This window comes from Mesorhizobium sp. P170090 (assembly GCF_057786115.1).
Genome location: NZ_JBYNWH010000001.1, coordinates 5,364,514 through 5,419,919, shown reverse-complemented (window position 1 = coordinate 5,419,919; position 55,406 = coordinate 5,364,514). Strand labels below are relative to the sequence as shown.

The 55,406-nt window shown below is 59.1% G+C and carries 57 protein-coding genes and 2 pseudogenes (2 of these 59 only partly in view); 29 read left to right on the top strand and 30 right to left on the bottom strand.

Annotation, left to right across the window (positions count from 1 at the left end; genetic code table 11):
- A protein-coding gene (locus AC3EML_RS26195; protein ID WP_352521495.1) for a response regulator transcription factor crosses the window boundary here: on the top strand, window positions 1-537 show its 3' portion. It extends 78 nt beyond the left edge of the window; only the last 537 of its 615 coding nucleotides appear in the window; its start codon lies beyond the left edge, outside the window; it ends in the stop codon at window positions 535-537.
- Here AC3EML_RS26195 and AC3EML_RS26190 read toward each other — a convergent pair.
- The 3 genes from AC3EML_RS26190 to AC3EML_RS26180 all read right to left on the bottom strand — a co-directional run bounded on the left by AC3EML_RS26190 (window position 499) and on the right by AC3EML_RS26180 (window position 2,059).
- Window positions 499-675: a hypothetical protein gene (locus tag AC3EML_RS26190; RefSeq protein ID WP_023687819.1), complete on the bottom strand. Its 177-nt coding sequence runs from the start codon at window positions 673-675 to the stop codon at window positions 499-501. The genes AC3EML_RS26195 and AC3EML_RS26190 overlap by 39 nt on opposite strands.
- A 192-nt stretch (window positions 676-867) precedes the next feature.
- Complete coding sequence (locus AC3EML_RS26185) at window positions 868-1,104, bottom strand: DUF6894 family protein (RefSeq protein ID WP_023668023.1); 237 nt, start codon at window positions 1,102-1,104, stop codon at window positions 868-870.
- A 19-nt stretch (window positions 1,105-1,123) separates the two neighbouring features.
- Complete coding sequence (locus tag AC3EML_RS26180; RefSeq protein ID WP_245260616.1) at window positions 1,124-2,059, bottom strand: Crp/Fnr family transcriptional regulator; 936 nt, start codon at window positions 2,057-2,059, stop codon at window positions 1,124-1,126.
- Between the two features lie 213 nt (window positions 2,060-2,272).
- On the opposite strand from AC3EML_RS26180, the gene AC3EML_RS26175 reads away from it, so the two are divergent.
- Complete coding sequence (locus tag AC3EML_RS26175) at window positions 2,273-5,602, top strand: DEAD/DEAH box helicase (RefSeq protein WP_352521496.1); 3,330 nt, start codon at window positions 2,273-2,275, stop codon at window positions 5,600-5,602.
- 73 nt (window positions 5,603-5,675) lie between these two features.
- On the opposite strand, the gene cyoD is transcribed toward AC3EML_RS26175, so the two are convergent.
- The 5 genes from cyoD to AC3EML_RS26150 all read right to left on the bottom strand — a co-directional run bounded on the left by cyoD (window position 5,676) and on the right by AC3EML_RS26150 (window position 10,820).
- A complete protein-coding gene (gene cyoD / locus AC3EML_RS26170) occupies window positions 5,676-6,086 on the bottom strand; it encodes a cytochrome o ubiquinol oxidase subunit IV (protein WP_023668026.1) in 411 nt (136 codons plus the stop codon).
- On the bottom strand, window positions 6,083-6,769 hold the full coding sequence (locus tag AC3EML_RS26165; RefSeq protein ID WP_023815896.1) for a cytochrome (ubi)quinol oxidase subunit III: 687 nt from the start codon (window positions 6,767-6,769) through the stop codon (window positions 6,083-6,085). Before AC3EML_RS26165 ends, cyoD begins: the two co-directional genes overlap by 4 nt.
- Entirely contained in the window at window positions 6,766-8,766 is a 2,001-nt protein-coding gene (cyoB, locus tag AC3EML_RS26160; RefSeq protein ID WP_352521551.1) for a cytochrome o ubiquinol oxidase subunit I, read from the bottom strand. The genes AC3EML_RS26165 and cyoB overlap by 4 nt, the downstream gene beginning before the upstream one ends.
- Window positions 8,767-8,768: 2 nt before the next feature.
- Window positions 8,769-9,734: a ubiquinol oxidase subunit II gene (cyoA, locus tag AC3EML_RS26155; RefSeq protein ID WP_081732326.1), complete on the bottom strand. Its 966-nt coding sequence runs from the start codon at window positions 9,732-9,734 to the stop codon at window positions 8,769-8,771.
- 195 nt (window positions 9,735-9,929) lie between these two features.
- Window positions 9,930-10,820, bottom strand: coding sequence for an MBL fold metallo-hydrolase (locus AC3EML_RS26150; protein WP_023668030.1), 891 nt, complete (start codon window positions 10,818-10,820; stop codon window positions 9,930-9,932).
- Between the two features lie 299 nt (window positions 10,821-11,119).
- Here AC3EML_RS26150 and AC3EML_RS26145 point away from each other — a divergent pair, with 299 nt between their 5' ends.
- Window positions 11,120-12,277: a hypothetical protein gene (locus AC3EML_RS26145; protein ID WP_023739556.1), complete on the top strand. Its 1,158-nt coding sequence runs from the start codon at window positions 11,120-11,122 to the stop codon at window positions 12,275-12,277.
- 69 nt (window positions 12,278-12,346) lie between these two features.
- On the opposite strand, the gene AC3EML_RS26140 is transcribed toward AC3EML_RS26145, so the two are convergent.
- Genes AC3EML_RS26140 through AC3EML_RS26130 form a run of 3 tightly spaced genes read right to left on the bottom strand, consistent with a single transcriptional unit; the run spans window position 12,347 to window position 15,233 of the window.
- A complete protein-coding gene (locus AC3EML_RS26140; RefSeq protein ID WP_023687824.1) occupies window positions 12,347-12,868 on the bottom strand; it encodes a ferritin-like domain-containing protein in 522 nt (173 codons plus the stop codon).
- Window positions 12,869-12,915: 47 nt separating this feature from the next.
- Window positions 12,916-14,058 (bottom strand): UDP-galactopyranose mutase, encoded by a 1,143-nt coding sequence (glf, locus tag AC3EML_RS26135; protein ID WP_023815893.1) that lies wholly within the window; start codon window positions 14,056-14,058, stop codon window positions 12,916-12,918.
- 2 nt (window positions 14,059-14,060) lie between these two features.
- A complete protein-coding gene (locus AC3EML_RS26130; RefSeq protein WP_023833982.1) occupies window positions 14,061-15,233 on the bottom strand; it encodes a glycosyltransferase family protein in 1,173 nt (390 codons plus the stop codon).
- A gap of 352 nt (window positions 15,234-15,585) precedes the next feature.
- Here AC3EML_RS26130 and AC3EML_RS26125 point away from each other — a divergent pair, with 352 nt between their 5' ends.
- Entirely contained in the window at window positions 15,586-16,503 is a 918-nt protein-coding gene (locus AC3EML_RS26125; protein ID WP_023700021.1) for a glycoside hydrolase family protein, read from the top strand.
- 183 nt (window positions 16,504-16,686) lie between these two features.
- Here AC3EML_RS26125 and AC3EML_RS26120 read toward each other — a convergent pair whose 3' ends face one another.
- Complete coding sequence (locus AC3EML_RS26120) at window positions 16,687-16,863, bottom strand: hypothetical protein (protein ID WP_155922451.1); 177 nt, start codon at window positions 16,861-16,863, stop codon at window positions 16,687-16,689.
- 140 nt (window positions 16,864-17,003) lie between these two features.
- Between AC3EML_RS26120 and AC3EML_RS26115 the strand changes: the two genes are divergently transcribed.
- Together AC3EML_RS26115 and AC3EML_RS26110 are read left to right on the top strand one after the other, a co-directional pair.
- A complete protein-coding gene (locus AC3EML_RS26115; protein WP_352521497.1) occupies window positions 17,004-17,513 on the top strand; it encodes a pyridoxamine 5'-phosphate oxidase family protein in 510 nt (169 codons plus the stop codon).
- 40 nt (window positions 17,514-17,553) lie between these two features.
- Window positions 17,554-18,153: a cupin gene (locus AC3EML_RS26110; RefSeq protein WP_352521498.1), complete on the top strand. Its 600-nt coding sequence runs from the start codon at window positions 17,554-17,556 to the stop codon at window positions 18,151-18,153.
- Window position 18,154: 1 nt separating this feature from the next.
- Here AC3EML_RS26110 and AC3EML_RS26105 read toward each other — a convergent pair whose 3' ends face one another.
- From AC3EML_RS26105 to AC3EML_RS26080, 6 genes are all read right to left on the bottom strand, one after another.
- Window positions 18,155-18,451, bottom strand: a complete 297-nt coding sequence (locus tag AC3EML_RS26105) for a SemiSWEET family sugar transporter (protein WP_023712197.1) — start codon at window positions 18,449-18,451, stop codon at window positions 18,155-18,157.
- Between the two features lie 14 nt (window positions 18,452-18,465).
- Window positions 18,466-19,029: a hypothetical protein gene (locus AC3EML_RS26100; RefSeq protein WP_032888719.1), complete on the bottom strand. Its 564-nt coding sequence runs from the start codon at window positions 19,027-19,029 to the stop codon at window positions 18,466-18,468.
- Between the two features lie 116 nt (window positions 19,030-19,145).
- Window positions 19,146-19,922 carry an exodeoxyribonuclease III gene (xth, locus tag AC3EML_RS26095; protein ID WP_023754455.1) on the bottom strand — a complete coding sequence of 259 codons (777 nt, stop codon included), beginning with the start codon at window positions 19,920-19,922 and terminating at the stop codon, window positions 19,146-19,148.
- Window positions 19,923-19,990: 68 nt separating this feature from the next.
- A complete protein-coding gene (locus AC3EML_RS26090; RefSeq protein ID WP_245259911.1) occupies window positions 19,991-20,203 on the bottom strand; it encodes a hypothetical protein in 213 nt (70 codons plus the stop codon).
- On the bottom strand, window positions 20,200-20,418 hold the full coding sequence (locus AC3EML_RS26085; RefSeq protein ID WP_352521499.1) for a hypothetical protein: 219 nt from the start codon (window positions 20,416-20,418) through the stop codon (window positions 20,200-20,202). Before AC3EML_RS26085 ends, AC3EML_RS26090 begins: the two co-directional genes overlap by 4 nt.
- Window positions 20,419-20,946 (bottom strand): YciE/YciF ferroxidase family protein, encoded by a 528-nt coding sequence (locus tag AC3EML_RS26080; RefSeq protein ID WP_023681150.1) that lies wholly within the window; start codon window positions 20,944-20,946, stop codon window positions 20,419-20,421. It lies immediately after the preceding gene.
- Window positions 20,947-21,368: 422 nt separating this feature from the next.
- Between AC3EML_RS26080 and AC3EML_RS26075 the strand changes: the two genes are divergently transcribed.
- On the top strand, window positions 21,369-22,769 hold the full coding sequence (locus tag AC3EML_RS26075) for a phospholipase D family protein (protein ID WP_352497958.1): 1,401 nt from the start codon (window positions 21,369-21,371) through the stop codon (window positions 22,767-22,769).
- A 90-nt stretch (window positions 22,770-22,859) separates the two neighbouring features.
- Here AC3EML_RS26075 and AC3EML_RS26070 read toward each other — a convergent pair whose 3' ends face one another.
- Together AC3EML_RS26070 and AC3EML_RS26065 are read right to left on the bottom strand one after the other, a co-directional pair.
- Entirely contained in the window at window positions 22,860-23,156 is a 297-nt protein-coding gene (locus AC3EML_RS26070; protein WP_023668045.1) for a hypothetical protein, read from the bottom strand.
- Window positions 23,157-23,229: 73 nt separating this feature from the next.
- Window positions 23,230-24,222, bottom strand: a complete 993-nt coding sequence (locus AC3EML_RS26065; protein ID WP_352497957.1) for a YihY/virulence factor BrkB family protein — start codon at window positions 24,220-24,222, stop codon at window positions 23,230-23,232.
- 192 nt (window positions 24,223-24,414) lie between these two features.
- Here AC3EML_RS26065 and AC3EML_RS26060 point away from each other — a divergent pair, with 192 nt between their 5' ends.
- From AC3EML_RS26060 to ligD, 3 genes are all read left to right on the top strand, one after another.
- A complete protein-coding gene (locus tag AC3EML_RS26060) occupies window positions 24,415-24,639 on the top strand; it encodes a hypothetical protein (RefSeq protein WP_155921617.1) in 225 nt (74 codons plus the stop codon).
- Complete coding sequence (locus AC3EML_RS26055) at window positions 24,636-24,929, top strand: hypothetical protein (protein WP_352497956.1); 294 nt, start codon at window positions 24,636-24,638, stop codon at window positions 24,927-24,929. The genes AC3EML_RS26060 and AC3EML_RS26055 overlap by 4 nt, the downstream gene beginning before the upstream one ends.
- A 165-nt stretch (window positions 24,930-25,094) precedes the next feature.
- Window positions 25,095-27,740: a DNA ligase D gene (ligD, locus tag AC3EML_RS26050; protein ID WP_352497955.1), complete on the top strand. Its 2,646-nt coding sequence runs from the start codon at window positions 25,095-25,097 to the stop codon at window positions 27,738-27,740.
- On the opposite strand, the gene AC3EML_RS26045 is transcribed toward ligD, so the two are convergent.
- Complete coding sequence (locus AC3EML_RS26045; RefSeq protein WP_023748072.1) at window positions 27,720-28,604, bottom strand: alpha/beta fold hydrolase; 885 nt, start codon at window positions 28,602-28,604, stop codon at window positions 27,720-27,722. The two genes, ligD and AC3EML_RS26045, sit on opposite strands and share 21 nt — an antisense overlap.
- 182 nt (window positions 28,605-28,786) lie before the next feature.
- The gene (locus tag AC3EML_RS26040; protein ID WP_352521500.1) at window positions 28,787-29,257 is read right to left on the bottom strand and encodes a GFA family protein; all 471 of its coding nucleotides are present in this window, start codon (window positions 29,255-29,257) and stop codon (window positions 28,787-28,789) included.
- A gap of 192 nt (window positions 29,258-29,449) precedes the next feature.
- On the opposite strand from AC3EML_RS26040, the gene AC3EML_RS26035 reads away from it, so the two are divergent.
- The 4 genes from AC3EML_RS26035 to AC3EML_RS26020 all read left to right on the top strand — a co-directional run bounded on the left by AC3EML_RS26035 (window position 29,450) and on the right by AC3EML_RS26020 (window position 32,461).
- Entirely contained in the window at window positions 29,450-29,674 is a 225-nt protein-coding gene (locus tag AC3EML_RS26035; RefSeq protein ID WP_023681156.1) for a hypothetical protein, read from the top strand.
- 286 nt (window positions 29,675-29,960) lie between these two features.
- A complete protein-coding gene (locus tag AC3EML_RS26030; RefSeq protein ID WP_352521501.1) occupies window positions 29,961-31,448 on the top strand; it encodes an alpha,alpha-trehalose-phosphate synthase (UDP-forming) in 1,488 nt (495 codons plus the stop codon).
- Window positions 31,449-31,693: 245 nt separating this feature from the next.
- The gene (locus tag AC3EML_RS26025; protein ID WP_023681158.1) at window positions 31,694-31,858 is read left to right on the top strand and encodes a hypothetical protein; all 165 of its coding nucleotides are present in this window, start codon (window positions 31,694-31,696) and stop codon (window positions 31,856-31,858) included.
- A gap of 339 nt (window positions 31,859-32,197) precedes the next feature.
- A complete protein-coding gene (locus AC3EML_RS26020) occupies window positions 32,198-32,461 on the top strand; it encodes a hypothetical protein (protein WP_023681159.1) in 264 nt (87 codons plus the stop codon).
- A 225-nt stretch (window positions 32,462-32,686) separates the two neighbouring features.
- Here the strand turns inward: AC3EML_RS26020 and AC3EML_RS26015 are convergent, their stop codons facing one another.
- Window positions 32,687-32,977: a hypothetical protein gene (locus tag AC3EML_RS26015; protein ID WP_031197822.1), complete on the bottom strand. Its 291-nt coding sequence runs from the start codon at window positions 32,975-32,977 to the stop codon at window positions 32,687-32,689.
- 2 nt (window positions 32,978-32,979) lie between these two features.
- A complete protein-coding gene (locus AC3EML_RS26010; RefSeq protein WP_023668059.1) occupies window positions 32,980-33,546 on the bottom strand; it encodes a response regulator in 567 nt (188 codons plus the stop codon).
- A 146-nt stretch (window positions 33,547-33,692) separates the two neighbouring features.
- On the opposite strand from AC3EML_RS26010, the gene AC3EML_RS26005 reads away from it, so the two are divergent.
- Entirely contained in the window at window positions 33,693-36,800 is a 3,108-nt protein-coding gene (locus tag AC3EML_RS26005; RefSeq protein ID WP_023687842.1) for a CheR family methyltransferase, read from the top strand.
- On the top strand, window positions 36,797-37,213 hold the full coding sequence (locus tag AC3EML_RS26000; protein ID WP_023696326.1) for a response regulator: 417 nt from the start codon (window positions 36,797-36,799) through the stop codon (window positions 37,211-37,213). Before AC3EML_RS26005 ends, AC3EML_RS26000 begins: the two co-directional genes overlap by 4 nt.
- A 191-nt stretch (window positions 37,214-37,404) precedes the next feature.
- Here the strand turns inward: AC3EML_RS26000 and AC3EML_RS25995 are convergent, their stop codons facing one another.
- The 4 genes and pseudogenes from AC3EML_RS25995 to AC3EML_RS25980 all read right to left on the bottom strand — a co-directional run bounded on the left by AC3EML_RS25995 (window position 37,405) and on the right by AC3EML_RS25980 (window position 39,545).
- Window positions 37,405-37,650, bottom strand: coding sequence for a hypothetical protein (locus AC3EML_RS25995; RefSeq protein ID WP_023687844.1), 246 nt, complete (start codon window positions 37,648-37,650; stop codon window positions 37,405-37,407).
- Window positions 37,651-37,740: 90 nt separating this feature from the next.
- Window positions 37,741-38,143, bottom strand: a pseudogene (locus tag AC3EML_RS25990) (SDR family NAD(P)-dependent oxidoreductase); the annotation flags it as partial.
- A 265-nt stretch (window positions 38,144-38,408) separates the two neighbouring features.
- A pseudogene (locus AC3EML_RS25985) lies at window positions 38,409-38,710 on the bottom strand (glutathione-dependent formaldehyde dehydrogenase); the annotation flags it as partial.
- Between the two features lie 37 nt (window positions 38,711-38,747).
- Window positions 38,748-39,545, bottom strand: a complete 798-nt coding sequence (locus tag AC3EML_RS25980) for an SDR family NAD(P)-dependent oxidoreductase (protein WP_488505411.1) — start codon at window positions 39,543-39,545, stop codon at window positions 38,748-38,750.
- Between the two features lie 515 nt (window positions 39,546-40,060).
- Between AC3EML_RS25980 and AC3EML_RS25975 the strand changes: the two genes are divergently transcribed.
- The 4 genes from AC3EML_RS25975 to AC3EML_RS25960 are packed head-to-tail and all read left to right on the top strand — an operon-like array spanning window position 40,061 to window position 42,433.
- Window positions 40,061-40,522, top strand: a complete 462-nt coding sequence (locus tag AC3EML_RS25975; RefSeq protein WP_245260252.1) for a hypothetical protein — start codon at window positions 40,061-40,063, stop codon at window positions 40,520-40,522.
- A complete protein-coding gene (locus tag AC3EML_RS25970) occupies window positions 40,519-41,739 on the top strand; it encodes an NRAMP family divalent metal transporter (protein WP_023668066.1) in 1,221 nt (406 codons plus the stop codon). The genes AC3EML_RS25975 and AC3EML_RS25970 overlap by 4 nt, the downstream gene beginning before the upstream one ends.
- Window positions 41,736-42,098: a hypothetical protein gene (locus AC3EML_RS25965; RefSeq protein WP_245260251.1), complete on the top strand. Its 363-nt coding sequence runs from the start codon at window positions 41,736-41,738 to the stop codon at window positions 42,096-42,098. Before AC3EML_RS25970 ends, AC3EML_RS25965 begins: the two co-directional genes overlap by 4 nt.
- Before the next feature lie 2 nt (window positions 42,099-42,100).
- Complete coding sequence (locus tag AC3EML_RS25960) at window positions 42,101-42,433, top strand: hypothetical protein (RefSeq protein ID WP_023681169.1); 333 nt, start codon at window positions 42,101-42,103, stop codon at window positions 42,431-42,433.
- 79 nt (window positions 42,434-42,512) lie between these two features.
- Here the strand turns inward: AC3EML_RS25960 and AC3EML_RS25955 are convergent, their stop codons facing one another.
- Window positions 42,513-43,091, bottom strand: coding sequence for a GNAT family N-acetyltransferase (locus tag AC3EML_RS25955; protein ID WP_352521502.1), 579 nt, complete (start codon window positions 43,089-43,091; stop codon window positions 42,513-42,515).
- 202 nt (window positions 43,092-43,293) lie between these two features.
- Between AC3EML_RS25955 and AC3EML_RS25950 the strand changes: the two genes are divergently transcribed.
- From AC3EML_RS25950 to AC3EML_RS25930, 5 genes are all read left to right on the top strand, one after another.
- Window positions 43,294-43,614 carry a hypothetical protein gene (locus AC3EML_RS25950; RefSeq protein ID WP_352521504.1) on the top strand — a complete coding sequence of 107 codons (321 nt, stop codon included), beginning with the start codon at window positions 43,294-43,296 and terminating at the stop codon, window positions 43,612-43,614.
- A 627-nt stretch (window positions 43,615-44,241) separates the two neighbouring features.
- Entirely contained in the window at window positions 44,242-44,652 is a 411-nt protein-coding gene (locus AC3EML_RS25945) for a DUF427 domain-containing protein (RefSeq protein ID WP_352521505.1), read from the top strand.
- A 40-nt stretch (window positions 44,653-44,692) separates the two neighbouring features.
- A complete protein-coding gene (locus AC3EML_RS25940; RefSeq protein WP_023681173.1) occupies window positions 44,693-45,112 on the top strand; it encodes an HD domain-containing protein in 420 nt (139 codons plus the stop codon).
- A gap of 332 nt (window positions 45,113-45,444) precedes the next feature.
- On the top strand, window positions 45,445-45,951 hold the full coding sequence (locus AC3EML_RS25935) for a YciE/YciF ferroxidase family protein (RefSeq protein WP_023668075.1): 507 nt from the start codon (window positions 45,445-45,447) through the stop codon (window positions 45,949-45,951).
- 128 nt (window positions 45,952-46,079) lie between these two features.
- On the top strand, window positions 46,080-47,126 hold the full coding sequence (locus AC3EML_RS25930; RefSeq protein WP_352521506.1) for an ATP-dependent DNA ligase: 1,047 nt from the start codon (window positions 46,080-46,082) through the stop codon (window positions 47,124-47,126).
- A 651-nt stretch (window positions 47,127-47,777) separates the two neighbouring features.
- On the opposite strand, the gene ku is transcribed toward AC3EML_RS25930, so the two are convergent.
- A complete protein-coding gene (ku, locus tag AC3EML_RS25925) occupies window positions 47,778-48,605 on the bottom strand; it encodes a non-homologous end joining protein Ku (protein WP_023681176.1) in 828 nt (275 codons plus the stop codon).
- Window positions 48,606-48,758: 153 nt separating this feature from the next.
- On the opposite strand from ku, the gene AC3EML_RS25920 reads away from it, so the two are divergent.
- The 4 genes from AC3EML_RS25920 to AC3EML_RS25905 all read left to right on the top strand — a co-directional run.
- Window positions 48,759-49,301 (top strand): DUF6894 family protein, encoded by a 543-nt coding sequence (locus AC3EML_RS25920; protein WP_023700055.1) that lies wholly within the window; start codon window positions 48,759-48,761, stop codon window positions 49,299-49,301.
- Window positions 49,302-49,324: 23 nt separating this feature from the next.
- On the top strand, window positions 49,325-49,945 hold the full coding sequence (locus tag AC3EML_RS25915) for a cysteine hydrolase family protein (RefSeq protein ID WP_023687850.1): 621 nt from the start codon (window positions 49,325-49,327) through the stop codon (window positions 49,943-49,945).
- Between the two features lie 296 nt (window positions 49,946-50,241).
- Window positions 50,242-50,781 (top strand): hypothetical protein, encoded by a 540-nt coding sequence (locus AC3EML_RS25910; RefSeq protein WP_352521507.1) that lies wholly within the window; start codon window positions 50,242-50,244, stop codon window positions 50,779-50,781.
- A 184-nt stretch (window positions 50,782-50,965) separates the two neighbouring features.
- Window positions 50,966-55,406: the 5' portion of a HAMP domain-containing protein gene (locus tag AC3EML_RS25905; RefSeq protein WP_488500386.1), read on the top strand. The gene runs 1,271 nt beyond the window's last position; only the first 4,441 of its 5,712 coding nucleotides appear in the window; its start codon is at window positions 50,966-50,968; the stop codon falls past the right edge of the window.

The window sequence follows — 55,406 nt, the reverse complement described above, 5'->3', positions numbered from 1 at the left end:
GGCTTCCAGGTGGTCGGCACTCGGAGTGCCGCCGAGGCGCTGGCGGCTTTCGACCCCGATCCGACCAAGTTCAAGGCCGTGCTCACGGACATCCGTCTGGGAGCAGGACAGTCGGGGTGGGAGGTCGCTCGGCACTTGCGAAGGTCCAACTCGACCATCCCGGTTGTCTATATCAGTGGCGACAGCGCGGTACACTGGGGAGCGGAAGGTGTGCCCAACAGCATAATGATCACCAAGCCCTTTTCTGCCGCAGATCATAACTGCCGTTTCTCAACTTTTAAACGCGCAGCAAGGTGCAGAAACTCACCTCTAGGAATTGGACCGCGGCTCCACGAAACCACCGAACATTCTTTCTTCGGCCGATCGGCGCCGTCCGGCGTAAAGCGTTCGCGTCTGCTTGGGTCAAATGTCGGCGGCCTCAACCAGATGTCGACCTCAGCTCCTTTCCCTCGCCACCGGCTCGCATACACTCGGAAGCCCTCCCGAAAGCAGAGGCGCTCATTGGTTGAGCTTTCGGTCGAGTTCGTCAAGCAATGATCGATGCTCGCTGGGCATGTCCGCGTCTGTCGGCAGATCCAGCAACTGGCGAAGCTGGCGACGATTGGCGTCCGATGAAATCCACTCCCGTATGAGGCGGGCTATGACCTTTTGTTGTGCCTTGCCGATTTCTTCCATGTTAGATTCCGAGCTTGTCCGTTGGACGAACTCGGCGGCTCTTTGATGGTTCCCCGTCCTGTACACAAATCGAGGCACAATCTATGGGTTAATGCATGTCGCTCAAAAGTGGCCCTGGTTTTGAGACACGACACGCCAGTGGATGTTTGCAGTCCCAGTCCGCTCGCCTAACGCTGCGCGTAGAGTGCAAATTTATACGTTCGATTTTACCCGAAGCGAGAGGCTCAGCCGCAAAATCTTGGCGCCATTTTCATCGCGCACTTCGATAAACAATTGCTGCCCGTCGACGCTCTTCAGTGACTCTCTCGTGAGGTCGACAAGGCCCTCGAATCCCGCGCGGCGGACCTCCTCGAGGCCAGCGCATTCGACACCTATTTCGTCCTCGAAGATGAGATCGCCATCGCCGCTGTCGAAGAAAAATCGTGCCATCGGAGAGCTTCCGTCACTGCTAATCTGCGGGGTTCCTTTGGTGCAGGTAGGTCGTGTCGAAATCTCCTGCGTGAGTGAGGCCAGCCCAGTCCAGTGCGTGAACTTTTGATCCCGAGGTGGCAATGAGGCCTCTGCGTCGTAGTTCCTGGAGCATCCGGTTGACGTGGACCGTGGACAAACCCAGTGCATCGCCAAGGGCCGCCTGTGTAATGGGGATATCCGCCACGTGATCCTCAATGCGCCCCATGGAGCGCAAGCGAAAAATCAGTTCGCACAGGATGTGAGCCATGCGGGTGTATGCCTCTCGTCTTCCCACATTGATGACCCACTCCCTGTAAATCGCGGCATCTATCAACGTCGACCGCCAAAAAGCGGTGGCGATGCGAGGGTGCTGGTCGCAAACGGCACGCAGAGTGTCATGCCGCATGAAACCTACTCGGGCCGGCGTAAGGGTCGAGAAGTTACAATCCATGACGGACAGATGCAGCCCATGCAGATCAGGAATGTCGCCGGCGACGAAGAATGATGTGATTTGTCGCTTTCCTTCGCCCGTATGTTTGGTGGAACCGACCAAGCCATCAAGAACGATAAACGAGTAAACAGGACGGTCGCCCTCACGCACCAGATCGTGGTTGGCCGAATATTCCTTCTCCTGGATCGGAATGCCTTTCAGAACGCCGATGTCGGCCTCTCGAAGATCCGAGATGGTCTGAAGCTTGCGAATGAGTACATCCGAGGATGAGGTGGGGAACAAATTGACTACCTGGCTGATGTTGGTGATCGAACTATTATCCGCGCCAAAAGTTCCGACTGGCATGGGGACATATGCGCGGCGGCAGAAGGCGCCGCCGTGCGGCATGGTCCCATGCCTGGAGCGTTTTGCCAGCGTCGAGCGTGGTTGAAGATCCCGGAATGATCGAAGCACCAGTTTTTTAGGACAGCCATAGGTGAGCAAGGCAGCAATGCATTAACCTATGACATAGGCTCGGTTAGAAATTTTCCCGCTGGGCAGCCAGCCCCAGGAGTTCGCCGATCACGGCGCAGCTTTGACCCTGTCGCTCCGCCCATTTCAAGGGCTGCACCCGCAGCCCGTCCTGAAACTCTTTGATGCGCCGCCAGGAACGGGGTGGCTCCGCTGACGTTGTCTCAGTGGCAAGGTGAGATTTCAGTGAACAGGCATATTTCGCGGACGGATGTCGAACAAATCGATCACACGGATGACAGCGGGTTTGCGATAGAGCACGGCGGACCGCCATCCTCAGCAATCGCGGTAGCGCTGGCCCGTGGCCTGGAGACCAGTCGGGACAAGCACATCATCCATATAGCTCCCTCGGAACGCAGTGCCGAGGAGATCGCCGGCGCCTTGCGTCAGTTCCTGCCTGACGCGGATATAATCTTGCTGCCGTCCTGGGATTGCCTGCCCTACGACAGGGTGTGGCCCACACGCGCCAATATGGGGCGAAGGCTTCGTGCGTTGCGTGAGATCGCAACGAAGCCGGATCGCCCGCGCATCGCTGTGATGTCGCTCGAAGCCATTCTGCAGCGGGTGCCGCCTGCTCCGGTCATCGCTGGCGGTTTCACAATTCTGGAGGTGGGACAAAAGCTCGACCGTGACGATTTCAGAACCAGGTCCGAAGCCATTGGCTATGTCGTCGACGAGAGGGTCGACGAACCGGGTGAGATAGCCTTTCGGGGCGATCTCATCGATATTTTCCCTGCTGGCGCGGATGGCCCCGTTCGCGTCATCGTTGATCCCGATGCCTGCATCCGGCAGCTCAAGACCTACGACCCGCTCAGTCAGCTCAGCGATCAGGTTCGAGACTCGATTACGGTCGGACCGGCATCCGAGCTGATCTTTAAAGCTGGTGAGCATCCTGAGTTGACAGCGATGCGCGCGACGTCGATGGAGGAGCGCCTGGTCGCATCGTATGGCGCTATGCCGTCCGTCTTCGATGCGGCTTCCAGCGCCTCGATCTCCTTCCTTGAAGGGACCGACGGGCAGCCGCTCGGCAGAGTTCTGGATCTGGTCGAGGATGCACGTCGTGCCAGGCAGGAGGCAGCCGGAACGAAAAAACCTTTGCCGGGACGATTTTACCTATCCCGTGAAGAGTGGGACGCTGCTCTGCTTAACCGCTGCTGCGTGAGACTTGCCGTTTCTGCCGTGGGAGTTCCCAAATTTTTCCGCCAGGCCCGACCCGGGCATGATTTCGCGGAATTCGTCACAAGGCAGACGAGCGCCGGAGTCAGAGTAGTGTTCACCGGCGATGCCTCTGAATTGCAGCGAGCAGATCGCCTGCTCGATAGGAGACTAGGCCGGCGGGCAGAGGAAGCGGCCGACTTGCCGCAAATCCTTTCGGCCGCAAGGGGCTCTCTTCTCAAGGCTGAATTCGTCCTCGACGAAGGGTTTGTCGACGCGCAATCCAATATCGCCGTGGTGGCCGCATCCGACCTGTTTGGTCCCGCGTTGAAGGCGAACGGGAGCGCGACCACGGGCATACTCGAACCCGAGTTGCGCATTGGCGATGTCGTCGTCCATGAAGACCATGGCCTGGGCGTGCTCGCCGCGGTCGAACAGGTCGAGTTGGCTGGCCAGCAACAGGATGTCGTCAGACTGGAATATCATGGCGGGGCTTCCTTGCTGGTTCCGGTCGACGACTTTGGACGAATATGGCGCTACGGCTCGGAACCGGAGGCAGTGTCGCTTGATCGCCTCAACGGCGAGGGCTGGCCGAAGCGACGCGAAGCTGCGTTGCGCGAGATCGACAGGCTGGCCAAACGCCTCTTGAGTCTTGCCAAAATCAGGTCCAGCCAGCCTGCCGAGATCATGAAGCCCTCCCGCACGGACTTGGCCCGTTTTGCGGCGAAATTTCCCTATGCGGAGACGCCCGACCAAGCGGCCGCCATTCGCGCTGTGCTCGATGACCTTTCGTCGGGAAGAACAATGAACCGGCTCGTCTGCGGCGATGTCGGCTTCGGCAAGACAGAGGTCGCCCTGCGTGCTTGCGCCGCCGCCGCTCTCTGCGGGAAACAGGTTGCTATCATAGCACCGACAACGGTGTTGGCACGACAGCACTATGAGACGTTCAGCCGCCGCTTCGCAGGAACCAGCCTGCAGGTCGCCCACCTTTCTAGGATGGTCGGGGCAGCGGAGGCGAGAGCGGCAAAAGAGGGTCTGCGGAGCGGCCAGGTTGCGGTCGTTGTGGGTACTCAGGCCCTGGCGTCCAGGAGCGTCACCTTCGCCAATCTTGGACTGCTGGTGATCGACGAGGAGCACCGGTTCGGGGTCAAGTTGAAGCGGGCCCTGCGGACCATGACGCCTCGCCTCCATACGCTGAGCATGAGCGCCACACCGATACCCCGGACGCTGCAATCGGCGTTGTCGGGCATCCAGGACGTCAGCGTTCTAAACTTTCCACCCGCCAAACGACGTCCCGTTCGCACGATCTTGGCAGCGTTCGATCCAGCATCGGTGCGCGCGGCCCTCCTGCGTGAATTTCACCGGGGTGGACAGAGCTTCTTCGTGGTCCCGCGGATCGAGGATATTGCCCCGGCCTGTGACCAGCTGAACAGACTGGTGCCGGAACTCGGGGTCAAGACGGCGCATGGTGAAATGAAGGGGAGACAGCTGGACGAAGTCATGGTCGGATTCGCCGGCGGTGATGGCGACATTTTGTTGAGCACCGACATCATCGAGAGCGGCCTCGATGTGCCGCGGGCCAACACCATCATCGTTTGGCGCCCCGACAGGTTCGGTCTGGCGCAGTTGCACCAGTTGCGGGGCCGGGTCGGAAGGGGGGCGGTGCAGGCCGTTGCGTTTCTTCTGACCCAGCCTGGCGTTGAACTAGCCGACGGCACCAGGGCCCGGCTTTCGACGATGCTTGCGCTCGATCGGCTCGGCTCCGGCCTGGCAATCAGTCAAAGAGACCTCGACCTGCGTGGGGCCGGAGATCTTTTCGGCGAAGACCAGGCCGGGCATATGAAGCTGATCGGAGTGGGCTTGTACGAGCACTTGCTGGAGCGGGCGGTCTCGGCGGCTGGCGGAGGGGCCAACTTCAGCAAGCAACTTGCCGAGATCAATGGCTCGGGAAAGGGGGCTTTTCCCGAGAGCTATGTCGACGAGCCTACGGTGCGCGTTGGCCTCTATGCGCGGCTCTCCCGCATCCGTTCGGAGCCGGACCTCGATACATTCAGCGAAGAGCTCGAGGACCGCTTTGGAGACATGCCTGGCGAAGTAGCCCTTTTGCTGGAATTTACCAGGTTGCGAATAGCAGCGTCGGAATTGGGCGTCGGCAAAGTCGATGTGGGTCCCGAGGCCATCGCGATCACCCCTCGGAACAAGCCGTCGGCGTCCCAATGGCGGAACGGCAAGGCGTTGGGCCTGGACTACCGGAACGGCCGCCTGATTTTCAGGCCGATCCAGCCCAGCGTCTCAGGCATCGATGCGGTTCGCTTAGCGCTTGATGCCCTACGCGCAGCCCAGCCAAAGCACGAGATCTGACGAGCCTTTTGTCTCCTGGGGCCATCGGTGCGAATGGTGCACTGTGGGCGGCCGTGCGTTCGCAGGGCAGCGTTCAAGGCATGGTTCCGGCTTGATGGGGTGTCATGGCAGCCATGTTTTCATTCAGGTGGGCCATGATCCAGATAGAGCCCAGAACCACCAGCGCGACGATCAGCACGCCGAAGGCCAGCGCCAGGATGTTGTTGGTGTTGTCCGGCCCGGTGGTCAGGTGCAGAAAGAAGACAAGATGCACGCCCATCTGCGCAACAGCGAGCACCACCAGGGCCGAGATGACCGCGGGCTGGTAAATCAGATCGGTTCGCGCCGCCAGGAATGATGCGATCGTGAGCAGGATGGCCAGCCCGAAGCCGAGCACATAGCCCGAGAGGCCCCCAGCCGTTTCGTGCTCGCTTATGTGTTCCTCGCCCGGCGCTGAATCGCGGCGGTCCTGCAACTCGCCGGTCTTGCTCTCGAACTCGGTCATGACGATGCTCCCAGCAGATAGACCAGGGTGAAGATGGCAACCCAGATGATGTCGAGGGCGTGCCAGAAGAGCCCGAAGCAGTGGAGCCGCCGCAAGATGTCGGGCCGAAAGCCCTTGACCCACAGCTGCGCCATCATCGTTCCCAGCCAGAGCAGGCCGAGACCGACGTGGGCACCGTGGCAGCCAACGAGCGCAAAGAAGGCAGAAAGAAATGCGCTGCGCGAGGGGCCTGCCTGCTCGCCGATCATTGCCGCGAACTCCTGTAGTTCCAGGAACAGGAACGCTGCCCCGAGCAACCCCGTGACGAGAAGCCAGAACTGCGTGGCAGCCATTGATCTGCGACGGGTGGCGAGTGTTGCCACGCCGCCGGTGAAGCTCGAAGTGAGCAGAAGGCCCGTCTGGACCGCAACCCGTGTCGGTTCGAACAGATCCTTGCCTGTCGGTCCGCCGGCGGTTGCCTTGGCGAGCACGGCGTAGGCGGCGAAAAATGCCGAGAACATGATGATGTCGGACAGGAGAAAGATCCAGAAGCCGTAGGTCACCGTGACGAACTTTGAGGCCGGGCCGCCTTCTCCGTGGCCCGTCGCAGAGCGCACCGCATGCCGACCGGTGTGATTAAGCCGATACGGGTCCTGTGCCTGGGTGCCGGCGCTGATGTCGCCGGAGAATGCGTGATCGCTCATGCCGGGCGCTCCCACCCGCGCAGCCGGGCAAACTGGGCTGCCTTGTGGTCATGGTCGATGCGGGCGACCTCGTCGACAGGGATCTCGTAGTCTCCATGATCGCGCCAGGCGAATACGACGAAGGTTGCGTAGGCGCCGATGAAGCCGACGATCGCCAGCCACCATATATGCCAGATCAGCGCGAAGCCGATCAGTGTGCTGAAGAAGGCGGTGACGAAGCCAGTCGGGCTGTTGCGAGGCATCTCGATCGGCTCATATGCCTTTTCCTCGTCCGAGCTCTGTCCGATCCCTCGTTGCTTGATGCTCCAGTAGGGCTCTTCGTCTTCCACGTGAGGCAGCCGTGCATAATTGAAGACAGGAGGAGGAGAAGATGTCGACCACTCCAGCGAACGCCCGTCCCACGGGTCGCCGGTTTCGTCGCGAAACTTGTCGCGATGCCGGATCGAAACGAAAAGCTGTGTGATCTGCAGCGCCGCGCCGGCGATCATCACCACCACGCCGAAAGCGGCCACCACCAGCCACGGTGCCCAAAGGTCCATATTGATATGTTGCAGGCGCCGCGTCATGCCGAGCAGACCGACAATATAGAGCGGTACGAAGACCAGCATGTAGCCGGCCAAGGTGACCCAAAATGCCGCCTTTCCCCAGCCTTCGTGCAAACGGAAGCCGAACGCCTTGGGGAACCAGTAGGTGAAGCCGGCGAATGCTCCAAACAACACGCCCGAGATGATGACGTTATGGAAATGCGCGACGAGGAAAAGGGAATTGTGTAGCACGAAGTCGACCGGCGGGACGGCAAGCAGGACGCCAGTCATGCCGCCGACGGTGAAGGTGGTCACGAAAGCCAGTGCCCAAAGCATCGGCGTGTCGAAACGAACGCGCCCGCCATACATGGTGAAGAGCCAGTTGTAGATTTTCACACCGGTTCCCACGGCAATGACCGACGTGGCGATGCCGAAGGCGGCATTAACGTCCGCTCCGGCACCCATGGTGAAGAAGTGATGCAGCCAGACCATGAACGAGACGATGCAGATGAACATCGTGGCCGCGACCATCGAACGGTATCCGAACAGCGGCTTCGATGAAAAAGTCGAGAAAATCTCGGAAAAGATTCCGAAGGCGGGAAGCACCAGGATGTATACTTCGGGATGGCCCCACGCCCAGATCAGGTTGACGAACATCATCTGATTTCCACCAGCTTCGTTGGTGAAGAAGTGGAAGCCGAGATACCGGTCCAGCGTCAGCATTGCGAGCGTGGCGGTAAGGATCGGGAAGGCTGCGACAATGAGCAGGTTGGACGCGAGCGAGGTCCAACAGAACATCGGCATTCGCAGATAGCCCATTCCCGGCGCCCGCATCTTGAGGATGGTCGTCACCAGGTTGACGCCGGTGAGCAGCGTGCCGACGCCGGAGATCTGGATCGCCCACAGATAATAATCGACACCGACGCCCGGCGAGTAGGCGGTTTCCGACAAAGGGGCATAGGGCAGCCAGCCGGTGCGCGCGAACTCGCCGATCACAAGCGAGATGTTGACCAGCAGGGCTCCGGAAGCCGTCAGCCAGAAGCTGACGGAATTGAGCGTCGGAAAAGCGACATCGCGTACGCCAAGCTGCAGCGGCACGACGAAATTCATCAGGCCGATCATGAACGGCATCGCGGCGAAGAAGATCATGATCGTGCCGTGCGCGGAAAAGATCTGGTCGTAATGCTCCGGCGGGAGGTAACCCGGCCCGTGAATCGCCAGCACCTGTTGTGTGCGCATCATGATAGCATCGATAAAACCACGAAGAAGCATGAGCATCGCCAGCACAATGTACATCACGCCGATGCGCTTGTGGTCGACCGAGCTTATCCACTCGCTCCGCAGATATGGCCAGTAGCCCTTCACCGTTATCCAGCCAAGCACGGCGGCTGCTGCCAGAAAGACGCCAAGGGCTGCGCCGAGGGGGATAGGTTGATCGAAAGGAACGGCCGACCAGTCGAGCTTGCCCAGCATCGTCATTCTGCGCCTTGTGGATGATGGGTCATCGTTGCCGCCGCCGGGGGGAATGCCCTTGGGCTCACCTGTGGCTCGCCGCTGGCTGCGCTCTCAGCAGGCCCCGGACCCGGTGGGAGCGTCTGCTGAACGACCGCTTCGAACAGCCCAGGCTGGACATGACCGAAGGAAGCCGGCGCCACATTTGTGCTTTGCCGGGCGAGTTCGCGATAGGCATTGGCATTCAGCACGCCGCCCCCGCCACGCAGCGATGACGCCCAGCGGGTGAAGGCATCGGCTGAAACCGCGCTCACACTGAAATTCATATCCGAGAAGCCGTCGCCGCTGAAGTGCGCCGACTGGCCGAAAAAGCTGCCCTCGCGGTCGGCCTGCAGATGCAATTCGGTCTGCATGCCGTTCATGACGTAGACCATGCTGCCAAGCTGGGGCACGAAGAACGTGTTCATCACGCTGGCCGAGGTCAACTTGAAACGCACTGGAACACCGGCGGGGATAACCAGTTGATTGACAGCGCCCACGCCCTGCTCGGGATAGAGGAACAGCCATTTCCAGTCGAGCGCCACCACCTGAATGTCGAGCGGCGGCTGGCTAGAAGGGATCGGTTTGCGCGGATCGAGCTGATACGATCCGTAGTAGATCAGACCGCCAATGAACAGGATGGTGAGCGTCGGGATCGACCAGACGATCAACTCCACGCGTCCCGAATAGGTGAACTCCGGGTTATAGCGGGCGTTGCTGTTCGAGGCGCGGAACTTCCAGGCGAATGCCAGAAGCGCAACAAGCGTGGGAACAACGATCACCAGCATCACCGCCAGCGAGTTCAAAAGGATCGTGCGATTGCCGACGCCAATTGGTCCTTGGGGATCGAGCACTCCCCCCGCGCAACCGGGCAAGAATGCGCCTCCGAGGATACAGAGCAGTTGGCGTGTCAACTTAGGGCTGGATGGCAACAACACCGGTTCTGCAATCTCTCTTTGCGGGAACGCGTGCTAGGGGCATGCGTTCATCGGGTTTCCATCTGAGCCTCCCCATGGCGCGGAACCTCGCGGCACTTCGCAGGGTGTCGCCCCTAAGCGAGTGCCCCAACTGTCGCCGGCTGGGTTTGTTCCGCTGGACGAGTTACTCTGTCCGATGTCCCGCGTTGGACCAATCCGACCATAATTTCAGAACGATGGCGGCTCGATTGGCCTAGCTATCGGCGACGCTGGCTCGCGCACGAATTTCAATTTCGGCGGGACGGCGAATACCCTGAACCGCTCAGCCAGGTTGTCGAGAGCCTGACGCATGCCCACTCCCGCAGCAGCCGCGCCGTGCCCACTGATGACCATCTGGGGGCCCAAGGCAGCCAGATGCTTCACGGACCTTTCCGCTGCATCCCAGTCTGGCGTGAAATAGCGCGGCGGACCGTGCATCTCGAGATCCTGAATGGCGACTTCATAGACCGACTCCTGACCGGTGGTGATGAAAGCGTCTCCTACGATGAGCGAGCGGTCTTGCTCGCGCCAGAGCGAGATATGCCCAGGGGCATGTCCGGGTGTGTGCAGCCATTGCCATCCGGGCATTCCGGGGATCGATCCATCGGCGGGCAAGGGTTGCAAACGGCTGCCAAGATCGATTGGCCCGCGTGGAAAAAGCGGTGAAAGCAGCGCCATCAATCCACCCCCAACCCAGGGATCCGGTGGCGGATAGGATGTGGTTCCGTCCAAATAGGGGTGCTCGAGTGGATGGGCGAAGACAGGCACGTCCCAGCCATTTGCGAGTTCTAGAACCGTTCCCACATGGTCGAAATGGCCATGGGTCAGGATGATTGCAGCCGGCCGTGCGTTGACGCCGAACCGCTTTTCCGCGACCGCTAGAATGCTGCTGCGAGACGTCGGCAACCCGGTATCGATCAGCACCCAGTTCCGATCTCCGCTGCCCGGTGCGCCGAAGAACACGACATTGACGATTGCTAGCCGCAAGTAACCCAGGTCCGGTGCGATGCTCCAAGCGCCGTCGCCACGATCCTCGCGCCTGGCGTGGTCGATCTCGGAAAGTCGAATCTGAACGGTCATGTGATCCCATGCCTCTGTTGTTGCCGAGCAGCCGCTCGAGTGGATGACGGCGGCTGTACATCGCCCCGAACTTGGGACGGGCCTCCTTGTTCCTCACTTGCACGCGGCGCCCGGACAGTTCACCACCGGAACAAAGGCTCTACCAATGGGTTCGGCACTACCCGGCCACGCAAGGACGAGCTGGACTGAGCAACGAACATGGGGCGCGCCCGACTGAATTCGGTATTTCGCCAACGCGGTTCCCGGTCCGGACAAGGCGGCCGAGTTCGAAGCCGATTGCCCAAAGGAGACTTCGAAAAATGAGCGAAGTGGGACGCCAGACGGAGGCCTCGGTTCCGGAAGCTTCGCGCTTCGCCAGTTTTTTCATGGCAGGCTTTGAATGCTCCTCGCACCGGCGCAAGGACGGCGTTCGCCTCGATCTTATTCGTGCGACCTCGCATAATTTGCATGCCCTGGGCGACTACCGCGGCTGCGCCGAACTCGGCCTTCGCACCATCCGCGACGGCCTGCGTTGGCATTTGATCGAAACCGCTCCCGGAACCTATGACTGGTCAAGTTGGGCGCCAATGGTCGAGGCAGCCCGATCGGCAGGTGTTCAGGTAATCTGGGACATCTTTCACTACGGATCTCCGGACCATGTCGATCAGGGCTCGCCGCATTTCATCGACGCCTATGCCTCGTTCGCGGCAGAAGCCGTCAAGGTACACCGTTCGATCACCGGAACATCGCCTCTGTTGTGTCCCATCAACGAAATCTCCTTTTTCGCATGGGCTGTTGAGGTCGGCTATTTCCCGCGTGTGGGGCCGAACAAACGTGGATGGTTCAAGCGGCACCTCGTGAAGGCCGCCATCGCGGGTGTTCGTGCAATGCGGGAGATCGATCCCGCCTGCAGATTTGTCTGGGCCGAGCCGCTTATCCATATCGCCCCTCGTGACCGGACCCGCAGCGAACGGCGCCGGGCCGAAAACGCCCGACAGGGGCAGTTCGAAGCTTACGACATGTTGCTGGGCCGCGTCGAACCTGAGTTGGGCGGGAGCGAAGATGTTGTCGATGTCGTGGGCTTGAATTTTTACCCGCACAATCAATGGTACGTAAACGGGCCGACGATTCCGATGGGACACCACGAGTACCGCGCCCTGTCGGAAATGTTGCTAGAAGTTGCTCATCGCTACGGCAAGCCGATGTTCATTGCGGAGACCGGTTCCGAGGGATCCGGCGGGCCGGCTTGGCTCCACTATGTCTGCGACGAGGTGCGTTCCGCAATCAGTCTCGGAGCGCCGGTCGAGGGTATTTGCCTGTACCCGATAACGGCCTACCCGGGCTGGGACAATTCGCGACATGCCGAGGTTGGTTTGTTTTCCGTCATCCAGGCTGATGGCAGGCGACACCTGCGCAAACCCACAGCAGATGAACTGGCCCGTCAGCAAGCTCTTCTCGTGGCGAACACGACGCCTTGAAGAGGCCTCAACGAGGGAGGGGCGGGCGAGCGTCTGTTTTTGAAACGCCGCCCGCGCCGGTGCGGTGCATCAGCTTTTTGCAGTCGCCCCAGCCTCGCGCAACCTGGCATACCGCATGGTAACGTCGCTCAGATTTTCCTTGAGCCAATTGGCCATGGCTTCCTCTTCGTTCAGGTTCTGCTTGAGGGCCCTTTCAGCATCCTGGAAGCCCCCGGCGTCGGCCAGTACCAGCAGCGAATTGTAGGCAGCAATCTCGTAGTTCTCGAATGCGAAATTCGCCAGGCTGTTCTTGATGATCTCGTCGCCAGCCATCGAATGTCCAATGGCGGCCACGCTGCCAACCATAGACAAGGCAGTGTCCTTGAGGGTGGAGTGCTCCTCGCCAAGGCCCTCCAGGACGGACTCGAGTCTCGTGATCTGGCCTTCGGTTTCCTGAATGTGCCGGCGCAAGCGATCGGCCACCTCCGGATAGTTCTCTATACGCTCGACCTGAGGCTTCATGATCGACAGCGCTTGATTTTCCATGGCGTGCGCGTTGCGCAAGCCGACGATAAATATCTCACGGCTTTCCGAGTTGAAGTTTGTATCCATCGAGTTTCTCCTTCTGATACCCGCCCGATCTTCCGTCTTGGAAGAAACTATCTTCTCGGCTCGGCCAACAACGGCTCCTCCGTGCGTGCCCAGGCCGGGAGGCTTTTTTGGATGCGCGCGAAAGTGGCCAGAGCCTGTCCGACTACCTGGTCCATGTTGTAATAGCGGTAAGTTGCAAGCCGACCGACAAACCACACGTCTGAGCAGCTTGCCGCGAGCGCTTCATAGCGCTTATAGAGCACTTCGTTTTCGGGCCGGGGCACGGGATAGTACGGGTCCCCGATGTCCGTGGGGTATTCGTAGGTCAGGCTGGTCCGCGAACTCTGCTGGCCGGTCAGATGTTTGTACTCGGTAATGCGCGTGTAATCCTCCGTCTGGGGATAATTGACCACGGCAACCGGCTGAAATTGCTCGCAATCCAGTGTAACGTGCTCGAAACGAAGCGAACGGTACGGAAGGTGCCCGAGCTGCCAGCCGAAATATTCATCGATCGGGCCGGTATAAACCATGCGCCTGAACGGTATCTTCTCACGAATTTCACGGAAGTCGGTCTGCAGCATGATCTTGATGTTTGGATGATCGAGCATGCGTTCGAACATCCGCGTGTACCCGCCGGCCGGCATTTTCTGGAAGCTGTCGCTGAAATAGCGGTCGTCACGGTTGGTCCTGGTCGGCACTCGTGCCGTGACGGATTTGCTCAGCTGACTGGGATCGACGCCCCATTGCTTTCTAGTGTAGCCGCGGAAGAATTTTTCATAGAGCTCGCGCCCCACGGTGCTGACGACGACGTCCTCAGCCGTTCGGACGTCCTCCACCGTTTCGCGTCGCGACGCGAAGAAATCCTCCAGCTGTGCCGAGGTCAGGTCCAGCCCGTAAAGCCGGTTGATGGTGTCGAGATTGATCGGGATGGGAACCAGTTGCCCGTCCACGGCCGCCAACACCCTGTGCTCGTACGGCCGCCATTGCGTGAACTGCGAAAGGTGGTCCACGATCGTTTGGCTGTTGGTGTGGAAGATGTGCGGGCCGTAGCGATGGATGAGGATGCCGGCTTCATTGTAGCAGTCGTAGGCGTTGCCTCCCACATGGCTGCGGCGATCGATCAGCAAAACGCTTTCCTGACGCTGCGACGCTATCCGTTCGGCAAGCACACTGCCGGCGAAACCCGCGCCGACGATCAGCCAATCGAACATGGCTATGCACTCCTGCGAAGGGGCACGATCTTCTTGCGTTGGTAGGCGCGCTCAATGTGAGCTGCCATGGCATTCCATGTCCGTTCCCAGGACATGTCCGCAAGATAGGCATCGACCTGCTGCAGGAGCATCTGACGCGGTCGCGAAAGAACGGAGCGCAGCTTGATTTCCAGATCGTCACAGTCGGCGATTTCCACCAGCCCGGCAGCACCGTAACTGCGCACCACGTCGACGATTGCCGTCGAGATCACCGGCAGACCCGCAGCGAGAAATTCCGGCGTCTTGGTCGGGCTGATGAAACGCGTCGCCTCGTTGAGGGCAAACGGCATCCATCCGGCGTCCCAATGGCGCAGATAGTCGGGCAGATCGCAGTAGGCTTTCGGGCCAAGCCAATGCAGGTTTTCGGCTTGCGGCAGGCTTGCAGGGTCGATCTTGACAACCGGACCGAGCATGACGAAATGCACGTCCGGCATTGTCTTTGCCGCTAGCGCCACGAGATCGACGTCCAGCCGCTCGTCGATGACGCCGAAATATCCAACCCTCGGGGAAGGAATGCCCGCCTGGTCGGCTGGGTCCCTTCCTGGCCGTCTTGCGGTGTGAAAGTGCCTCACATCGATGCTGCTCGGAAATGGAAAGATGGCGGGATGGAGGTGACGCTTGGTCTCGAACAAGCTTAGACCACCGGTGAAAACGAGATCCGCGCGGCGCAGAAGCGCCTTTTCCATCTGGCCCAGCTCGGGGGGCGCATTCCTGAACGCAGAGAGTTCGTCCATGCAGTCATAGACGCATATGTCTGGGTCGAGGAATTCCGTAAAGCTAAGAGCCATTGGGGTGTAGTACCAGGCGATCAGCCGGTTATGCGGCATAGAAGCGATGGTCTGCTGCACAAATCTCCGCTGGACGGCATCTGCTTTCGCGGCCGACGTGCCAAGCGGCAGCACTGGTGTGACAATCAGAATGTTTTCCGATCCCACGCTCGTCCGCATCAGCGGCTGCGGCAATTCTTCGAAAACGGGTTCTTCAAAATAGACCACTCGCTGCTGAGCGGATGCAAGGGTGAGGAGATGCTGCGGACGCTGGTGAACAAAATTCCATCGTAAGTGGGAGAAGCAAACCAGTATATTTTCGCGACGAACATATTGACTGCCGGTTACCCCGCCAAAGGCCGCTTCCATTGACATACTCCTCTGTGACACTATTTATGTTACGATTAACATTTGTTAATCGCGAATGGAGAGAACTACTTAGTTCCAGCTCCTAACTTTCGATCAGGTGAGTTGTTCCAACTGAAATGAAGAAGGCCCGGTCGCCCGCTTGGTCCACGCACGAAGCGGGATCTGGGTGCGGAGGCGAGGGCGGCTGTCGGAACCCGGCCGCCACTGAAAGCGTGGTTGAACGAGGAATGCTGGTGGACAGCGGCATTGCCGTATTTGCGTTGAACTCGTTGGCTATAGAATGTGCCTAACATCAATGATTCGCCTGTATCTCTGCGCGTCTCCGACTGCCGAGGCGAATTCCGGGGCTGACATGAACATCAACTTTGAAACCAACGTTTTTCCACTGTTTCATCCGCAAAGCGTGGATGATCTCAAGGACCCGTGTCCTGTCTTCGATGGCCGTGTCTGGCACGTCTTCGGGTCAAGCGGCACGGTCACCACCGAGACGTGGAGAATCTTGCATGCCACGGCGCCCGATCTTTATGGGCCGTGGGCCGAGCATGAGCCGATCGAACTTCCAATCAACGGTACTGGTGTTGCGGCTCCCGGTGTGACCCACGAGTGCGGCGTCTTCCACATGTTCATCCAGACGGAATTCATGAAGTCGGGTGGCCGTTGCGAGCATGCGGTTTCCAACGACGGGTTCCATTGGGTAGTCCTCAGTCCGGCCATTCTGGCCATCCCGGACACAGAAGAGGACGGCATTTACGATCCGCATCCAGCAGTCATTGGCGGTGGGCGCTACCTGGTTTATTCGGCTATGCCAAAATTCACCAGGGTGCCTCAGCCCGACATCTATCTGGCACGTAGCCAGTCCGACTCGTGGTTCGGTCCGTGGAAGCGGATCGGCAAAATCCTCGACCACAACGATGTTCCCCACCATAACACCAGAGATGATCCCGACTACGAATGGGGCATTGAGGGCGCGCAACTGATCGAGCTGCCGGACGGCCGGGTGCTTCTCAACGCCACCTGCTTTCTTCCGAATGGCCTTCGGGGAAACCGGCAACGGGTGTTTTTTGCCATCGCCGACGAGGTCAGCGGGCCTTACGTTTCGATCGGCCCGGTGTTGGAGCCAGGTCAACCGGGCGAGAACGGCCACTCGACGGTGATGATCGATGGCAGTCAGCTTTCACTGTTCTACCAGAGCCGGGTTGCCACAACCGATCACCGATGGCGCTATGGTTTGGCCAGATGCGACGTCGCTCTCTTTTCAAAGGTCGCGTGATTCCAGGCTGCCATTAGCGCCTTGAGGCGGATGCACGTCATGCGGCCATGGAACTCCGGAGGGTTGAAGGTGATCCGCGTCGGTGACGGTAGCAAAGTGTCATCGCGAAATGATTTCAGCCCGTTCGTCAATTGTCTCCGCGCATCGATGACACCGCCAGATGCCCGACTAATGGGCTCATAGCTATTTCTTCGGTCCCTTGACAGGGAATGTCGCGTCGCCGTCTTTTTTGCCGGAGATCACCCGCGGATCGGCGCTGGCGACGCCATCGTTTCCGCCGCCCTTGTGGTCCTTTTCCGACTGACCCTTAGCGTCCTGCTCGGGTGTCCGTCTTGATGTTCGAAGCGTCTTGTCCGCCATCATGGCCTCGCGTTTGCCATCCAAACTTCCGGCAATTTCGAAAGTTCCACCGCTTTAGCAAGCCGAAGGACCCAGTGAGTTGGAACGTCGTGGCGGGACGTGAGTTGTAAGCGAGGATATTCACCCGCAGGAGGACGCTTATGGCTAACCGCCGAGAGCAGCAGACGGACCTCACGCCCGCCGAGGCGACAGACCGCATCTGGGAACTCGCCGAGGACATCGACGTCTGCATGTTTGTGGCCTGGGACGGCGAGTACAATCGAGCCCGTCCGCTATCTGCGCGTGTGGTCCGTGAGGAAAACGCCATATACTTCCTCGTCAATGACGACAGCGCCAAGAGCAAGCAGCTGTCGACCTATCCCAAGGTCACATTGGCCTGGAGTGACAACAGCCACTACAAATACGTCACGATGTCAGGCCCGGCCACAGTGACAAATGACAGGGAAAAGATCGCCGAGCTCTGGGAGAAAACTGACTCAGCCTGGTGGGATAATGCCGATGATCCCGAGATTCGTCTGATAACGGTCAAACCCGACGAAGGCGAATTGTGGGACAGCCCGGGGCTAATGATGGCTACCGCAACCATGGTGTTTGCGGCCGTTACCGGCGCCAAGCCGAATGTGGGCGACAACGCAAAGGTCGAGCTCTGAGCGAGCGGCTAAACTAACCTCTGCTTTAGAGGCGGCGTCGATGAGCATTTTGGAAACCAGCAAGAAAGTGATCGAGAACGTCACCGGTTTCGCAAGACCGCGCAAGCAAGCTGTCGCCGGATTTGTGAGGCAGCGAAAGTCGAATGAGTTCTGGTTCAAGGATGATGGACTTGTACCCAATCATCCAGCATGGCCGCTCGTCGTTTATCGAGGCGCCGTCGAATTGCCCGAAGGACTTGATCCAGCAGCCGTCATGGAGGTGCTTTTCGATGCAAACGGATGGGGCGATAGCTGGCGAAACGGCATCCATGATTACGTTCACTATCATTCGCAAATACACGAGGTTCTGGGCATTGCCCGCGGAAATGCTGAAGTCCGGTTTGGGGGCAAGAAAGGACGAACGCTGTCGCTGAAGGCTGGCGACGTCGCGGTCCTCCCGGCAGGCACCGGGCACCAATGTCTCTCGGCATACGATGACTTTTTGGTTGTCGGCGCGTATCCTCCATTTGGGACTTATGACGAATGTAGGAGCAAGGATCAGCATAGCGATGCGCTCGCAACCATCCCCAAGGTGGGGCGTCCGCGCAAGGATCCTGCATATGGTAGCCAAGGTCCGCTTCTGAAAAGTTGGAAGCGTTAATTTAGTCGTCGGGGTCGAAAGCCTTGGCAACCGCCTCTTTCTCAGCCTGCGGCAGGACTGTCATTGTGAGAATGAACGCTGACAGCAGGAGACAAACGCCATTCGTGATTATGATCGGCCACTCTGCCTTCATGATGCCGAAGGCCAGCCACAAGGCGAACCCCAACACAGTGATGGCATACGTCGGTGCGGAGATGCCGCTTGTCTCTCGTGTCCTGATGATTTTCCAGGCTTGCGGCGTGAAACTGCTCATCGAGCAGACGGTCGCGAGATAGCCGATGAGCGTGACTGTCTGCATGGAAGCGGCCTGCCCTACGTCGCAGATACGCGCTTGAGATCAGATACGCGGACCACGCCGTGCTGGCTGACAAAGGTCAGGGTGGAGTCCGTGCTCTGGCTCTGCGAAACACCGGATATGCGATGGTCGCCTGTGTCATAAATCTCCATCTTTCCATGATCGTCGATGACCAGGCGGCTTCGCTCAGGAAACGCTGCGTAGCGCATATTGTTTTGAGAACCAGCGGCAGACGGGCTCCCAAACTCCTCAGGCCACCATGAGCCGGCGTGGGCCATAGCTGCAGAACGATAGCTCGTGTCGTCGCGTTGTGGCTTGGCGGGATGATCGCGCAGGTAGGCCGAGAGCTCCGCCGCGATAGTGTTGAGCTTCGCCTTGAGGCTGTCATCGAACATGTCGCCGACCATCGTCATGCCGGAGGACCATTGTGACATTCCTCCGAAGTCGACGTGGCTGAACTGGGCCATGGTTCCACCACCACGCCGCAACGCCTCAAGGACAGCCATGACAGCGCCATCAGTGACGCCATGCTGGCGTGCAAGGCGCGCAATCAGTTCAGCTTCCTTTTGAGTGTTTGTCATCATTGCGTCCTTTGAATCGCTTGGCGCCGGCAGTCCTCATTGTTGGCGATAGAGATGCGGCCAAATCTAATCACGAAGGAGCGCCACCAGGTCTTCAGGCTCCTTGCCGAGGAAGCTCAATCAAGTTCTATCCAGGCTGGCGCATGATCGCTCGGCTTGTCCCATGCACGCGTTTCGGCATCTACTCCGGCATTCTTCAGGCGATCCAATAGGGATGAACTCAGCAAGAGATGGTCCATCCGGAGCCCGGAACTCCGATCGTACCCGCCGCGGTAGGAGAAGTTCCAATAGGTGTAAATTCCCTTTTCTGGATGAATGCGACGGACGGCATCGATCCAGCCCTGAGCAAGCATTTCGGCGTACGCGCTCCGGCTCTCGGGGAAGTAAACGGCATCGCCAACCCAGCGCCCCGGCATCGCCGCGTCGATCGAGCCTGGAACGACGTTATAGTCGCCGCACAGGATGGTCGGTGAGCTATCGCCGAGCAGCACCTGGCCATAGGTGATCAAACGTTGGAACCAGCGAAGTTTGTAGTCGAACTTCGGCCCCGGCGCTGGATTGCCATTAGGCAAATACAGGCAGCCGACAACAAGCCCATTCACATCTGCCTCGATGTAGCGGCTGTGCGAATCGTCGGGATCGCCCGGCAGACCTCGACGACGTTCCAGCGGCTCAATCCCGCGAGCGAGGATTGCCACGCCATTGTAGGACTTCTGTCCGTGCCAGATTGCGCCATAGCCGGCGTTTCTAATCGGATCGACGGGAAATTTTTCGTCAGAGGTCTTCAGTTCTTGAAGGCAGACGATGTCATAGCCGGTTTCGCCAAGCCACTTGAGAAGCACTGGCAGTCGGCCGTTGACGCCATTGACGTTGAAGGTTGCGATGCGGGTCATCTCGACGATTTAACGTCTTTGCGCCGCTTCGATGCGACATAGGGTCGGTAGCCAAATCTTGCCTTTTGTCATCGTCCATCTGCATTTTTGCTCGAAGCATTGGTGCTTTGACCGGAAGCAGCGGATGTCTTTGCATCTTTGGAATGCGCGGCAATCGCCGGACCCGCGCCGGTAGCTTTACGCATATCGCCGCTCCCCTTGCCGTCAGTCGATTTCTTGCTCAACAGTCCTGAGAAATATTTTCCAAAGAAGCCCATCCGACTCTCCATCTTGGCGCTCATTCGGCGACTTTGCGGGCCCTGAACTCATCTCTGCGCTCTTCTCGCAGCTGCCGAGGATCGCTGCGTGAACCGCCAAGGGCGCGGCGCCTGACCAGCGCGGCCGAACACTCAAGCAGGAAACTTTCCAGTCCTTTGTAGATATGCGTGATCATGTCCTTCATCTCCGGGAACCGCCTCGGCACATTGGTCGCCGAGGCGGTTGGGTAGGCGATCAATCAAGCCGCTTTCCGTTCTGCCGCTCGTTCGTTGACGCCGGCTTCACCGAGGGCAGTCAACGCCTCGTCGGTGGCCTTCTCCTCCTCAAGTGTCGCATTGAGGAGCGCAACCACGTCATCCTTGCCGAGGGTCGTAGCCCAGGCGATCAGGGTTCCATACCTGGCGATCTCGTAGTGCTCCACGGCTTGCGCGGCACCGACGAGCCCTGCGTCGAGCGAAGTCGAACCCTTGTACTCCTGAAGGATTTCAGATCCTTCCTCCAGGATGCCGTCGATCGCCGGGCAGGTTTTGCCGCGCGCGGCCGCGCCGAGAATCTCGAAGACCTCCTCCAGACGTTCGACCTGCCCCTCGGTTTCAGCGAGGTGCTTCTCGAATGCTGCCGAAACTTGCTCTTCGGATGCGCCTTTGGCCATCTTCGGCAAGGCTTTCAGAATTTTCTTCTCGGCATAGTAGATGTCTTTGAGGCCATCGAGGAAAAGGTCCTCCAGGTCCTTGTTGTTGCCATTGGCTTTCTTGGCAGTGGGCATTGTGCCGTCTCCTCTGTTGAAAATTGCCCGTCGCGAGCATTTTCTTAACTCGGAAACCCGAACCCGGTTCCGGCATAATGGAGATATCTAAATTTAAAGGGTCGTGCGCTTCAGTGAGAACAACGACCACGTCATTCTCGTCGAAGAGCCGCGGCGGGGCGCACGCCATCGGGCTCTCGCCAACAGTTCACGGTGTGAGGGGCTGGGACTGCAGGAGAAGCAAGTTCCGCGGCGGCAGCAGAGCAGTCGGGGCAACGCCTCTCAAGCCTCCTTACCGCTCTGCAGCCGCTTGATTGCTGGGCCCCGCTTGCATCCAGGAATTGGGTGATTGGACGCTGCGTATGCAACCAGAATACCTCAGAATGGTTCTAGCTATGATTTGAGCGGGATGGCGCGAGCGCCGTCCAAAGGTGGCAATTTTCATGGACGTATCGGTTTCGCGAACCGCAGACCACAACATCAAGGCCGGCAAGAGCGGCTTGCTGCTTGTCTCGGATAATTATGACGCTTTCGCCGTGCGCGTGCTGGCGGCAAGGAGCGCTGAGCGCAGTCTCGACCTGATGTATTACCTTTGGCATGATGACCACACCGGCCGCTTGCTGCTTCGCGAGGTTTTTCGAGCTGCTGAGCGCGGTGTTCGGGTGCGCATGCTCCTTGACGACGTCAATCCGCGCAAAAATGATGCGGCATATCTGGCGCTGAACCACCATCCAAACATCGAACTGAAGTTGTTCAATCCGAGCGGTATCAGGCGCGGCCGGATCATGCGTGGTGTGGAAGTGCTGTTGCGGCTCTTTGCATTGACGCGACGGATGCACAACAAGGCTTGGATCGTCGACGACAAAATTGCCATTGTCGGCGGTCGGAATGTTGGCGATGCCTATTTCGATGCGGCAGAAACCAATTTCCGGGACCTTGACCTGCTGCTCCTGGGGCCTGCGGTACGGCAAACCGCGGCGATATTCGATGCCTTCTGGGCTTGCAATGAAGCCAAGCCAATCAAAACCCTGGGATCAGTGGCTGAGCATGAGCATGCCAAATGGCTTGAAGGAAGCGATACCGGCCCCGATCCCAAATTCCTGAACGGCATCGGCAACCGGGGCTCGATCACAGAGTTTATTGCGGCCAGCAACGACGTTCATTGGGTGGATGGCGTGCGGGTCATTTCCGATCCGCCGGAGAAGGTTCGTGGTTGGAGACGTCGCAGCTGGCTTATGAAAGAGCTGCGTCCGATCATCCAATCCACGCGCGGGTGTCTGGAAATTGTGTCGCCCTATTTCATCCCCGGCAAAAGGGGCACAGCGATCTTGCTGGACCTTGTCGGCGCCGGTGTTGACGTTTCGGTTCTGACCAATTCCCTGGCCGCCACGGACGTCGCAGCAGTCCATGGCGCTTACGCAAACTATCGGAAGCGGCTGCTGAGGAATGGCGTCAATATTTTCGAGCTTCAGCCGTTCAACCGGCGCTCCGCAATCTCGGTGTTTGGCTCGAAGGGCGCCAGTCTGCATACGAAAGCTTTCACCGTCGACGACAATATCGGCTTTGTCGGTTCCTTCAATTTCGATCCACGGTCAGTGTCCTTGAACTCGGAAATGGGCGTGCTGTTTGAGGATCCGAAATTGGTCGCCGAGCTGCGGCATCGATTCCAATCGGAAATATCTCCGGAAACAAGCTATCGGCTCGAACTGAAGCACAATGTTCTGCATTGGCATGGATGCGGCGAAGGCAAGATTCAGGACTATACGCATGAACCAGAAGCCGGATTTTTTCGCCGTATCCTGGCGGTCTTCGTCCGTCACCTCCCGATCGAATCTCAGCTCTAGCATCCGACGATGGCCGAGGACCTCGCGATCTCAGCGAATTGCCCTGCCGGGATCGCGTGAGCGAAACGTGAAACCCTGATCTACCACGGGTCAGCCAGACCGCATCACACCCGGTTCTTCGACAACCGCGTCGCCAATCCCATGCTGTCCGGCGTCCGGATCACTCGGCAACACGTCGGAAAAATTGACTGTGGCGACCAGGTATCCGGCTTCATCGTAGACCTTGATAGTCGATCCCGATTGCTTGGTTCCTGACCCAGGATCCGCCGCCACCGCTACGCGCGCCATCTCTATTGCTCTCGGACTGGCCATCTCCGCACTCGCTAGCTCTTCCTCGAGAGCGGTAGTCTGGCCGGATACTGTCGTCTCAAAGCGGAATTTTGGCATGGGCAACCTCCTGTTCCTATGCAATTCCGGTGTCCGGGTTGCGTTCCAAAGAAACAGAATTGGTTGGAAGCAGCTAAGATCGCCGCGATGGCCAGACCCGTGTCGCCACGAAGGTCAGCAAACCCGTGATCACAATCCAGGCCTGCACCTCGCGTTGGATGGTTGGTCCAAGGTTCGATGTCTGTCGCGACGGGCTCTCCGCCTCCACTATCGGTTGAAGGTCGGACCGACTGCCGAGACGGACGGAATAGGCCCGCGTGAACTCGGCGCCGAGCAGGAATATCTCAGACGAATAGTAAACCCAAAGCAGCACGACCAGCAGTGCACCCGCCGCGCCATAGGAGGATGCAATCGCGCTGGTTCCGATATACCAGCCAATCAGCGACTTGCCGATGGTGAAGAGCAAAGCGGTCACTGCCGCGCCAATTGCGACATCGCGCCAAGCGAGCGACCGGTCCGGCAGGATCTTGAAGATCGCGGCAAACAGAGCGGAAATCAGCACGAACGATACAATGCCGTTTATCGACGCGAGAATGATCGTGCCGAACGGCAGATGGGCGTTGATGGCAGCGCCAAGTGCGGAAATGGCGGCGCTCGCCGCCAACGACACAAGCAGTAGAAATCCTAACGCTGCAACCAGACCCAGGCTGGCCGCCCGCGCCCGCACCAATCGCGACACAGACATGGGTGGTGGCTCAATCTTCCAGATTGTGTTGAGCGAAAGCTGCATTTCGCCAAACACCCCTGAGGCTGTCACGAAGAGGGTGACAATGCCCACCAAAGTGGCAACAGTGCCGGCGGTTCTGTGAGAAGCGCTTTCGATGGTGCTGCGCAGAAGGTCGCCGGTTTGCGATCCCATCACGCCGGCGATTTCGGACGACAGAGCGAGTTGAGCTGCTTCATGCCCAAAGACAAGTCCAGCAATCGCAACAACGATCAACAAGATCGGGGCCAGGGACGTAACGGCATAGAACGCCATCGCCGCACCGTGGCTGAGGGCATTGTCGTTGATGAATCCGAGGATGCTCTCCTTGCCAAGAACCCAGGCTTCGCGTGCCACCCGCATGGGGAATTCCTTTTGCCTCAACGAGGAACCTAGTGCTGTGGGCAACGAAAGCGAGACCTGCCGCCAGTGCGCGAGGCGCGATTGCCGAGACACGCCCGCTTGTCTCTGCACCACGCCCAGAAATGTTCCATGCGGCGCCGGAACTCGCCGGGCTCGTAATGGTTATCGGTCATCCGATTGGAGTGATCAAAAATGCCTGATAATGAAAACCGTCGCGAGACCGGCGCAACGAAGTACCCGGCTAGAACAGGTCCTGATCCTTCGGATGCGTTCTCTCAGGATGCGGCCGGCAACAAGAAACCCAAGAGTGGGGTCGGCCTGACGCGGCCAGTCAACGAAGTGGATGACAAGACGCACCAATCCGATGGCCAGAACGCCCCGGCGAGGCCGGGCGGCGGAAACACGGTTAAGCCATGAACGTTGCCAATCTTCAGCTTGAAGGGTTGATGATGGCCGTCGCGTCAATCAACAACCTGCTCGTTCACAAAGGTCTGCTGTCAATTGACGAGATCGATACCGCCCTGCGAAAGGCAGAGGCGTCCATGACAGGTGACGAGCGGACCTACGAAGACATGTCACCGGCCAACCGTGACGCGATCTGCTTCCCGATCCGGCTTCTGCAGATCGCAAACAACGCGCAAGGCGAACTGGACACCCCACCATTTTCAGAGCTTGCAAAAATGGTTGGGCAAACCAAGGAACCTTAACGTCAGCGGTGACGACATGACGTGTAATCTCCGTGAAGGCCTACATTTGACGCCGATGCCAATCTGAAGCGGAAAAGCAGCGTCGGCGCCGTCTCGGCCATGAACCGAACCAAATCTCACCCACTGCGTTGAGTCCGGCGTTGCGTCATTAGTCGGGGCACTTCCATGAAAACGGGCGAGCTTTCCACCTACCGGGCCAAAAGGGATTTCGCGAAGACGAAAGAGCCCAGCGGCGAAAGCTCGATTGCGGGTTCGAACCGACTCCGGTTCGTCATCCAAAAACACGCGGCCACGCGGCTGCACTATGATCTTCGCCTCGAGCTTGGCGGGGTCTTCAAATCATGGGCTGTGACCAAAGGTCCATCACTGGATCCTCACGACAAACGACTTGCCGTGGAGGTTGAGGATCACCCGCTGGAGTACGGCGACTTCGAAGGCACGATTCCCAAAGGACAATATGGTGGCGGCACGGTGCAGTTGTGGGATCGCGGATATTGGGAACCGGAAGGCGCCATGTCTCCCGAAAAGGCGTTGGAAAAAGGCGACCTGAAATTCACGCTGCAGGGCAAGCGCCTGCATGGAAGTTTCGTCCTAGTGCGCATGAAGCATGACCGCAATGGCGGGAAGCGGACCAACTGGCTGCTGATCAAACACCGCGACAAATACGCGACAGAGGGCAATGGCGATGCGGTGCTGGCTCAGGACCGATCCGTCGCCTCCGGTCGGAGCATGGAAAGGATTGCAGCGGGAAAGGGGGCAGGTCCGAAGCCGTTCATGATCAAAGGTTCATCGTCGGCCGATGCGGATGCCGTTTGGGACAGCAAGCGCGGCCATGCGGCCGACAAGCGCGCCGCTAGGTCGGCAAAGCCTGCTCCGCGGCCGAAGCGAGCCGGTCCTGCCTCAGCGGCGAAGATGCCCGACTTCATCCCACCACAGCTTTGTGCAACGCTTTCCCGGCCGCCGGCCGGGACGAACTGGGTTCACGAAATCAAGTTTGACGGTTATCGCGTCCAGTTGCGCGTGGAAGACAAGGACATCGCCCTTAAGACCCGCAAGGGTCTTGACTGGACGGAGAAATTTGGCGCCATCGCAAAGGAGGCCGCCAGCCTCCCCAACGTCATCATCGACGGCGAAATCGTAGCGCTTGACGAGAACGGCGCGCCCGATTTTGCCGCACTGCAGGCGGCGCTGTCGGAGCGCCGGACGAAAGACCTGATCTACTTTGCTTTTGACCTGCTCTTCGCAAATGGCGTCGATCTGCGAAAGATGCCTCTCTCACAACGGAAGGAACGTCTGAGCGAGATGCTCGGCGAAGTCGATCGCGGCGCGCAAAATCTCATCCGCTATGTCGAGCACTTCAGCAATGGCGGCGACGCGGTGCTGCGTTCTGCCTGTCGCCTTTCGCTTGAGGGGATTGTCTCCAAAAAGGCCGATGCAACCTATGTTTCGGGGAGGACGGACACCTGGGCAAAATCGAAATGCCGCGCCGGGCATGAGGTGGTCATCGGCGGCTGGTCGACGACCAACGGCAAATTCCGGTCATTGCTCGTCGGCGTCAATCGCGGTGAACATTTCGCCTATATCGGCCGTGTGGGGACCGGATTCAGCGAGGCAAAGGTCAAGCAGCTGATGCCGAGGCTGCAGGAGATGAAAGCCGCGACGTCGCCGTTTACCGGCGATGGCGCACCGAAAAGGAATTCAACCGTCTTCTGGACGAAGCCGGAATTGGTCGCGGAAATCGAGTTCGCCGGCTGGACCGGGGGTGGCAATATCAGGCAGGCCGCCTTCAAAGGCCTGCGTGAAGACAAGCCCGCAAAAGACGTCGAGGCCGAGCGTCCAGCCGATCCTCAAGAGACGCCGATTGCCGACCCTGCCAAGGTGACTGGCAAGACAGGAAAAAGCCCGGTTGTCATGGGCGTCATCATTTCCAAGCCGGACAAGCCGCTTTGGCCGAATGCCGGCGACGGTCAGCCCGTCGACAAGCTCGATCTTGCAGAATATTTCGAGACCGTTGGCCCCTGGATGATCAGACATATCAAAGGTCGTCCCTGTTCACTCGTGCGCGCGCCGGATGGCTACGCCGGCGAGCAGTTTTTCCAGCGCCACGCAATGCCAGGCACATCCAATCTGCTGGAACTGGTGAAAGTCTTCGGCGACCACAAACCGTATCTGCAAATCGACCGCGTCGAGGGTCTGGCCGCGATCGCCCAGATAGGCGGCCTTGAGCTTCACCCCTGGAACTGCCAGCCGGGTCATCCCGAAATACCTGGCCGACTTGTCTTCGACCTTGACCCCGGTCCGGAAGTCCCTTTTGCGAAGGTGGTCGCGGCAGCCAAGGAAATGCGCGATCGTCTCGAAGATCTGGGCTTGGTGAGCTTCTGCAAAACCACGGGCGGCAAAGGCTTGCATGTCGTGACGCCATTGGCGGCCCAACGCAGCAAGACGACATGGGCCGAGGCCAAGGCCTTCGCAAAGGCCGTCTGCATCCAGATGGCGGCAGACAGCCCGGATCTCTACCTCGTCAACATGGCCAAGAAGCTGCGGACATCCCGGATTTTTCTCGACTATCTCAGGAATGATCGCATGGCGACAGCCGTCGCCCCTCTCTCCCCTCGCGCCAGGGAAGGCGCGACTGTATCCATGCCGCTGACCTGGAGTCAGGTGAAGGCGGATCTCGATCCGAAAAAATACACCGTTCGCACGGTTCCGGGCCACCTGAAAAAGACCGTCGCCTGGGCCGACTACGACGATGGCGAACGGTCGATCAGCATCGCCATCAAACGGATCGGTTCAGCAAAGCTCGCCGCATGACGACGTCGGTTCGCGCAAGAACGCCATGACAGCTGCGGCTACCGCGTCGGCTGCTTCTTCGGCCATATGATGTCCGCTATCGATCCGTTGGCCCTTCAGTTCGGTGGTCCAGGGTCGCCAAACATCCAGCACGTTGCCGTAAAGTGCCTCAAGATCATCGCGGGCGGACCAGAGCGCCAAGGTCGGGCACGCGACCCGGCGACCAGCTTTCCTGTCATCGGTATCGTGCAATTGATCGATGGCCAGACCTGCCCGATAGTCTTCAAGCATGCCGTGAACAACATTCGGATCGTGGATTGCGTCCTTGTAGTCGACATAGGCCTCAGCCCCCATGGACTCGGCTGAGCCGCCATACCACGCGTCAGGATCGGCCATGATTGCGCGTTCGGGCTTGTCCGGCTGTGCAAAAAAGAACCAGTGCCACCAGAGCTTCGCAAAGCGGGCGTCGCAGCGTTCGAGGGCTTCCAGGATAGGGACGCTATCCATAACGATCAGATGGCTGATCGCTGACGGGTGATCCATCGCTGCTCGGAACGCTGTGTAGCTGCCGCGGTCATGGCCTGCGATCGCAAACCGGCCAAAGCCGAGATGTCGCATGAGAGCGATGCAGTCCCTGGCTTTGGCACGCTTGGAGGATCCAGCATGGTCCACGGCGTCCGCCGGTACCGAGGACCGGCCAAAGCCCCTCAGATCGGGGCAGACAACTGTGTGGTCGGCGGCGAGAAGTGGGGCTACCCGGTGCCAGGTAACGTGCGTCCGAGGATGGCCATGCAGCAAAAGAAGCGGCGGGCCTGAACCTCCATACCTGACTCGCAGTGAGGACTCGGGCAGATCCACGGTCTCTAGCTTGAATCCTTCAAACATCCGCTTCTTTGTCGTCAGACTGTGAAAACAAGTCCCGCATGTCCATCTTCAACCCACGCCGGTGAAATTGGTTTCGGGCATTTGTCCGTTTGGAGATCTCTCTCATTCCAATGGTTCGGCCGCCGTTCCGCCAGCCCTGGCGCTGGCTTGCAGGTACGACGCCCGAGATCCAGCCTCCTGCCTCACCGGTCTCTGGGATTGCCCAGGGCGGGGTCGCGCGCCCGGGTGTAGCCCTCGACGCGAGGCAAACCGTCATCCATCCTGATAAACGGCAGCCGCATTTCCCAATAGGCTTGAGCTTGGGGATGGAACTTCTCGGGCGCGTCCATGAATCCGATCGAGATGTAGAACTCATTTGGCAACCCTTCATCGGTGTACCCAATCGAGGTGCCACATTCCGAACAAAAGGAGCGCACGACGCCCCTGGTTTTCGAAAATGTTTTTGGTTTGGAGCCGAGCCAATCGACCTGATCTGGACGATAGCCAATCCAGATCGTCAGTGGGCTGCCGATCGCTCGTCGGCAGTCATCGTCGTGGTCGAAACAAATCCAAAAGGGATCGCCACTGAATTCAGCTGTGATGGCTCCGCAAAAGCAATGCCCTCGATCAATCCGGGCCGGTTTTCTGATCGTCGTTCGGGGTTTGTCGTCCATGGTAATCTTCCGGCCAGCGTGGTGGCGTAACGCCGCGGACGGCAAGCAGTTCCTTTGGACGTCACAGAGCCGCAGATGCGCGCAACCGGCGGGCTGCTGGTCAATATCATTTGAGGCAGATCAGGCCTTAATTTGTTGGGAACATTTTTTCAGGTCCGCACTTTGTTCGCCGTCTGACCAAAGGAGGCGACCTTGAAAACACGACGCGTCGACAGGGAAAAGATCGAGAGGGCGGATCGAGAAGCCAAGTTGCTGTTGGAAGCGGAGCGGCATGCCAGGGAAGCCAAGACGGCGCGGCTTAGAGAACAGCGACAGTTGTTGGAGGCATCGATAGCGCAGACCCCGCCCGCGCCCGTAGCCGCAAAGCAGCCGCCCCGCCAACGAAAGCCGACGCGCAAGGTAATCGAGGTGGACTGACGGTTTGGTCACTTGGGGCTTTTGCCAAGGTGGGGAGTTGATATGACAGGGCAGGGGATCCGGCAGCATGAATACCAAAGCGGTAAGTCCGGCCGTCGCCAAAGCGGCTGCTCGGCGTGCTGGATCGGGGTCTCATCACCGGTGTGTCCGACGACGATCCTGCGAGAGCCGCTGAAAAAGGCGCCCGAGCGGGCCGAGAACCAGCGAATCCGGCTGGACACTTACGTCGGGAACAATCGCACGCGCGGACCGTTCCCCAAGCGATCTTCACGCTCAGGATTTGCTCTTGTTGCAGCGACCGGATGAAATTCTCAACGAGGCTTCGCAAACGGTTGGTGACCCTCTTGAGCGCGACGCCGTAGGTGGGGAGCCAACTGGCGATCGCGCCATCCCGCGTCGTCTGGTTGTCGTCTCGAACAGGCTGGGGAACATTCGCGATCTGTCGCAAGCCGGCGGACTGGCTGTAGGCATCGGGGATGCGTTGGCCGAGCGTGGAGGCCTGTGGCTAGGAGCAAGCGCTGAGTATCAGGACTACGCCGCGAGCGACGAACCGCTGATCCGCTTGGAACGCGTGGGAAAGATCGAGACGGCTGCGCTTACCCTGCCCTATGAGGAGTATTCGCTCTATTACAATGGCTATGCCAACAGCACGCTGTGGCCGCTTTTTCATTACCGACTCGACCTGGTGAACCACCGGGCAGAGTTTCTACACGCCTACCGGCAGATCAATGCGCGGTTCGCGAAGGCGCTCGCAGGACTGCTGTCGGGCAACGACGACCTGGTGTGGGTTCACGACTACCACCTTATCCCCTTGGCCGCCCAGTTGCGGCGGCTGGGAGTCCGGAATCGGATCGGTTTCTTTCTTCACATACCGTTCCCGCCGCCTGACCTGTTTGTAGCCACGCCCGACCATGAAGAACTCATCGATGACCTGCTTCAATATGAGGTCGTGGGGTTCCAGACCGAAACGGACGTGGGGAATTTCCGGCGCTCAGTGCAGGCGGCCAACTCCATTACTTTTGATATCAATGGTTCGGCTGAGATGAACGGCCGCACGGTGTTGTCGAGGTGTTTTCCGATCGGCATCGACGTCGATTCAATCGCACGCATGGCCAATGAGGCGGCGGAGGATGTGCAGATCGATTCCATGCGCCGCCAGATTCTGGGTCTCAAGCAAATCATCGGCGTCGATCGGCTGGACTACTCCAAGGGTCTTCCCGGCCGCATGGAGGCTTTCGCGCGTCTTTTGGAAAGGCATCCGGAACACGAGCGAGCGGCAACCTATTTGCAGATTGCGTCGCCGACGCGCGAGGAGGTCAGCGCCTATGCCGACATCCGGGCCCAGCTTGAAGCAACCGCCGGCGCGGTCAACGGAAGATACGCGGATTTGGCTTGGACCCCGATCCGCTACATCCACCGTGCCGTATCACGCTCTCGGCTTGCTGGCCTGTTGCGCGCTAGCCAGGTCGGATTGGTCACACCCCTGCGTGACGGAATGAACCTCGTAGCCAAGGAATACATAGCCGCGCAGGACGAAGCCGACCCCGGAGTGCTGATTTTGTCGCGTTTTGCAGGTGCGGCCGAAGAACTTGCCGAATCCTTGATCGTGAACCCGTATGCGGTCGACGAGGTTGCCGATGCGATCGCAAAAGCGCTCGCGATGCCGCTTGAGGAAAGAATTGCAAGGCATAGTGCACTGCTCAAGCGCATCAGGCGCAATGACGCAGCAGAATGGCGGCGGTCATTTCTCGCCACGCTCGCGGGCGAGAACTAGCGCCTGGCATCGATGCCTGAATCCGTCCGTGTGTCACGCGTCCCACACGGTCATAGCCCGGCCATAACCCGGCTTGCCTAGCAGTTCGAAAGGCCTTGAAGCTGATCATGTACCTTGTCAGCCCGCATCAGAAACTTTTCGCTCGTTGCCGGAAGCGCGACAGCCCGCCTCAATCGGTGGACTATCGAAGGTTCCACGGAACACACCGCCGGTCCGGTCGTTTGGGCTCTGATAGGAGATCTGCGATGACAAAGAACCCCACGCGAAAGGACAGAGATCTCTCTGAACAAGAGGCAATCAAGTTGGCCGAAGCCACCGACGTGTCACCCGGGCAGGCCAAAGAGCTTGCAGCCGAGCACGGCAAAGACGGCGCCAAGAAGGAAGCAAGAAATTACAAGGCGGAGGGCTGACTATGGCGGCCAGTGGATCCGCAAACGACAGAGACGCACGAGCCACCCTCTACGCACAAGGCGTAATGGAAGCCGAGCGCAAGGCGCGGGAAGAGAAAACGGCGCGATTGCGCAAAGCCCGTTTGGCGCACGAGGCGATCAATCCGCCTGCACCCGAGCGGAAACCGGCAGTGCCGAAAGCCCCAAAGCGGGCCGCCAAACCAGGCAGCCGAAAAGCTGGAGAAGATTAGCTTCAGCTTCTTCGGCTGTGCCGGCGGCACGCGTCGGGGAAGAGCAGACCGTGCGGTCGATCTGCACGATAAATTTGTACCTCGTCGAATGACACAAAGGAGTCCAGTGATGACGGAGCATGTGTCCCGGAAGGAAGAACAGCGTGGCACCCGAAATGTACTCGGGTGGGGCGTCGTCATTGCGGCTGTGATCTTCGTCGCCCTGCTAGCCTTCTTTGTGTTCATACCCCTTTCAGGCGGATCGTGGCAGACATCGCCAGTAAAGCGCACCCCGGAACAGAACCAAGGCGGTAATGCCCCCGCTGAGACATCACCCGCGCCCGGCGTTAAAAAGAACCCGCAAGAAAATACCGAGATGCCAGGGCAGCAGTGATCGACCTTGGGCTGCGACCCAAGTTGGCCCTGATCTTCCTGGTCGTCTCATCGGCGTCATGATGGGATCAGGGCCTTCTGGGCGCAGGAACCGCTGAGCTATTGAGACTGGGGTTTCGCCCACATCGAGCGCAGAAAGATTACCGCAGCAGCATCGGTCTGGCGAACGAGGCGATGACGCCATCGTGGAACTCGAGGCAAATCAAGATGCCTAGCTGCAGGCCGTTCAGTTGGGATTTTTCAGCTGCTTTGACAACAGCAGTTGCTGCTGCAGCTCAAGGGCGAGCTTCAACAGCCGTTCAGGTGTTTCCTCTTCCGCGATTTCGTCGAGCAGCGCTGCGAGTGCGTCGCCTTCAACAGGATCGCGGAATGAGTCAGGTTTGGTTTGCGGAGGTTTGGCCACGAGGATTTCTAGCAGGAATGCGGCCGTATTTGCAAGACGAAGCGAAGCGCTCTTGGGGAGGGGTACCGTAGCGGGGGCGGTCGACAGGGCGGCCTGCGGCAAACTATCGGACAATCTTAATTCATGATGCCAGACCTGTCGTTGCGGAGCACCTCCTCCATGAGTGTATTGAGCCATTCGCTCAAGGGAAGGTCATGCCGCGTCGACAACCGCTCCTCCAGCGCCGCCTTCAATGTGCGTTCCACGAGGCGATCGGCCGCCTGTGGGTCGCCCAGCAGCAGCCGCGCGGACAGCCTCAGTTTTGGAAGAGCGCGGAAGACATTGTCTTCACCAAGCGCTGTTGATTGCGCGGCGAGGATCCCGGCAACCGTCCTGAACCCGGCCGGCTTGGAGAGGTTTTGGGTGTACCGGAACCGCTCCGGCAGGGTGATCTGATCGTTTCCGGAGAAGAATACGAACGGGATGCCTCTGTCCGTCAGCTCATCGGCGAGGGGAAAAACAGTCTCACCGTTAAGATCGATGTCCAGCACCGCCCCGTCCGCTGAATCGATATATCGTCGAGCCCGGCTGACTGACGACACCGGCCCCAAAACGGTCGCCCCACAATCGCTGAAATAAGAGGCAAGTTCGCTTGCCAGCAAGAATTCGTCCTCGACGAGCAGAATTCGCATGCCTAATAACATAGCAGCCCTCCGGGCTTTAAACGGCGGTCGCGTCCATCGGTTCCGTGGCTATCGGCGGTGCGGGATGGGAATTCGACCAGGAACGGTTTACACATTGGATCGAAATCAGCGCTGCCGCGTTGCATTTCACTGAAGCAGGACAATTGATGCAAAAGCTGCCGAGGTTCCCCATAGTCGGTATTGGCGCCTCTGCGGGCGGCATTGCCGCCATGGAGGGATTTTTTCGCGGGATGCCGTCTTCGAGCGGGATGGCGTTCGTGATCGTCACGCATCTCAGCCCGGAACGGGAAAGTCTGCTGCACGAAGTGATTGCGCTTTACACCGGAATTCCGGTTCGTGTCGCTGAAGATGCAATGGATATCCATCCTGACACCGTCTATGTGATGCCGCACAACGCGATCCTCACCATCGAAAATTCCAGCCTAAAGCTGCGCCAACCGAATTCGGTGTCCAGGGAGCGCAAGCCCATCGATATCTTTTTCAGCGCGCTGGCCGAGGATCAGGGCGAATACGCCGTCGGCGTCGTCCTGTCGGGCGGCGATTCCGACGGTACGTTGGGCATCAAGGCAATCAAGGAGCATGGCGGCCTGACGCTGGCGCAACTCTCCGACGAGTCGGGTCCGAGCAATCCCGACATGCCGCGCAGCGCGATCAGTTCCGGTCTGATCGATATCGCCATCCCGGCCGATGAGATGGGTGCGAAACTCATGGAATTTGCCCACAGCTTTGAACTGCTCGACGAGCTTGAAGCTGACGATGGCAAGGCCAGTGCTTTGAAACTCCGCAAGGGCCAGGAAGAAATCTACGCGATCCTGCGCAGCCATTCGGGACATGATTTCTCGGGCTACAAGGCCAAGACGTTCTTGCGCCGCGTCAGGCGACGCATGCAAATAACACAGAACACCGCGATCGATGCCTATATAGAGTTGCTTCGTTCAAATGCGGAGGAAGTGCGGTCGCTGTTTCGCGACCTGCTGATCAACGTGACAAATTTCTTCCGCGATACGGACGCTTTCAAGACCCTGGAAGAAACCGTCATCCCCAAACTTTTCGAAGGCAAGGACGCCAACGATACGATCCGCGTCTGGGTGCCCGGCTGCGCAACCGGCGAGGAAGTCTTCTCGATCGGAATGCTGATGCGCGAGCATATGGATACACTTTCGGCTGTGCCGCGCATCCAGATTTTCGCCACGGACATCGATGACGCGGCGTTGGGCATCGCACGTTCGGCGCGCTATCCGGAGTCATTGCTTGCGGGCGTTTCGCCTGAACGTCGCGAACGCTTCTTCAGCAATGACGGCACAAGTTTCATCTTGAGCAAGAGCGTACGTGATCTCTGCATCTTCTCGGCGCACAGCGTCATCCGCGATCCACCCTTCTCGCGCATGGACATGGTGTCGTGCCGGAACCTGCTGATCTATTTCGGCCCCGATGTGCAAAAGCAGGTTATTCCGACCTTCCACTATTCGCTGAAGCCCGGCGGCTATCTGTTCCTTGGCACCTCCGAGAGCATAAGCCAGCATGCCGATCTGTTTGCACCGGTCGACAAGAAACAACGGATATTCAAGGCACGAGAACATACGGCGCCGCCGCGGCTGCCGATCTTGTTGAATGCTGCGCCTGCAAGCAACTTTTCCAGCGCCAATGACACTCATGCCCGCCGCGGCTTGTCTTATTCCCTAAGGCAAACCGTTGAAGCCCATGTTCTCGAACGCTACGCTCCGGCCCATGTCGTCATCAATGGTGATGGAGATGTCGTCTATTACTCGGTCAGAACCGGCAAATATCTCGAGCCGCCGCAAGGGGTGCCGAGCAGACAATTGCTCACAATGGCACGCAGCGGCCTGCGTCTGGAACTGCGCGGCGCTTTGCGGGAAGCGGCCGAAGGCCGGCGCACGGTTGTGCGCGAAGCGATAGCCATTGAAGAAGATGAAGATCGGGTCCAGTTCGTCACATTGACGATCGAGCCCTTGGTTGATCGCGGCAGCGGCGAGCCGCTGTTTCTCGTCCTGTTCGAACCGGTGGGCCAGCCGCAGCCGCGGCTGGAGGCTCTAAAGGTTCGTCAGCCATCCGGGATTGCTGATTTCGAGCGCGAACTCCGCGATACGCGCGAGCGCCTGCAATCGACGATCGAAGAATATGAGACCGCATTGGAGGAGTTGAAATCTTCCAATGAGGAACTCGTCTCGGTCAACGAAGAAGCCCAGTCCTCCAATGAGGAGCTTGAGGCCTCCAAGGAAGAAATGCAGTCCCTCAATGAGGAATTGAACACCATCAATGCCGAACTGGTTTCCAAGATCGAGGATCTCGATCGGGCCAACAGCGATCTGAAGAACCTGTTCGAGAGCACACAGATCGCGACTGTTTTTCTCGATACCAAGCTGGTTATCCGCAGCTTCACGCCGGCGGCGTCTTCGTTCTTCAATTTGCTGCCGACCGACATCGGAAGACCGCTTACCGATCTTGCCAGCCGGCTCGATTATCCGCACCTGCGCGACCATATCGCGCAGGTTTTCAGGGCCGGCGAGATGATCGAGCACCAGCTACCGCGCGATAGCGACGGCATCCACTATCTCGTGCGGCTGATCCCCTACCGCGACAGCGTGCGGAAAATCCAAGGTGTGGTGGTGACCTTTGTCGATGTGACGACCATGGCTGAAGCCGAAGCCCACCAGCGGGTATTGATCTCGGAACTCAATCATCGGGTCAAGAACATGCTGGCCGTTACGGTCAGCATTGCCAGTCAGACCCTGAAAAATGCTCCCTCTTCGGAGGCTTTCGCCGAAGCGCTCATCGGTCGCCTGCGCGCCATGGCGCGGGCCTACGGAGTGCTCTCGCGCGAAAGCTGGAAAGAGGTCTCGGTAGAGGAAATCGTGCGGCAGGAAGTCGAGCCGTTCGGGCTGGAACGCATCAACACCACAGGCGAGGACATTCGGCTCAAGCCTCAGCAGGGCCTGTCGCTTGGCATGGTGATCCATGAACTTGCCACGAATGCTGGAAAATATGGCGCCTTGTCCGTGCCAAACGGCGTGGTGTCCGTGACTTGGTCGGCGTCGGATCACGGTTTTCAGCTCGAATGGTTAGAAAGCGGCGGTCCCGCTGTCACTCCACCTGAGAAGACGGGATTTGGTCTTTCGCTGGTAAAAGGCGAAATTGAGTATCGGCTTGGCGGAAATTTTGAAACATCTTTCGGTTCCGATGGTTTGAGCTTGCGGATTGAGTTTCCGTTTGATCATCGGGAGAGCGAAACGTGACTGCATCTCGTATCCTTATCGTCGAAGATGAATGGCTGGTCGCGGAGGAGCACCGCGCAATTCTGGAAGAGGCCGGCTTCGCCATCGCCGGGCCAGTGCCGTCCGTTGCTCGCGCGAAAAAGCTGATCGAGAGTGAAGTCATATCTGCCGCGGTCCTGGACATTGGTCTCGGCGGCGAGACCAGCGCTGCCCTTGTCCCTCTTCTAGCGCAACGCGGAATTCCGTTTGTTTTCGTCAGTGGGTACACGGCATCCGACATCCCGCAAGATTTGCGTCATCACAAGATGCTGTCAAAACCCGTGTGGGCTGCTGCGCTGGTCGAGGCCGTGCGAAATATGCTCGGTGTTCAACCGACGTCTTTGGCAAGACACCAGGACAGCGGAACGGTGCCAACCCAACGAGAAGCCCGGTAACGCACTTCTCGTGGGACAAAGACACTGGTTTTTCACCAGATATGCGACGACATTCGGGTCCAGGCCCGAGACGGCGTCGCCGGCAGGTGCCTGCGATCCGGCCGGCACGATTGACATGCTCCCGGTCTGGCGTATTCCAGCGCTGGGCGAAACTTGGCGACCGCGCGACGATTGGTCAGGCGATGAGCCTATCAAACAACGGGCAGTTCGCCCTCGGTTTGCCTCGCGTCGAATAGGACGCCAAGGCCGTAAGTGACGGCGCCAGCGGCAATCATCTCTGCCAACGCTGCGCTCGACACCGGGCAATGCGGCATGACTGCCTTGATCGCGAGTTCGGCATTCGCGATCGACACGAAATCGTGCCGTCGCTTACGGGTCTCCAGATATTGTTCGATCAACATCTGCAGTCGCCTTCTTTCTATTTCATCGCCAGCCATTGGTTCCTCCTGTAGACAGTCTGAAAGCCCACCACGCCTAAGGAGCGGTGGGCTTGGCGGCCCTTTTTGAGGACCGTGGACTCTAGTGAGGCGGGCAGCGTTGCTGACCAGGATGTCGAGACCGCCGAGGGGCGTTGCTGCTTCATCGGCCAGCTTTCTGCAAAAGGCCTCATTGCGGATATCGCCGGCAAGCCTTTTGACCTGCCGCTTTTATTAGGTCCACCAGTTCGTCGGCGTCTTCCTGTTCTTCGGGGAGGTAGCCGAAAGCAACGTCCGCACGCTCGCGCGCGAATGCAATCGCCGCCGCACGACCAATACCGGAATCGCCGCCGGTTATCAGCGCTTTGCGGCCGGCAAGCCTGCCTGATCCTTTGTAGGTCGTTTCGCCGTGGTCCGGGCGCGGCACCATCTTGCTGGCCAAACCCGGCCACTTCTGTTCCTGTGGCTTGAAAGACGGCTGGTGATATTGCGTCACCGGATTCTGTTTGAGCATCGGGCTCGCAGGGCCTGCTTTAGCAGGCACTGTTCCCGTATCGGCTGACGCCGTGGAAGCATAAGCGGCGAGAATTCCTCCCGCCATGCTTCCGACGACAAGTCTACGCGCTGCGTCTGGTACATTGTCATGCTGGTCATGGTTCATCATGGGCTCGCTTTGACGGCAGGTGACCATTACGGAAGTGGCACCTAACCGGCCGTCGACGCGAATGTTCCCTTGTGATTGCAGTGAGGTGTGGGTCGCCTTGCCCGTCTCGGCCGTGAGGCCGCATCACCACTTTGACACAACCTCCTGATTGTCGCGAAACGTCTTGTAGAGATCCGGCCCTGCTTTCAGATCGGTCCGGTGGGTAATCACAAGGAGCGGTCGATTGCGCCGTTCTGGACCATGGCCAATAAAGGTTCCAGGTAGCGTTGCGTATGCGTCTGGCCCATCCGGAAAGCCGGTCCCTTATTCATTGCCGCCAAACGGGACGTGATCGACCAGACCAACATAGACGCCGGGAACCGAGATGGTGCCGCCCCTGCGGCAGCGATAGATTGCCTCGCGCAGCACATGCGGCCTTGGGAATGCCAGCCCTTTTGATGACGCGAATATTGGCTCAGTCGCTGGACGCCGACCCCGGCTCGGCCATCCTACGGTGCTGTTCGGCCAAGGTGCCTGCCGGCGTGACATGCGCGGCGGCGACCTGCAGCTTGTTTTTCCAACCGCTGACGACCTGTTCATCACCGGCCATCATCGCCTCGTAACCCGTCTTGGCGACATCGGCCGGATTGTCCTTTTCATCGGAGCCGACCTTGGTATCCATCATTTCAGCGCGCTCGAAGAATCGCGTCTGCGTGGGGCCGGGCATCAGCACGGTGACCGTCACGCCGCTATCTTTCAGCTCATGGCGGAGCGCGATCGAGAAGGAATCGATGAACGCCTTCGTGCCGTTGTAGACGGCCTGGAATGTGCCGGGCATGAAGCCGGCGATCGATCCGGTGAACAGGATGCGCCCGCGGCCTCGCCGGGCCATCTTGGCGCCGAGCTCATGCGCCAGATAGACCGTTCCGGTGACATTGGTGTCGATGATCCGGCGGACTTTTCGCCAGTCCTGGTCGACGAAGCCGTTGCCGAGCCCGCGTCCCGCATTGAGAAACAACAGGTCGATATCGCGATCGCCGATTTGGGAGATCAACCGATCGGCGCCCTCGACGGTCGCCAGATCGGCCTCAATGGCTTCGACCGTTACATTGTGGGTCTCAAGTGCCTCTGCCGCCTGCCGGATAGCCGGCTCGTCGGCGGCGATGATCAGGTCGTAGCCGTCTTTAGCGCACAGCTTTGCGAGTTCCCTTCCGATGCCACTCGAGGCGCCGGTCACCACAGCGAGTTTGGCGTCCGTCATCAGATCCTCCATCTTCGTGCCATCGGAACCACGAGTGGGCACAATTGTTCCGCGGCGTTTGGGCTGGATTGATCGTGCGCTGTCATGACGGTCAGGCGACGGTCGTCATCGCGGTCGTCGCGCGCATTCATGGATGGGCCGTTGCGACAAAAACCGTTCTACGCCATGAGAACTCGCCATGGCCTACCTTCAAAAAGGCCCCCCAAACGCATGGATTGAGTACTCAGAACGGATCAGTTGAAGTTGGAACAAGTGGCCCGGTTGGAAGTTCGAACCGTGCAGCGTTGTTGCCCTCCCATGTTGATGCTGCGCGATCGGGTCATCCCCTCAGCCCGATCTGCCCGCGCTTCTCCGCGCCAAAGAGAAGCGCGGGCCCCCCTCTTTTAACGGCTGTCCGGGATGGAGCGTTTTGTTACGTTGACTAGCCGACCTCACAGGCTCGTCGTCGGTTTCGTTTGACGAGCTCTCCGAGCGCTCTAGATCATTGATGCCGGACGCAGTTGGTTCGGGCCGGGGAGGAAATCCGCGTGGCGCATCCAACGCGCGCTGTACCCCATAACGACCGTCATTTTCCGGTTGGCTGGCTGTGCTTGCTTCTGATGCTAGCCGGGTTGGCCGGATGCTCGTCTTCCAATCAGGTGGCGCAGCAATCACGAACAGCGGCCTCCGCGGCACAGACCGTATCGATGGTGCTGGATGCCTGGGTGGAGGGAGCGGCACCGTCCGCCTATGCCACGGCCGCACTGCACTCGGTCGGAAAAACGCTGGCCGATGTCGAGGCGCAAATTCGATCGGCCGAGACCGCTGAACCAGCCGGGCGAGCAGGACTGACGGCAGCAGTCAACAGTTTGTCGGTGGCGGTGGCGCATGCCGAGGCGGGATTGCGGGTGAACAATCGCACTGAGGTGAAAAGCGCACAACAGGATCTTCGGGCGGCCATGCGCTCGCTCGCCGCCGCTTACACCAGCGCTTTCGGACCAAAACCGTGAAGAAGCTTCTGGAAATATCGCTTGGCGTCGTCACCAGTGTCGGAGGTTTCCTCGAAGTCGGGTCGATGGCTACGGCGGCGCAGGCGGGTGCCGCCTTCGGATTCCAGCTGATCTGGGCCATAGTTCTCGGCACCATATGCATCATCTTTTTGGTTGAAATGGCCGGTCGGTTCGCCGCGATGAGCCATCACACGATCTCAGAGGGCATTCGTGAAAGATTTGGGTTCAACGTCTTCCTATGGCCGTTGCTCGTCGTCCTTCTCGTCAATTTCATGGTGCTGTCCGCTGAGATCGGCGGTGTGGCCATCGCACTCGAACTTGCCACCGGCATAGGCTTCCAGTGGTGGGCACTGCCGGTGGCGTTGCTGGCATGGCTGCTGCTGTGGAAAGGCACGTTTGGCTTTATCGAGAAAGGCGTTTCGGTCCTCGGCCTCGTGACGCTGTGCTTCGTGGTTGGTGCGGTGATGTTAAAGCCCGACTGGACAGCGGTCGCTGGCAGCGCCGTGCCTTCGCTGCCGGCTCACGATGCCATCAATTACTGGTTCATGGCGGCCAGCATTCTCGGCGCGTCGATATCGCCTTATCTTTTCATGTTCTATTCCTCGGGAGCTATCGAGGACAAATGGGATGAAAGCCACCTTGGGGCCAATCGTGCCATCGCCGGGCTGGGCATGACCTTCGGTGGGACCATTTCGATCGGCGTGTTGATCGTCGCTGCTCTCGTTCTCGCGACGCGCGGCATCGACCAGGTGGACGACTATCACCAACTGCCGTTGATGCTGATCCCTATATTCGGCTTCTGGGGGTTCGTTCTATTCGTTGCCTCGCTCGCCATTGCCTGTTTCGGCGCCGCACTCGAAGTCGGGTTGCAACAGGCATATCTGGTGGCACAGGGCTTTGGCTGGACGTGGGGTGAGGATCGCAAGCCGCGCGATGATCCGGGCTTCAGTGCCGTCTATACGGCATCATTGTTTTTGGCCGCCATTCCGATCATGCTTGGCCTCGACCCACTGAGGCTGACCATCTTTTCCATGGCGGTAACGGCGGCGAGCCTTCCGCTGACGGTAGTTCCATTTCTCTTCCTGCTGAATGACGAACGCTATGTCGGCGAACATCGCAACGGCATCATTTCGAATGCCGCCGTTGTCTTCATTATCGCGCTTGCCTTCGTGCTCGCCGTGGTGACGATTCCGCTGCAGATATTCGGAGGCACATGATGGAATTGATGCGTGATCTCCTGGACAAGCAGGTGTTCGACCGCCGGCGGGTCAAGATCGGCAAGGTCGACGGAGTGGTGGCCGAGTTGCGGCGGGGCAAACCACCAAGGATTGTCGCGATAGAACTCGGCTCCATCACTTTGGCGCGCCGCCTTGGCGCGCGGCCCGGGGAATGGATGGCGCAACTGGCGACGAGGGTGGGTGGCAAACGCCACGCCGAGCCACACAGGATTGCGTGGAAAAAGGTGCAGGACAACGGGCTCGACATCGAATGTGACATCGAGGTGGGCGAGACGTCGATTTTCGCCTGGCAGGACTGGTTGCGCGATCATGTCATCGGGCGCATCCCAGGAGCGTGATGATGAGGACAGTCAACCTCGAACATCTTGCCGGGCGACGCGTGCTCTCGCAGCGTGGAAAGAGCATCGGTCACATCGAAGAGATTCTCGCCGAACAGCGTGGCGACGAGCTCGTCGTTACTGAATTCCACGTTGGCATCTACGCCGCGTTCGAGCGTCTGTCGGCTTCGACCATCGGCATCGCGATGCTCGACCTGTTTCGGCTGCGCCGTCGCGACGGCCTGTACCGCATTCCCTGGGATAAACTCGATATCTCCGATCCGGCGCGACCGCGGCTGCTATGCCCGATGACCGAGCTTCCCGGATGGAAAGGGCAAAAGGACCTTCGGGAGTAGATGGCTACGGCTGGGAGGGCTAAGGCGCCGGCGTTTTGCCGGCGAACAGCCGTTCGTGCAGATGGCGCCTCCGCAAAGATTACTGCAGGTTCTTGCGAAGGAAGATGCGGGCGTGTCCTGGAATAACGAATTCGACTTTGCCGAATTCCTCAAACCCATGAAGCCGGTAAAATTGAGGCGCCTGGAAACTGCTCGTCTCGACGACGGCTCTCTTACATCCACGCCTAACGGCTTCCTCCTCGATCGCCATAAGAAGCTGTGATCCATAGGATCGGCCACGCAATTTTTCAGGCAAGAAGAACATGTCGAGAAACAGGAGCCCCAGTTCCGTTCTGCCCCAAATTCCACCCCAGATCTTTCCCGAGGGGTCGGTAAGCTCCGCGCCGATCACTGCCCGGTCATCGATTCCGGTTTGTTCGATGTTGTGTCGATAGAGCGCAGCGGCCGCCTGCGTTCGTGCATCCCCGTTGTGAGCCAGAGCGATTGTAAATCCTTCGGATCGAGCCGGCATGCGTTCTGCTCCTGCGTCGGAATGGTCCTGAGATTCAACCGTCAGATTAACATCAAGGCGGCCGGTTCGCTCGCAGCTCTGATCGCCGCTTCTGTTGTAACCCGTCTTGCCCATATTCCGCATCGCGATCCGCGACGGATGATGCATGCAGCCGCGCCCAACATATCGCTTTGGTGTTGAACAAAGCCCATCCTGCCCTTGTCAGGTCTCATCACAATTCGTGCGCCGTCAAGAGTGTCCACCTCGACGAAGGCTGCTGCGGATCACAATCCATTACGCCTGGAACAATGAGAAAAACCTGTCGTTGGGAAAGCGATCGCAATTCGGCGATTCAAACACGGAGACTCCAATGTTGAAGAAAATTCTAGCCGCGTCGGTGCTAACTATTGCCTTGGCCGGTTCCCCCTTGGCGCAGACAAATGGAACGGGTGCTGGCGGCACGGCTGGCACGGGTAATGGAACTGGTACTGGAACTGTTGGCAGCGGCGGCGCCGCTGGCAATGGCACTGGCAGCGGGAATGCGGCCGTGCCAACCGATCCGAATTCCACAAACTCGACTACAAAATCGAACGGCATGACCGACCGTTGCAAGGACGCCGCAGGCAATGACATCGATAACAACACTGCAAGTGGCGCAACGACCTCGACCGTGCAAAATTGCAACAAGTAGCCGATGGACCTAGCGGGCTTCGGCCGCCCGAAGGCCCGCCATCAAGACAATGGCGGGCCTCCGAGTACGTGCCTCGCATGGCTGGATACATAGGAGCACATGTGTCCAAAGAGACCCGGCGGGCCAAACTCGATCGCTTAGCAGCCTCGATTCCGAAGCACGAATTCGAATTCCTTATGAAGATTGCAAAGCTAAGCCGTCATGACCTACTTGGCCTGATCGCTAAACACGATGGCGGCAGGGACAAGGTCTATAGGGACCTTGCGGCCCACTTGGCAGCAACTGAGGCCGCCCCGGAGCCCGTACATGAGGCGGCAGCTGACGACGGCCAAACAGCTGGAGCATCTCCAGCCACGAACTCGCCCGCCGGCAAGTGGCGGCGAAGATCATTTCGGTGCCAGCCCTGACGCTCCACGGAAGCGACGACCGTGTCGTCCTTCCAAAATCTTCGAATGGGTTGGACGAGCATTTCACCGCGCCTTACCAACGAGAACTGCTGGATACGGCAAGCGGGAGGCGCTTTAAGTCCGGCCCGCCATTCAGCTTCATCGGACATGCCGGAACCTGAAGCGCCGCCGCGCATTTCGTCTCCAGGCATCTTGCGGTAATCGCCAGGGAGAAATCCAAATGCAAACTTCAGGCGCAACTTCACAACACCACCTTGGCCGATTGGCCATAGAACCGTTTTCCGGCACGGTGACGGTGCGGTTTTCCGACGCCATCGTCGCAGCTACGGAGCGGGCGAAGGTCCTGCGTGAAGACGGGCACGAGCCCGTTTTCTATATCCCCTTCGAGGACATCTATTTCGATCTTTTCGAAAAGACCGACACCACCACCTGGTGCCCGCTTAAAGGCACCGCAAGCTACTGGCGTGTCCACGCCGTCGGCAGTTCTTCCGACGATTTCATGTGGGCCTACGAAACGCCCGATGCGGCTGCTCTGGCTATTGCAGGTCACGGCGCTTTCGATCCGGAAAAGGCCCGTATCGATGTCGACCCTGCCGAGGACAAGCGACACACGCCACATATCGTCGAATAGGTTTCATCAGGCAGAGACAATCACGGTAACGACAGGCGCGATGAGCATTTTCTACCAGGCGGCAAAGATTGCGGAGGAGGTTCACGCGTCGCAGCGCGATAAGACCGGGCGGCCCTACATCGAGCATTGCCGCCGTGTCGTCGACGCTGTCGAGACAATCGATCAGAAGACTGTTGCCTACCTTCATGACGTTCTGGAGAAAGGCGAGGGCTGGACCCGCGCCAAGCTCGAAGAAGCAGGCTTCGGACCGACAATTACCGCGGCGGTCGATGCCATGTCGCGCAGGCCGGATGAGGAGTATTTCGCCTTTGTCCGGCGGGCTGCGTCGAACCCAGTGGCGCTCCCCGTAAAACGCGCCGATCTGGAGGACAACATCTGGCAGTCGAGGCAGGTCGGAGCGTCGGCGGCCAAATATGAAGAGGGCCTTCGCATACTTGACCAAGAGTTCTCCCGACAATAGTGCGCGCCCGACGCTGGCATTGCATCTGCCGAGGCAGCCATCGCCTGCGAGAGCTTGCGGCGCACAGCACGTTTCGGCTCTCCTGGCCGTCAGTTTTTCCGCGCCGGCGGGCGCCTGAGGGTCATCGTCTGGGCCATGGAACGTGTGATCGGGTCAAAGCTCCTCCGGAGATTGATCGCAGCGTTTCGAAAAGGAGTAACGGCCCGGCTCGGAATCAGGAACTCCTCCGGCACCGGCGCGTTGACCAGCAAGCCGGGACGAGTTCCCGGCCTCCGCGGGTGGCGGGCAAGCCGCCGCCGAACCCGAACTTCTGCACAATGAAAGGTAAGGCCATGGGCTTCTTTTCGAAGGACATCAAGACACTCGACGATCTCTTCGTGCACACGCTGCGCGACATCTATTACGCCGAAAAGCAGATCGAGAAAGCGCTGCCGAAGATGATCGGCAAGGCAACCGATCCGCAATTGAAGGCCGGATTCGAAAAACACCTCGAGCAGACCAAAGGCCATATCGAGCGCGTCGAACAGGTGTTCGAATTGCATGGCGTCAAGGCCAAGGAGGTCAACTGCCCGGCGATAGACGGCATTCTGGAGGAAGCCGACGATGTGAGCGGCGACGTTGACGACAAGGAGGTCCTAGACGCGGCACTGATAGCCTCGGCGCAGGCGGTCGAACATTATGAGATGACCAGATATGGCACGCTCATCGCCTGGGCCAAGCAGCTTGGCCGCAGCGACTGCGCCAACGTGTTGGCCAAGAACCTGAAGGAAGAGCAGGCGACCGATCGCAAGCTCACCGAAATGGCGGAAAGCAAGATCAACATGCAGGCTGCCGAGTAGACCGTCCCAGGTCATGATGAGATCTGGTTGAAATCTCATCATGACCTAACCCTGTTGAAGCATGATTTTTCCAAAACCGGCACCAGTGCTGCGTTGAGTCGATCTCCATCGTTGTCCACGGAACTTTCATGACGGGCGAATCTGCCATCTCTCGCGATCTGCCGACGAGTGTAAAATCGTCTTTCGGCGTGGCGTTGAGCACGGCGCCGATGGAAGCAAAGGCTGCCGACACGTTGCCGGCCGATGCTGGCCGATGGCAATACGAACCCAAATGGGACGGGTTCCGCTGCCTGGCCTTTAAAGCCGGCGCGGCCGTGGAGTTGCGTGCAAAATCCGGCAAGCCGTTAGGGCGGTATTTCCCGGAAGTCGTCGCGATGTTGCATGAACTGAAAACAAAAGAGTTCGTGGTCGATGGTGAGATCGTCATCGAAATTGCAGGCGCTCTTTCTTTCGACGCCTTGCAGATGCGGCTGCATCCGGCGGAAAGCAGGATCCGGAAACTGTCGGTCGCGACGCCGGCAAAGCTGATCCTCTTTGACATGTTGGCGACCTCCGAGGGCGCCTTGATGCAGCAGCCGCTCTCGATTCGGCGCGCTGCACTCGAACTGTTCGTAAAGTCGGCCGGGCGAAAGGATCTCGAACTGTCTCGGGCAACGCTTGATTTGGCGGCGGCAGGCAGATGGCTTGGCCAATCCGGACAAGGTTCGACCGACGGGGTCGTTGCCAAGCTTCTCGATGACGAATATCGGCCCGGCGAGCGCGCCATGGTCAAAGTCAAGCGCCTGCGCACGGCCGATTGTGTCGTCGGAGGGTTCCGCTACCTGGCGAATTCGCGTGAAGTCGGCTCCCTGTTGCTTGGCCTGTACAATGACCAGGGGCAACTCGACCATGTCGGGTTCACTTCGACGATCGCCCGGGAGGACAGGGCCAAGCTTACGCGACAACTTGAAGCTTTGCGATCGGCTCCTGGCTTCACGGGAAAAGCGCCGGGCGGTCCCAGTCGGTGGAGCACGGAAAGAAGCGGACAATGGGAGCCATTGCGGCCCGAACTGGTGGCGGAGGTGCGGTTCGATCATGTCACCGGGGATCGTTTCCGTCATGGCACCAAATTTCTGCGATGGCGTCCTGACAAAAGCCCGAAGCAATGCACGTTCGAACAGATACTTGGAAAATGAGGCTTGGCGAAGCGTCGGCAGGTCCACACTATGGAGACCAAATCCGTCAAGCATTCGGCGCAGCCAAATCCAGTCGCATTTCACTGGCGATCTTGAACCCGGCGGCGAGATAAACGCCTTTGCAGGAGGATGCCGGACCAAACCCGTTGTTCAGTCTGTCACCACGCCTCGCTTTGGCGGATCACGGTTCTCGTCCGGATTAGGAACTGGCACTTCGTCGGGAAGAAGATCCGGCTCAGGCTCGCGTATGTCCGGCGTCCACGTCGGCGCATCCACTGGCGGCTCTTCGGTTGGCTCTGGTTTGGGGGGCACATCTATTCTCCGGGTTTCGCTTGGGCGTGGGGTTCGGCCCGCCAGGTCGCGCGTCGCCGCGTCTGGAGGCGAAAGGGTCTTTTCACACCCCATGTATTTTACCGATGGCCAGCGGTCCTGGGGCTTGTCGGCGCTCGATCAGAGTCCTGCGTTCCGGCTCCTTTGAGCGCAATGTTGGCATCCGCTGCCTCTGGCTCTTTGAGGACTGCCCTGTCGACGTTCTTGATCTCGGCCATAAGGAATTGTCCTTGGTGGCCAACGGGCAACCGCGAGAATTGTTCCGAGCGATTTAGGGCGGCTGGGGCTGCTGTGCGGACCTTCTGGCTGGGCAGTTATCAACTATGCTGTCTTGCGTTTCGGTGAGGCTCTCTTTGTGGATCTCGCCAGCCCTTCCTGTTTGAGGCTCTTCTTCAGCACCTCAGCGAGGTTGATGACATTCTCCTGTGGCCTTGGTGCGGGCTTCGGCAGCTTCTTGCCTTTGCGCTTTGCATCGATCATGGCGATCAGCGCGTCCTCATAGGTGTCTTCAAATTTCGAGGGATCGAAGGTCGTCACTTTTTTGTCAATAAGCATGCCGGCGATTTCGAGCAGATCGGGGTCGTATTTCTGCTTGGCCAATCCATCGAACACAGTGCTTTCCGAAACCATTTCGTTGTGGTTGCGAAGCTCGGTCATCACCATCCCCTTGCCATAGGGCTGAATCAGCACTTCGCGGCCGCGCTGGTAGAGCACCACGCAGGATCGAGCGGCCACGCCCTTGTTCTTCATGGCATCGCGGATCACTCCGTATGCTTCGATTGCGGCGCCGTCGGCCGGGATCAGATAGTAGGGCTTCTCGAGATAGCGCGTATCGATATCGTCAATCGATACGAATTCGCCGACTTCGAGCGTGTGCTTCGACGTCAGCTTCAACGCCTTTATGTCGTCAGGTTCGATCTGGAGAAATTCGTCCTTTTCGATCTCGAAACCCTTCACCTGATCCGCTGCATCCACCAGCTTTCCGGTCTCCTCGTCGGCGTAGACGCTCCTGACCGGCAGACCGTCCTTGCGGTTCAAAATCTTGAAATGGATCTTGGATGCTTCGCTGGTTGCGCCGACAATCTTCACGCCGCAAGTAACCGAACCAACCTTCAAGAAGCCCTTCCAGGCAGCACGTGGCGCGGCCATTTTGCGTTTATCCCGTTTCCAGCCAGGCAACGCGTTTCCGTTCGAATTGTTCCTGCGGCGGGGGCTCGGTGCACGTCAATGTCCGGCGGGGAAGTCCTGTCGGTCTCGACAGCCGGGCCGACGCCCTGCATCCGCAGGAACCGAAACCGCACCATGAACATTGTCAGACACAGGCAGGAGAGTGTCATGCAAGTCGTTCGGACCGAAGTGGTGAATGCCAGGGCGCCAGACGGGCAGTCGGTTCGCCGGGTGATATTTTGCGGCGAGGGCGGCGACTGCGTTACGGTGGACATGGCAAACGTCGGGATACAAGCTGAAGATGACGTGCTTGCCCGCGCAAAGGCAATCCTGGTCCAGACAGCGACCTTTGATCTCGCAGCCAATGAATATGACGCGAGCAGCAACGGCAATTTCGACCAGGTCGAGATAACCTCTGCAAGCGACGGCGCCGGCGACGTATATGTCTTTGAGTATCGCGATGGCGAAACCAGCCGACGCATACCGCCGTCGAGGATGGCGAGCCTTGAGGCGGCCCGGTCCGAAGCTATCCGCTGCGCAATCGATCTTCTCGCCGACCTGCAGCCTGGCACGGACGCTCTGTCCGGCTGGCTTGTGAGGGTATCCAACGAAAACGGTGAATTGCTTTACACTGTTGATGTGGCTGAGGCCGATGCAGCGCGGCAGGCAGGCCAGTAACCCGAACCCGACGGAATCCACCAGTGGCCGCCCAAGGATTGATTCACGGACCAATAGGCGACGATGGCCTGCATCTGTGCGTCGACATGCAGCGCCTGTTTGCGCCGGGTGGACCTTGGCCCGTGCCGTGGGCTGAAAAGGTGGTCCCGGCGATCGAAGAACTGGTCGCCAGACATGCCAGCCGTACCCTGTTCACGCGCTTCATTCCTGCCGCCCGCCCGGGCGAGGCGCCGGGAATGTGGGCAAACTACTATCGTCGGTGGGCGGAGGTAACCCTTTCCAACATCGATCCGCGCCTGATCGAGCTGATGCCTCAACTTGCACGATTTGTACCGCCGGCGACGGTGGTCGACAAACACGTCTATTCGCCCTGGACCGAGGGGCGGCTCGACGCGCTGCTGAGTGGCTCCGGCGTGCGTGCGCTCGTGATCACCGGTGGCGAAACCGACGTTTGCGTTCTCGCGACCGTGCTTGGCGCCATCGATCGTGGCTTTCGCGTCATTCTCGTCACCGATGCCATCTGCAGCTCTGCCGACCAGACCCATGACGCACTGATGGAAGTCTACCATTCCCGCTTCAGTGAGCAGATTGAGGCGGCCAGCATGGCGGAGGTGTTGGAGTGTTGGCCACAACTCACTCGCTGATCTGGGGGGCTTCAAGTGAAAGGGCCGACAATCGTCATTCTGGTCGGGTGGACTGTTTAAGTTGGCGGACGGCACTACAGTGAACCGGAAAACCAATATGAACGGCACGATTGCCTGATCTGGTCGCTCGGGTGAATCAGTGTCTGGAAGCGTACAAAGCCTTGCAGAGCTATCGACAGCGCGGTCAACCGTCATAGAATGAACAGGATACAGCGCCGAAGACTCGATGCCGGCATCTAGCAATCTTTGCGAGACATCCGGCGCCTCTGCCGTCGGCCTTCCGCAGGGAGGATGATGTGCTGAAAACCGAAGTCATTGACCTTGAAACCTATAGCGCAGTCTACGCGGTGATCTCTGGCTATCGCGCTGACGACATTATCTCGACGGCGTTTGCGGTCGATGAAATCCGCGCAAGGTTTCCTGAGTGTCGCTGCGACGACGAGGAATTGGTCGGGCTTATGGTCCATGCCATGTCCGGCAAGAAAATTGCCGTGAGCTTCGACCACCGGGTGGAACCGGTCAGGCGGCGTGCTGCGCTGCCGATCGCTTCGGAGAGCAAAGGACTGCGATATATGGACCACCATAGGTCCGTTGCGATTTTGGAAGACGAGGCGTTTATCGCGCTCGAACGAATAGCTACGTTGCTTGACGCCCGAAACATCCCCTTTGTCGTCCATTCGGCAAGCTACGCCAATTCGGGTTTTCACGATCCGATTTTCCTTCAAGGGACATGGGTCGCAAAGCCTGCCTCGCCTTCCGAGTTGCGCAACGCAATTCATGCCTCTCTGGCAATGGCAAACGGCTATGACGTGTCGTGGTCGGCTGAAGCACGATAAATCCACAACCGCATCATGAAAATCCGGCGTTCAAACCAAGGCGCAATCGTCGGCCTGGAATTCACGGCACGATGGAACAAAATTGAAAATGCCGCGTTTGGGGTCTTGCGGCGCGATCCAACCATTAGCCGCGGGGGCAACTTTATCCGTATAAATCCATAGGGCTGGGAGGGGCGCTGTGACCGTGCAGGCATCCAAGAAGCAATTGGACCGTCGAAGCATCCTGAATTCTCTGAAAGCCTTCCGGCGCGGCGATTTCTCCGTCCGCATCGACAATGTTTATGAAGGCCTCGATTCCGAGATAGCTGAGACTTTCAATGAGATCGCTGACCTCAACGACCAAGTGACGCGCGAGTTCGAGCGCTTGAGCCGGGTCGTCGGCAAGGAAGGGCGGATAGGCGAGCGCGGTCGGGTTCGAAATGCCACCGGCAGTTGGGAATCCAGTGTCCGTTCAGTCAATGATCTCATCGAAGACATGGTTCAGCCAACGGCTGAGGTTGCGCGCGTTATCGGCGCCGTCGCCAAGGGCGACCTGTCGCAGACCATGATGGTCGAAATTGACGGCCGACCGCTGCGCGGCGAATTCCTGCGCATCGGCAAGATCGTCAACACCATGGTCGGCCAGTTGGCCTCTTTCGCCTCCGAGGTGACGCGCGTGGCGCGCGAGGTCGGTACGGAAGGCAAGCTCGGCGGCCAGGCCCGGGTCAAGGGCGTCGCCGGCACGTGGAAAGATCTGACCGACAACGTCAACGCGATGGCCACGAACCTGACCGGGCAAGTGCGCAACATCGCGGAGGTTACGACCGCCGTCGCGTCGGGCGACCTGTCGAAGAAGATCACAGTCGATGTGAAGGGCGAAATCCTAGAACTGAAGAACACCATCAACACGATGGTGGACCAGCTCAATTCCTTCGCTTCGGAAGTGACGCGCGTGGCGCGCGAGGTCGGCACTGAAGGCAAGCTTGGCGGCCAGGCGCGCGTTGAGGGTGTTGGTGGTACGTGGAAGGATCTGACCGACAATGTGAATTCCATGGCCGAGAACCTGACTGGCCAGGTGCGCAACATCGCCGAAGTGACGACCGCGGTGGCTTTGGGCGACCTGTCGAAGAAGATTACGGTGGACGTGAAGGGCGAGATTCTCGAGCTGAAATCCACGATAAACACGATGGTGGACCAGCTGAATTCATTCGCGGGCGAGGTCACGCGCGTGGCACGCGAGGTTGGCACCGAAGGCAAGCTTGGCGGCCAGGCGCAGGTGCGCGGCGTCGCCGGCACCTGGAAGGACCTCACCGACAACGTCAACTCGATGGCCGAGAACCTGACCGGTCAGGTGCGCAATATCGCCGAGGTGACCACGGCGGTCGCGTCGGGCGATCTGTCCAAGAAGATCACGGTCGCCGTGCAAGGCGAAATCCTGGAACTCAAGGACACCATCAACACGATGGTCGACCAACTGAACTCCTTTGCCTCGGAAGTGACGCGCGTGGCACGCGAGGTCGGCACCGAAGGCAAGCTGGGCGGCCAGGCAGAGGTGAGGGGCGTCGGCGGCACATGGAAGGATTTGACCGACAACGTCAATCTCATGGCCGCCAACCTGACTGGCCAGGTTCGAAACATCGCAGAAGTCACCACCGCCGTGGCGCGCGGCGACCTGTCGAAGAAGATCACCGTCGACGTCAAAGGCGAGATCCTGGAGCTCAAGGACACCGTCAACACGATGGTCGACCAACTGAACTCCTTCGCCTCTGAGGTCACGCGTGTGGCCCGCGAAGTGGGATCGGAAGGCAAGCTTGGTGGCCAGGCGCATGTCGAAGGCGTCGGTGGCACCTGGAAGGATCTGACCGACAACGTCAACGCCATGGCCGGCAATTTGACGGTGCAGTTGCGTGACGTGTCGAAGGTGGCAACGGCCATAGCGACCGGCGACTTGACCCAGAAGATCACCGTCGACGCGCTGGGCGAGATCTTGCAGATCAAGGACGTCATCAACACGATGGTCGACCAGCTCAATTCCTTCGCTTCGGAAGTGACACGTGTGGCGCGCGAGGTCGGCTCCGATGGCAAGCTCGGCGGCCAGGCCCAGGTGCGCGGCATCGGCGGCACGTGGAAGGATCTGACCGAAAACGTCAACGCCATGGCGGCCAACCTGACCGGCCAAGTGCGCAACATCGCCGAGGTAACCACCGCCGTGGCGCTCGGGGACCTTTCGAAGAAGATCACCGTCGATGTCCGCGGCGAGATCCTGGAGCTGAAGGACACCATCAACACAATGGTGGACCAGCTTAATTCCTTCGCTTCGGAAGTCACGCGCGTGGCACGCGAGGTCGGCACGGAAGGCAAGTTGGGAGGCCAGGCGCAGGTGCGCGGCGTTGCCGGCACGTGGAAGGATCTCACAGACAATGTGAACTCGATGGCCGAGAATCTGACCGGCCAGGTGCGCAACATCGCCGAAGTCACGACCGCCGTGGCGCGCGGCGACCTGTCGAAGAAGATCACCGTCGATGTGAAGGGCGAAATCCTGGAGCTCAAGTCGACCATCAACACCATGGTGGACCAGTTGAACTCCTTCGCCGGCGAGGTCACCCGAGTCGCGCGTGAGGTTGGCACCGAGGGCAAGCTTGGTGGCCAGGCGCGCGTCGAAGGTGTTGCCGGTACCTGGAAGGACCTGACCGACAACGTCAACCTGATGGCGACGAACTTGACCAATCAGGTGCGCGGCATCGCCGATGTCGTGACGGCGGTCGCGCAAGGCAATCTCAGGCGCAAACTGACGGTCGACGCGAAGGGAGAGATCGCCCTGCTGGCCGACACCATCAACGGCATGATCGAGACGCTTGCCACCTTTGCCGACCAGGTGACCAACGTCGCCCGTGAGGTGGGCATCGAGGGTAAGCTCGGTGGTCAGGCGCGTGTGCCAGGTGCCGCCGGCCTCTGGCGCGACCTGACCGACAATGTCAATCAACTCGCTGCCAATCTGACCACCCAGGTGCGTGCCATCGCCGAGGTTTCGACGGCGGTGACCAAGGGCGATCTTACCCGTTCGATCAGCGTCGAAGCCTCCGGCGAGGTCGCCGCGCTGAAAGACAACATCAACGAAATGATCCGCAATCTGAAGGATCAGACGCTGAAGAATGCCGAGCAGGACTGGTTGAAGACCAATCTCGCCCGGTTTTCGCGCATGCTGCAAGGCGAGCGCGACCTTGCCACCGTCTCGCGGCTCATCATGTCCGAACTCGCTCCTCTGGTGAACGCCCAGTATGGGGTGTTCTACGTCACCAATCGCGACGAGGAGGAATCCTATCTTGAGCTGGCGGCTTCCTATGGCGCCGAGAGCAAGGCTGCCATCAAGCAGCGGCTTGATCTGCGAGAGGGCCTGGTTGGGCAAAGTGCCGCCGACAAGCGCGCCATCATGCTGGACAATGTGCCGCCAGAATTCCTTCGGGTCACATCTGGTCTTGGCAGCGCCTCGCCAGCCAATGTCATCATCCTGCCTGCCCTGTTCGAGGATGAAGTCAAAGCCGTCATCGAGCTCGCCTCGTTCGGCGAGTTTCGTGACACACACCAGTCGTTCCTCAACCAGCTCATGGAATCCGTCGGCATCGTTCTCAACACCATCGCTGCGACGATGCGCACGGAGGGCCTGCTCAAGCAGTCGCAACTGCTGACGTCGGAATTGCAAGCGCGTCAAACCGAGCTGACAAAAAAGCAGGAAGAGCTGCATGCGACAAACGAGGAGCTGCAGGAAAAGGCGCAGCTGCTCGAGAACGAAAAGAAGCAGGTCGAAAACAAGAATCTCGAAATCGAGATGGCGCGACGCGCGCTGGAGGAAAAAGCCGAGCAACTGGCGCTCACGTCGAAATACAAATCCGAATTCCTGGCCAATATGAGCCACGAACTGCGCACGCCGCTCAATTCGCTGCTCATTTTGTCAAACCTGCTGGCGACCAACCAGCACGGCAACCTCAACGAAAAACAGGTAGAGTTCGCCCGCACCATCAATTCGGCAGGAACCGATCTTCTCAGCCTCATCAACGATATCCTCGATCTGTCGAAGATCGAGTCGGGCACTGTTTCCATCGACATCAACGATATGCCGGTGACGCATCTTCGCCAGCATATGGAACGAACTTTTCGTCAGCTGGCAGCCGACAAGGGACTTGGCTTCACCATCAAGGTCGATCCGGCGCTTCCCGACACGGTCCGCACAGATGAGAAACGCTTGCAGCAGATTGTCCTCAACCTGCTTTCCAACGCATTCAAATTCACCTCGGAAGGCGAGGTCAGCCTGAACTTCCGGGTTGAAAAGGCCGGCCGCCGCAATGGCGCGACGCAGCCGGTGAAGGCTCTCGCGATCGCCGTCACCGACACCGGCATTGGCATTCCAGAAGACAAACAGAAGCTGATTTTCGAGGCCTTCCAGCAGGCCGACGGCACCACCAGCCGCAAGTATGGCGGCACCGGCCTTGGGCTCTCGATCAGCCGCGAGATCGCTCGCTTGCTTGGCGGCGAATTGCGGGTCGAAAGCACGCCGGGCAAGGGGTCGACATTTACCCTCATCATCCCGTTCGACGGCCCCCGCGTGACGACAGTACAGTCGACCTTGGCTCCGGCGGCGGAGGCGGTTG

Excerpts from the sequence above, each read along its gene's own strand:
- AC3EML_RS25935 (WP_023668075.1), top strand. The coding sequence starts at position 45,445 with ATGGGCTTCTTTTCGAAGGACATCAAGACACTCGACGATCTCTTCGTG.
- AC3EML_RS26130 (WP_023833982.1), bottom strand. The coding sequence starts at position 15,233 with ATGGAAGCGGCCTTTGGCGGGGTAACCGGCAGTCAATATGTTCGTCGC.
- AC3EML_RS26100 (WP_032888719.1), bottom strand. The coding sequence starts at position 19,029 with ATGACAAACACTCAAAAGGAAGCTGAACTGATTGCGCGCCTTGCACGC.
- cyoB (WP_352521551.1), bottom strand. The coding sequence starts at position 8,766 with ATGCTGGGCAAGCTCGACTGGTCGGCCGTTCCTTTCGATCAACCTATC.
- AC3EML_RS26145 (WP_023739556.1), top strand. The coding sequence starts at position 11,120 with ATGAGCGAAGTGGGACGCCAGACGGAGGCCTCGGTTCCGGAAGCTTCG.
- AC3EML_RS26010 (WP_023668059.1), bottom strand. The coding sequence starts at position 33,546 with ATGTTATTAGGCATGCGAATTCTGCTCGTCGAGGACGAATTCTTGCTG.
- AC3EML_RS25960 (WP_023681169.1), top strand. The coding sequence starts at position 42,101 with ATGAGGACAGTCAACCTCGAACATCTTGCCGGGCGACGCGTGCTCTCG.
- AC3EML_RS26185 (WP_023668023.1), bottom strand. The coding sequence starts at position 1,104 with ATGGCACGATTTTTCTTCGACAGCGGCGATGGCGATCTCATCTTCGAG.
- ligD (WP_352497955.1), top strand. The coding sequence starts at position 25,095 with ATGAAAACGGGCGAGCTTTCCACCTACCGGGCCAAAAGGGATTTCGCG.
- AC3EML_RS25945 (WP_352521505.1), top strand. The coding sequence starts at position 44,242 with ATGCAAACTTCAGGCGCAACTTCACAACACCACCTTGGCCGATTGGCC.
- AC3EML_RS25980 (WP_488505411.1), bottom strand. The coding sequence starts at position 39,545 with ATGGAGGATCTGATGACGGACGCCAAACTCGCTGTGGTGACCGGCGCC.
- AC3EML_RS26005 (WP_023687842.1), top strand. The coding sequence starts at position 33,693 with ATGCAAAAGCTGCCGAGGTTCCCCATAGTCGGTATTGGCGCCTCTGCG.
- AC3EML_RS26055 (WP_352497956.1), top strand. The coding sequence starts at position 24,636 with ATGAACGTTGCCAATCTTCAGCTTGAAGGGTTGATGATGGCCGTCGCG.
- AC3EML_RS25940 (WP_023681173.1), top strand. The coding sequence starts at position 44,693 with ATGAGCATTTTCTACCAGGCGGCAAAGATTGCGGAGGAGGTTCACGCG.
- AC3EML_RS26190 (WP_023687819.1), bottom strand. The coding sequence starts at position 675 with ATGGAAGAAATCGGCAAGGCACAACAAAAGGTCATAGCCCGCCTCATA.
- AC3EML_RS26105 (WP_023712197.1), bottom strand. The coding sequence starts at position 18,451 with ATGCAGACAGTCACGCTCATCGGCTATCTCGCGACCGTCTGCTCGATG.
- AC3EML_RS25950 (WP_352521504.1), top strand. The coding sequence starts at position 43,294 with ATGTTGAAGAAAATTCTAGCCGCGTCGGTGCTAACTATTGCCTTGGCC.
- AC3EML_RS26045 (WP_023748072.1), bottom strand. The coding sequence starts at position 28,604 with ATGTTTGAAGGATTCAAGCTAGAGACCGTGGATCTGCCCGAGTCCTCA.
- AC3EML_RS26060 (WP_155921617.1), top strand. The coding sequence starts at position 24,415 with ATGCCTGATAATGAAAACCGTCGCGAGACCGGCGCAACGAAGTACCCG.
- AC3EML_RS25995 (WP_023687844.1), bottom strand. The coding sequence starts at position 37,650 with ATGGCTGGCGATGAAATAGAAAGAAGGCGACTGCAGATGTTGATCGAA.
- AC3EML_RS25965 (WP_245260251.1), top strand. The coding sequence starts at position 41,736 with ATGATGGAATTGATGCGTGATCTCCTGGACAAGCAGGTGTTCGACCGC.
- AC3EML_RS26065 (WP_352497957.1), bottom strand. The coding sequence starts at position 24,222 with ATGCGGGTGGCACGCGAAGCCTGGGTTCTTGGCAAGGAGAGCATCCTC.
- AC3EML_RS26150 (WP_023668030.1), bottom strand. The coding sequence starts at position 10,820 with ATGACCGTTCAGATTCGACTTTCCGAGATCGACCACGCCAGGCGCGAG.
- AC3EML_RS26110 (WP_352521498.1), top strand. The coding sequence starts at position 17,554 with ATGAGCATTTTGGAAACCAGCAAGAAAGTGATCGAGAACGTCACCGGT.
- AC3EML_RS26025 (WP_023681158.1), top strand. The coding sequence starts at position 31,694 with ATGACAAAGAACCCCACGCGAAAGGACAGAGATCTCTCTGAACAAGAG.
- AC3EML_RS26090 (WP_245259911.1), bottom strand. The coding sequence starts at position 20,203 with ATGAGCGCCAAGATGGAGAGTCGGATGGGCTTCTTTGGAAAATATTTC.
- AC3EML_RS25930 (WP_352521506.1), top strand. The coding sequence starts at position 46,080 with ATGACGGGCGAATCTGCCATCTCTCGCGATCTGCCGACGAGTGTAAAA.
- AC3EML_RS26165 (WP_023815896.1), bottom strand. The coding sequence starts at position 6,769 with ATGAGCGATCACGCATTCTCCGGCGACATCAGCGCCGGCACCCAGGCA.
- AC3EML_RS26080 (WP_023681150.1), bottom strand. The coding sequence starts at position 20,946 with ATGCCCACTGCCAAGAAAGCCAATGGCAACAACAAGGACCTGGAGGAC.
- AC3EML_RS26070 (WP_023668045.1), bottom strand. The coding sequence starts at position 23,156 with ATGCCAAAATTCCGCTTTGAGACGACAGTATCCGGCCAGACTACCGCT.
- AC3EML_RS25955 (WP_352521502.1), bottom strand. The coding sequence starts at position 43,091 with ATGCATCATCCGTCGCGGATCGCGATGCGGAATATGGGCAAGACGGGT.
- AC3EML_RS26040 (WP_352521500.1), bottom strand. The coding sequence starts at position 29,257 with ATGGACGACAAACCCCGAACGACGATCAGAAAACCGGCCCGGATTGAT.
- ku (WP_023681176.1), bottom strand. The coding sequence starts at position 48,605 with ATGGCCGCGCCACGTGCTGCCTGGAAGGGCTTCTTGAAGGTTGGTTCG.
- glf (WP_023815893.1), bottom strand. The coding sequence starts at position 14,058 with ATGTTCGATTGGCTGATCGTCGGCGCGGGTTTCGCCGGCAGTGTGCTT.
- AC3EML_RS26125 (WP_023700021.1), top strand. The coding sequence starts at position 15,586 with ATGAACATCAACTTTGAAACCAACGTTTTTCCACTGTTTCATCCGCAA.
- AC3EML_RS26140 (WP_023687824.1), bottom strand. The coding sequence starts at position 12,868 with ATGGATACAAACTTCAACTCGGAAAGCCGTGAGATATTTATCGTCGGC.
- cyoD (WP_023668026.1), bottom strand. The coding sequence starts at position 6,086 with ATGACCGAGTTCGAGAGCAAGACCGGCGAGTTGCAGGACCGCCGCGAT.
- AC3EML_RS25920 (WP_023700055.1), top strand. The coding sequence starts at position 48,759 with ATGAACATTGTCAGACACAGGCAGGAGAGTGTCATGCAAGTCGTTCGG.
- AC3EML_RS26115 (WP_352521497.1), top strand. The coding sequence starts at position 17,004 with ATGGCTAACCGCCGAGAGCAGCAGACGGACCTCACGCCCGCCGAGGCG.
- AC3EML_RS26075 (WP_352497958.1), top strand. The coding sequence starts at position 21,369 with ATGGACGTATCGGTTTCGCGAACCGCAGACCACAACATCAAGGCCGGC.
- xth (WP_023754455.1), bottom strand. The coding sequence starts at position 19,922 with ATGACCCGCATCGCAACCTTCAACGTCAATGGCGTCAACGGCCGACTG.
- AC3EML_RS26020 (WP_023681159.1), top strand. The coding sequence starts at position 32,198 with ATGACGGAGCATGTGTCCCGGAAGGAAGAACAGCGTGGCACCCGAAAT.
- AC3EML_RS26120 (WP_155922451.1), bottom strand. The coding sequence starts at position 16,863 with ATGGCGGACAAGACGCTTCGAACATCAAGACGGACACCCGAGCAGGAC.